Origin of the sequence: uncultured Methanobrevibacter sp., from assembly GCF_900314695.1 — an archaeon.
GTDB lineage: Archaea > Methanobacteriota > Methanobacteria > Methanobacteriales > Methanobacteriaceae > Methanocatella.
On the sequence record NZ_OMWD01000002.1, the window covers coordinates 1 to 57,671 of the forward strand.

Here is a 57,671-nt window from a genome sequence, read left to right on the forward strand (position 1 = left end):
GGGTTATACCTGGTCTCGTTTCGATCCCAGTAGTGAAGTCCTTTTGTGTTTTGTTTGTGTACTATGGTTTTCTATGGGAATTTCATTTCGCTGCAAGCTCATTATATTATAATATCACCGTACCTTGAATTTATACAACCATCTTAAATGAAAACTTTTGTAAAAACTAATTAGACTTTTTTTTTATCTTTTATAATTAGTTTTCTGTTGTCGAAACCATTTTTGGAATTTAATTCCATAATCCTTGAAGGAGGATGATACTATAACAACCAAAACCACCAAATTAAACAATGAAATTGGACAACATGATATTCTCAGCGATGAAGATCCTAAAACATGTCCTGTTTGTAATTCTACTGAGAGATTTGTCGATAATTCCAGAGCGGAAGTTTGTTGTGCTCGCTGTGGTCTAGTTTTAGATGAAAATTTAATTGATCATGGCCCTGAATGGAGAGCATTTGACCATGAACAAAGAGATAAACGTACTCGAACTGGAGCCCCATTAACTTATACCATATCTGATAAGGGATTAAATACAACTATCGATTGGAAAGATAAGGATATTCATGGGCATAAAATTCCTGAAAGAAATAAAGCTCAGATTTATCGTTTGCGTAAGTGGAATAAAAGAATGCGTGTTTCTGGTGCTGGAGAGAGAAATTTGGCATTTGCTTTAAGTGAACTTGATCGTGATTCATCAAGATTGGGCATTCCAAGAAGCGTAAGGGAAGATGCGGCCATTATTTATAGGAGTGCTGCTAAAAATAAACTCATTCGTGGAAGAAGTATTGAAGTTGTAGTTGCTTCTGCATTGTATGCTGCTTGTAGGCGTTGCAATATTCCCCGTACATTGGATGAAATTGCAATTGCTTCAAACGTATCCAAAAAACAAGTCGGAAAAACATATAGATTTTTATCAAGGGAGTTAAATATCAAATTAAAGCCAACATCTCCAAGTGATTATATTTCTAGATTTGCCAGTAAATTGGGGTTGTCTGGTGAAGTCCAAGCTAAAGCAATTGAAATTATTAATAAAGCTGTTAAGGCTGGTTTAAGTTCAGGTAAGGGGCCTACTGGTGTTGCAGCTGCAGCGTTATATATTGCATCTCTTTTACTTGGTGAGAGAAAAACCCAAAAGGAAGTATCTGAAATTTCTGGAGTGACTGAAGTTACAATTCGCAATAGATACAAGGAATTATCTGAAAATATCGACATGGTTGTTTAAATTTAGCTTATTTTTTTCTTTTTTTTCATTTTTTAAGAAATAGTTAAATATTATTTTTAATAAATTATTTATTGTCGTATCATTTTTTGACCAATGCCTACGGTCCTTTTATGAGGAAAGTTTTAGCTGTCTATGATTAGAAGAAACCCAGCATTGGATAGGCTGCCCGTTTCGAGGGTTACTCGAGGAGCGAAGGGTATTCTAGCAATGATTCAAGAGAGTTAGTATACGGGCAACAAAAAATATATCTTATTTTTTGTTTATTTTACTTATTAATTTGTAATATTAAGTTTATTCTTTATTAACCTAATATAATTTATTTGATGATTTTATTGGTTGCAATATATTGGTATTTTTAAAAAACTAGTCTTTTTTTTAAGGAATTAATTGGTCTTTTTTAGTAGGTATTTATATATTGTATGGTTTTTTTAGTATATTGACTTTAAAATTCTTTGAAAAATTATTAGGAAAACCATTCATTAACTATTTCATATTCTATGTTTCCATAATGAATTCCTCCATACTGATGTTAACAATTAATGAAAAATATTAAAAATATAATTTTAAAAATTGAATAAGGATAAATTTGTTAAACAAATTTTGATACATCCCTATTCAACATATAACTTGGTTGGTACTGTACCGGCCAAAACATCCTATGAGGTTATATAATCCTATGGGCATCAAGTATATAAAAGTTCTATCCATTACTTATTATCAAATTAAAACAATATTTCATTCTAAAAACAATTTTATATTCCAAAAACAATGTTTATTTTTAAAAATAAGAAAGTATAAATAGTTTTAAAATAAAATATCTAATTCTAAAACATTACTATAATAAGATCTATTGATGGTGTTTTTATAGGTGGTTGATAATATGAAATTATTTGAAAAACCAGGTTATGAAACTATAATTGGAGATGGCAGACATTTAACGGAATATATGAAAAATCTAATCAAAGAAGGTAAGATTTCAGAAAGTGAGGCAATGTCAATTAAAGATAGATTAAAAAATGGATTTGAGAATGGCAGTATTAAAGAAGAAGAGCTAATTCTTAGGGCTCATGAAATGTTTTCTGATTTTCCGTATGATTATATATGGTTCTTTGGGAATGTTATGTCAAAGGATGAAACCTGTCCGATATGTCTTGAAAAAATGGATTATAAAGAGGGTTCTTGTAAAAATTGTGGTTTTGATCTTGATTTAGTTCATTTAAGTTTAAAAGAGTTTGAAATGATGGATATTTTCGCAGATTTTGTTGATTCACATGAAGACCTTAAGGATACAAAAGACATGCTTTTAGAAAATGATTATTATGGGGACCATTTATATAATGATTTGCTGCTCCAAATATTTTTGGATGATTCCTTAAAAAGGGAATATGATAGCCTTCATTTAAATAATTTTGCGGATTTGGATGAAATGTATGCTGATTTTAAAGAGGATACATCTGAAGAAAATTACTCCCAAGAGAATGCTCAAACAACTTGTATGGATGAAATTGAATTTTGTAAAATGGCTGACAATAAGTATCGTCTAATCCCAAGGGTTGATGATTCATATGTCATGCCTGTTGATTTGAATAGATTTAAACTTTATACTCTTGTTGATGAATGTAATGATGCAGATTTTGCATTATATGATTTGTCTTTTGTCCCATGGTGTTTTAGACAACAACTTAGAGATTTGTCCTTTGAAGGAGGATTTTTGACTCATAATGCCTGTAAAGCTAATTGGCAGGATTTTTCAAAAGACTTGAGGCGTTGGCAATTGAAAGAATTTTTAGAAAAACATGGTATTGATGCCACGGGCAATAAAAAACATCTTGTTCAAATAATTGCTGAAAGTAATTTGCCATTAGAAGAATTCGTGTCTGAAAAAACATTTTTAACACAAGAATCTTATGATTACTTGAAAGAATATGAATGGATTCAATTTTACATCGATAATCTTTATTATTTTGATTTTTTAGACTTTTTTGATTTTTTGGATAATCATAATGGCAGTATTGAGGAGATTTCTCTAAAATACTTGGATGAACATATTAAATTAGCTGAGGAGTCATTGGATTTTGATTATATCATGAGGACTTATGAATCCAAAACAAGAATTCTTCATTCAATTTTAAAATTGGATGAGGCATTGGAATGTGATATTCGAATATTGCATTTAAATATGAATCCTATTTGCTTACCCAATTATAGCTTTTCTTCACATGTTCCTTTAGATTCTGAAAATATTTCAAATCTAAAAGAAGCAAAATCAAAATATGGGGAGGAAGTAATCTTCAAATCATTTAATAAAAATTGGAATTTTATGGGTTTTAAATCAATAATCATTCCTAAAAATGATGTTTGGGATTATTTAATTAACGCATTAAATTCTAAAGATCAGAATCATGGAAGTAAAAAAATTCGTGAAAAATATTTCTTGTCTTTTTAAATTGATAATAATAGGAGTTTTAAATAATTGGGTGTGAATACATCTAATTGATCATATGTTTTTTCGTAAAGTCGCAGTTTGAAAATGTTTATTATTAATGAAGTTTATATCTTATAATACAATTAGGAATAGGAGGAGATTTATTTGCAAGAAAGTAATGAATTAGATTCAACATGTGGAATTTCTGATGAAGAGCTTACAGAAAGATTTAAAGCATCTATTAAAATAGATCAAGATATTTGTAAAATTAAAGGACTTCCTATTGCTGGTTATGATGATGAACTTGATTGTCCTTACATAGAATATCCTGATGGGAAAAGAGAGTATGTCAAAGAATAAGAAAAAACTTCTATAAATTATTGTTTTTACAGTCGTTATGAATGCTATTTTGTATAATTGTGGCTAAAATCTATTTTAAGGACTTTATTTACTTTTTAAAGTGTAAATAATTTTGTCATGTTTTTCAATATTATAAATTTTATTGAATATTTTTTTATATATTATCATTCAATATATTGAATATATATTTATATAATAGTGTTCAATATATTATCAAAGAGGTGATTTAGTATGAATCCTGATAATGAAGATTCAATTCATGATTTTTTACAAAGCCAAATAACAGATACTCCTTTATCTCTAAACAATGAGTTATCAAATAGGGGTGTTAAATTTAATCATAGGGATGATTTTGAAGAAATAAGAACATTTATAGATGAATTCATCGATGGAAATAATGTTAATCGTTATATTGTATTGCCGGGTCTTAGAGGTGTTGGAAAAACAACAATCTTATTTCAGGTATATGACTACTTGTTGAATCAAAAAAATATCCGTCATGAACAGATATTATATTTTTCCTGTGAGGAACTAAATAAAATAGAAGATTGTGACATCTATGATACCATCAAATATTATCTAAAAACATTCCATAACTCCTCACTGCAGACACTTGATGAAAAATTATTCTTATTAATTGACGAATCACATTTTGATAAAGATTGGTCACTTTCAGGTAAAATAATCACTGATAAATCTAAAAATATATTTGCGATTTTTACAGGTTCATCAGCAATAAATCTTGAATATAATGCTGAAGCCGCAAGAAGGATGATACGATATCCAATAACTCCCCTAAATTATTCACAACATTTAAAATTAAAATATAATTATCACACAGATATTTCCAATGATTTGATAGATTTATTATTTAATGGCAATGTTGATAATGCAATCATAAAAGAAAAGCAGGTAAATCGTGATTTATTAAATCTAAAAAATTATCATTCAATGGATTGGGATAATTATTTTAAATTTGGAGGATTTCCGTCAGTGATGCATGATACGAATCACAGAAATGCATTTAAAAAATTATACTACTCAGTTGAAACTGTGGTGACAAAAGATTTAGGGACAATGAATAACCTGACTGCAAATACACAAACAAATGCATTAAGATTAATGAAATTTTTGGCGGAAAAATATCCTGGTGACATTTCACAAAATGTGCTTGCAAATAAAATCAAAACTTCTGCAGGAAGTGTTAATACAATAATGGACTTACTTGAAAAGACTCATTTGATATTTCACACAGAACCTTATGCAGGTGCAAATGCAAGAGCAAAAAAATCATGGCAGTATTATTTTGCAACACCAAGCATAATGCATGCAATAAATCTCAAATTCGGATTTTCATCTATAAAATTGAGTGAATATGAAGGAATATTGTTTGAAACATTAGTCGGATCAAACCTTGTTAATTTGAAAAATAGTGAACAGTTCTTTGAATTCAGTATATTCTACGATACATATAAAGTGAAAAAGCAAAAGGTTGATTTTATAATAAAAAAAGATTTTGATGAAGTAATCCCAATAGAAGTTGGACACGGTAATAAAGGTACTGATCAAATTAAGGATGCAATAAGACGTTATAAAGCTCCACATGGAATTGTTATATCTGATACAACAAAAACAATTGAAAAAGTTGATAATGTAATATTCGTGCCAATAAAAACTTTCTCATTAATGTAAAAACTATTAAAATTTGGGAAATATTATTTATTTTCCATTTTTTGTATATGGTGTAGTGTGTTTAAATATTATTATATCATATTAATTGTGTAAGAGCGAAAAGTAGTAAATATTTTGTATAGTATACGGGCAAAATCCTTTTAAATGATTTATGATCTTTATAATATCTATTAAACTTTAAAATTTCTTTCAGCATATGATAACTTAGATAGGTTATTAAATAGCTTAATCAATTATTATTCTTTCTTATTTTCATAAAAACAGTTTTTTAAATAATTATTTTTTAAGGCTGTTTTGGCTGTTTTTAGGCGGGTGCTTATATTTTGTATAGCACAATCAGGTCCTTTCTTCATTGTTTTTTTTGTTGGAATTTTATTATATCATTTCAATGAAAAAATTGAGAACTGGAATTCAAAAATATACTGCATGATCTCATTAGCTTTGTTTGCAGTATTGGGGTTAATCATTTATTCAAATATTGATAATACTGTTGTTTATTATATCAGGAATATTTTGGGTGCATTATTGTTTTATTTCATATTTATGGCAGTTTCAAGAACTTCCTTTTCTGATAAGCTCAATCAATCAAGATTTTATAATTTTTGTGAATCCCGTTCCATGAATATTTATCTGCTGAATTGCCCCTTTATGCAAATTTATTTCCTTTTACTTAATCCGTTAATAGGAACAAATGTTTATTTAACTATTCTGTGTCTTTGGATATTGTCATATACTTCAATATTCATTGCAGTATGGATTCAGAATAAACTGAAAATGTTTTTAGTCAATAAAATTCCAATTCAAAAAGCAAGCGGTTAATAGTAATTGATGATAACAAAAGGGTTTCAAAACAAGGGACAATACTTAAAAAGAAAGGGACTTTAATTGACTTATGAAATATTTACTTTGATTTTATTATTAATTCAATTTCATTAAAAAAATAGGAGATTCAATGGAAAATTATCTAATCGAAACACCAAGCATTGATTACATGAATCCTCTTATTCAAAATAAGGTTCGGGAATTAATGAATAAGTCTGAAGATAATCGGGATTATATCAAAAGAAGTTATATCTTTGTTAGGGATGAAATTCCTCACTCATGGAACATTAAAACAGATGTGGTTTCGAAAACTGCAAGTGAAGTGATTGAAAATAAAACTGCGATATGCTGGACAAAGTCATGCATTCTCGCAGCACTTCTAAGGGCAAATAAAATCCCATCAGGCATCAGTTATCAACTGCTTACAAGAGCATATGATGCAAGTGAAGGTTATATGATTCATGCTTTAAACACTTTGCATATAAAAGATTTGAATAAATGGATTAGGCTTGATGCTAGAGGAAATGAGGAAAATATTAATGCATATTTCAGTTTGGATGAGGAGCACCTTGCTTATTCAATTCAAAGTGAATTGGGTGAAATTGATTATCAGGATAATCATGATGATTTGGATGAAAGATTGGTTAATATACTTGGGGAATGTGAAAATATATTAGAAATTAGGACAGATTTTGAGTTTTAGTTACATTATTAATAGATAAATATTTTTTTAGGCAATGGCAGTGAGAAGGGCGTCTTGTTTTTTTTAAGTTAATTATATTTAATATCCTCTTAATTGATGTGGGATTATTCAATATATTGGATGAATTTTTTGGTTTTTTGTCAATTCTTGCAGTTATTAAATGATTACTATCATTTTTTTTAATAAATTTATTGTATTGACAATATTTCATTTTTAAAGCGAAAATTATTGTAATTTAAAAGCTAAATTACTTAAATGTGTAAGTATAATGTATTTCTATTCCAATATTTTTTGTCGATTATGTTCGATAATTTCCTTAAAATTAATGATATTGTCGATTGTATTCTATAATTATATCAATATTGATGATTTTGTAGATTATACTCGACAAAATTTATATATTTTAAAATACAAACTATACATAAAAAAATCATTGGGGATAGCATTATGATTAAAAGAGAATTATACTTAAACAAAATTGTGAGATTAATAGATAAAGATCCTATTAAAATAATAACTGGTGTTAGAAGAAGTGGTAAAACTTATCTATTAAAAAGTATCTGTGAAGAACTTAAAAATAGAGGAATATCTGAGGAAAGCATATTTCTAATCTCTTTTGAATCAATGAAATACAATAAAATTGAAGATTTCAATCAACTTGATGAATGTATCATCGAACTAACTGAAAATGTTAAAGGCAAAGTTTACCTTCTTTTTGATGAAATACAAAATGTTAAAAACTGGGAAAAAAGTATAAATGCATATAGGGTGGACCTAGATTGCGATATCTACATTACTGGGTCCAACTCAGAACTGCTTTCCGGTGAAATGGCTACATTAATATCTGGAAGATACTATCAAATCAATATCTATCCCTTTTCTTTTGAAGAATTCGTACAATACAAAAAAGAAATAGAAAAAATAGATGTAAGCGATTTGGATGATTTATTTAAGGAATATGTTGAATATGGGGGAATGCCACCCATACAACAAGTTGCAGCTGAAGATAAATACTCTTATTTGAGTGACATATACAATACAATACTTCTAAAAGACATTATTGCACGACATAACATCAGAAACACCGATATGCTCAACAGAATTCTTAACTATGTGATAATGAATCTTGGAAAAAACTTCTCAGCAACTAACATAGTCAAATATATGAAACATGAGAGGCGAAAGATATCAAAAGACACAATACTTGATTATCTTTTATACTCTAAGAATGCATGCTTTATACATCAGGCTCAGCGAATGGACATAAAAGGAAAAAAGGTACTAAAACACAATGAAAAATATTTCATAGTTGATCATGGATTCTACCAAGCAAAATATGGTGAAATAGAAAATATGGGTTCCATCCTTGAAAACATAGTATACATGGAGCTACTCAGAAGAGGATATGATGTAAACATAGGAATAATTAATGAAAAAGAAATAGACTTTGTTTGCACAAAAGACAAAGAAAAAATTCATATCCAAGTAACCTATCAATTAAAAAATGATGAAACAATTGAAAGGGAATTTTCAGGGCTTGCACAAATCAATGACAACTTTGACAAATATGTTTTAAGTATGGATAAACTGGATTTTTCAGGAAGCGGATTAAAACACAGAAACATTATCGATTTTTTAATATCTGATTATATATAAAAAAGAAGGAAGGGTAATGAATGAAGTTGTACTATTTGCAGTTTTAAAAGCTTTTTAATGGTGATGAGTCAAATATTATAATGTAAAATCTAAAAGTACATTATATTTTGTATAGTATACGGGCAAAATGTTTTGGATTATGCAGTAATTATGTTGGCATTTCTCCAACATTAGTAATACTTTTTTATATTTTATTATGTTTTTAAGTAGTAATAATTTTATAAAAAGTATTACAATTTAATTTTGATGTCGAAATTTTTATACTATTAAATAACTATTTTAGGTTCATTTCATAGTAAATAATTGCATTATCATCTTATTTTTATAATTTAACGCTATTAATTTTTGGTTATTTCCTATTTAATCATTAATTATACAATTTCATTATTTTTAAAAAGATATTACTTTATTTAAAAGGATAAACCTTGTTCTAGTAAATTTAATATATGTGGTCGTTATTTCTTTTAGAAAAATTTAAATGTTTTATAATGCTTATTTTTTGAATTAAACTTCAAAAATCAAAGTTAATACTTTAATAACATTTATATGGTTATTACTCCTATGAATATTTAGATTAGTTAATTAGATGCTTAATTATGAAATTGTTATTAAATATTGGAGAGTTTATTAAGAACCACATTATTTTGATTGGGTGTCTGATTTTCATAATTCTAGATTGTTGGAGAGTATCATGGAAAGTTATATGCAAAAAATTGGATTGATTAGAGATGACATAAATCCCATAAATATGGATTTAATAGGATTATTTGAAGAATTCAATAGTGAAAATGTTTCTCAAATAATATTTTATCATGCGTGTAATGTTCTAATGGATATGAGTTCTATAACTTGTGAATCAGTTCATATTTTGTCAAAGAGTGTGTATTCAAATTTAAATAGTGAACATATTCCTGATACTCTCTTTAACTGATCTTGATGTTGACTTAATATTAATATAAACGATAAAATTGGGAACTTTTTCTAATAAAGGATTCCAATGATATGTAAGTAAGTTATTTGAGTGGGAAAGATTCAGATTTTCCATTTACTAAAAAATTTAATTAAGAGTGGATTAATGATGTTGATTAAAATTCCAAATAAATTGGAGGAATTTCACAGGAATTTAACAAAACTTAATTCATTAGATTATGATCATCAAACAATAGCTAAATAGCAAGCCATATGAAGTTTAGAATAGTTATAATAAAATAACTATTCTCTCTTCTATTTATCTTTTTAAGATTAGAATACATGAGTTTTTTGTAGTCTACGAATTGAATTTATATATCTAATTATTACTTAATTTAAGAATTGAATTTATTTCAAGTTTATTTTTTTATTTAAATGAAAAAATAATGTAAAATAAAATGTGATACTATGGTTGTAAAAATCGCAATAATTAAAAGTGGAAATATCGGTACATCACCGGTTATTGACCTATTGTTAGACGAAAGAGCAGACAGACCAAATATCGATGTAAGAACCTTTGGATCTGGAGCTAAAATGAATCCGGAACAAATAGAAGACGTTGTACCTAAAATAGATGCTTTCGAACCTGATTTCGCAATCTTCATTAGCCCAAACCCAGGAGCACCTGGACCAGCTAAAGCAAGAGAACTCTTATCTGAAAAAGACATTCCTGCTATTATTGTTGGTGACGCACCTGGTAAAGGTAAAAAAGATGAAATGGATGAACAAGGTCTCGGTTACATCATTGTCATGTCCGACCCAATGATTGGTGCAAAAAGAGAATGGTTAGACCCAACTGAAATGGCTATCTTCAACTCTGACATCTTAAAAGTACTCGCAGAAACCGGAGCATTAAGATTAGTCCAGAAAACCATTGATGCTGTAATCGCTCAAGCTGATGCAGGTGAAGCAATCGAATTACCTAAACTCATTGTTACCGCTGAAAAAGCTGCAGAAGCTGGTGGATTTGCAAACCCATACGCAAAAGCAAAAGCTATCGCTGCATATGAAATGGCTGGATCCGTTGCTAACTTAGACATGAAAGGTTGTTTCATGACTAAAGGTTTTGAAAACTTCATCCCGTTAGTAGCTGCTGCTCATGAAATTGCTGCATGCGCTGCTAAATTAGCACAAGAAGCAAGAGAAATCGAAAAAGCAAACGACACAGTTTTAAGAACCCCTCACATGAAAGAAGGAAACTCAGGTTGTAAAACAGATTTAATTAGTAAACCGCAATAAGGTTTCCTATTTTCTTAAATTTTTTAGGAGGATAGTATGAAAATATATGATGATATTCTGGATTTGTATGGTCCTGATGGAAAAATCCTTGAGGAATCCGTACCATTGGAATCCATTAGCCCACTTAAGAATTCTGCTATACAGGAAATGATTTATGACATTAAAAGGTCCTGTGCAGTCAATTTGGCAGGTATTGAAAATGGTTTAAAGAATGCGGCAATGGGTGGAAAAGCGACATATATTCCAGGAAGAGAATTGGATTATGAAATTGTTGAGAATGCAGATGTAATCGCTGATAAAATCAAGAAAATTCTTCGTGTTAATGAGGATGATGATACAACTGTTGAACTAATCAACGATGGCCAACAATTGTTGGTTCAATTGCCTTTTGAACGTTTAAATGTTGCTGCAGATTATTCTGTTTCAACAATGCAGACTGGTGCTGCAACCATTCAGGCAATTATTGACAGCTTTGAAGTTAACATGTTCGATGCATCAACAATCAAAACTGCAGTAATGGGAGCATATCCGAGAACTGTCGATCTTTCAGGTGCTAATATCAGTGCTCTTTTAGGGCCTCCTGTATTGTTGGAAGGATTGGGATATGGTTTAAGAAATGTCATGGCAAACCATGTAGTTGCCATTACCAATAAGCAAACTTTAAATGCAGCTGCATTGTCTTCAATCATGGAACAGACTGCAATGATTGAAACTGGTGATGCTTCTGGTGCATTTGAAAGAATGCATTTATTGACATTGGCGTATCAAGGTTTAAATGCAAATAATTTAGTGTTTGACATCGTTAAAGAAAATGGTAATGGAACTGTTGGAACAGTTATCCAATCATTGGTTGGAAGAGCGATTGAAGACAATGTTATCAGAGTTGCTAAAAAAATGCCATCAGGATATAATATGTATGAGCCTGTGGATTGGGCATTATGGAATGCATATGCTGCTGCAGGATTGCTTGCTGCAGTCATTGTTAATGTAGGTGCTGCAAGAGCCGCTCAGGGCGTAGCTTCAACAGTATTGTATTATAATGACATGCTGGAATATGAGACAGGCCTTCCTGGTGTAGATTACGGTAGAACTGAGGGCGTAGGTGTAGGATTTAGTTTCTTCTCCCATTCCATTTATGGTGGTGGGGGACCGGGTACATTCCACGGAAACCACGTAGTGACAAGACATGCAAAAGGAACTGCAATTCCTTGTGCATCAGCTGCAATGTGTCTGGATGCAGGAACTCAGATGTTTTCAGTTAAAAGAACATCTGCATTAATTGGAATTGTGTATGGTACTATTGATAACCTTAGAAACCCTATTCCAAATGTGGCCAAGGTTGCAGGAGAAATTAAAGATAAAATTTAAGGTGTTTTTCATGGATGAATCAAAACAAGTAAATGTAATTGATATTAAGATTATTCCAAACAGATTTTTAAAGCCAGACACCTGTGAAAAAATTCTAAATGAGATTTATGAATTGGAAGGAAACATGAGAGTATTGATACATGGCCCTTCTCTTCCCAAAAAAGTATTTTATGGTCCTGGCAAAGGCCATGAAGTAAATCATACAGACAGAAAAACAATTCAAGTTAAAGGAAATGATGTGGATTTAAGAGTCATGGTTGGAGATATTATCATCACGGCAGATATTTCCAAATTCAATGAGTTCATGGATAAATTGCAGGTTATTTTAGACGAAAACATGCCATGTGATGTTACAGTTTTGGTTGGAAGATTCACTCGAACTAAAAGCACAATTTCCGATTATTTAAAATATGGTGAAAGTTTTGAAAATCATATTGATAAACGTTACATTGGTTTAGTTGATTCTAGTGCACGAAGTTCTGAAACGGTAAAAGTTATAAAATAATTTTATGGTGAATTTATGACATATGAAGCACAATTTGGCCCTGGTGAAACAAAAATTGCTGAAAACAGAAGAAAGCATATGGATCCAGAGCATAAATTTAAAAAGATAAGGGAAGTCTCTGATGAGGGTATCGTAAAGATATTGGGTCATAGAAATCCTGGTGAAAGTTATAAAACAGTTCATCCACCATTGGCTGAAATGGAAGATGATGGGGATATTATTAAAAGTATTGTAGAACCTACTCCTGGTGCCGCAGAAGGTATTAGGGTCAGGTATATTCAATTTGCTGATTCAATGTACAATGCTCCGGCACAGCCTTATGATAGGGCAAGAACTTACATGTGGAGATACAGAGGGGTAGATACAGGTACATTGTCTGGAAGACAAGTAATAGAAATAAGAGAACAAGATTTAGAAAAAATTTCAAAAGAATTGATAGAAACAGATATTTTTGACCCTGCCCGATCAGGTATGAGGGGAGCGACAGTACATGGGCACTCATTAAGATTGGATGAAAATGGGTTAATGTTTGATGGACTTCAAAGATATGTCTTCAATGAAGATGATGGTCATGTTTACTATGCTAAAGATCAGGTCGGCCGTCCATTGGATGAGTTGGTAGATGTCGGTGTACCTTTGGATGAAGAATATCTAAAAGAAATCACAACCATTTACAGGGAAGATAATATTGGTATGAGACAAGATAAAGAAGCACTTGAGGTAGTTGAAAATATTCATGAAGCACGTACCAAAGGTGGATATGGTTTAGGAGTATTTTCTAAAGACTTAAAAAAGAAATTAGGTGAATGAGATGGCTTTGGAAGATAAAAAATTTTTAGAAGCTTTAAACAATAAGTTTAAAGGAGAAGACCAGGAAAGTGATCACACCAGTTTCTACTGCTTTGGTGGATGGAGGCAATCCGAAAGAAAAAGGGAATTCAATGATACTGCTGAAAAGCTGGCTAAAGAAAGAAACATGCCTTTCTATAATCCTGACATTGGAGTGCCGTTAGGTCAAAGGCAATTGATGGCATATAAAATCTCTGGTACTGAAGATTATGTTGAAGGGGATGATTTACACTTCTGTAACAATTCAGCTATCCAACAATTGGTGGATGACATTAAAAGAACCATTATTGTGGGAATGGACACAGCACATTCAGTATTGCAGGAAAGATTGGGTGTTGAAGTAACTCCAGAAACAATCAATGAGTATATGGAAAACATTAACCATGCGCTTCCTGGAGGAGCAGTAGTTCAAGAGCATATGGTGGAAGTGCATCCGGGTCTTGTAGATGATTGTTATGCTAAAATCTTCACAGGTAATGATGATTTGGCTGATGAATTGGATAAAAGGGTGTTGATTGATATCAACAAGGAGTTTCCAGAAGACCAGGCTGAAATGCTTAAAAAATATGTTGGAAATAAAACATATCAAGTAAGTAAAGTTCCTACACTTGTCGTAAGGGCATGTGATGGTGGTACAGTTTCAAGATGGTCTGCTATGCAAATCGGTATGAGTTTCATTAATGCATATAAATTATGTGCTGGGGAAGCAGCTATTGCGGACTTTTCATATGCTGCAAAACATGCTGACGTTATTGGTATGGCAGCATTCTTACCTGCAAGACGTGCAAGAGGCCCTAATGAACCTGGTGGTGTAGCATTTGGTACATTGGCAGATATTGTTCAAACTTCAAGAATTTCCGATGACCCCGCTGAGATAACATTGGAAGTAATTGCTGCGGGAGCTGCATTATACGACCAGGTATGGCTAGGTTCATATATGTCTGGAGGAGTAGGATTTACCCAATATGCTAGTGCAACATACACTGATGATATTTTGGATGACTTTATCTATTATGGTATGGACTATGTAGAAGACAACTATGGAATGTGCCAAGCGGAGTTAAGTATGGATACAGTACGTGACATTTCTACTGAAGTAACACTTTATGGATTGGAACAATATGAATTGCCTACTCTTTTGGAAACACACTTTGGTGGTTCTCAAAGAGCTTCTGTGGTATCTGCAGCAGCAGGCTGTTCCGCAGCTTTCGCTACAGGAAATTCAAATGCTGGTGTTAATGGTTGGTATCTAAGTATGATTTTGCATAAGGAAGCTCATTCCAGACTTGGATTTTATGGTTATGACTTGCAGGATCAGGCTGGTGCGGCCAATTCTTTATCAGTTAGAAGTGATGAAGGTTTAATTCACGAATTAAGAGGACCTAATTATCCAAACTATGCGATGAACGTAGGTCACCAACCAGAATATGCAGGAATTGCCCAAGCGCCTCATGCTGCAAGAGGGGATGCATTCTGTACAAATCCTCTAATTAAAATTGCTTTCGCAGATAATAATAATACATTCGATTTCAAACATGTGAGAAAAGAAATCGCTAGAGGAGCTTTAAGGGAATTCATGCCATCTGGTGAAAGAGATATTATTATCCCATCAAGATAATTTTATCTCTTTTTATTTTTTTATTATGTATTATTTTTATATTTTCTCATGTGGATGTTAAGGTTGAAAACATATTATTTTGGAAGCTATTACATTTAATGAGAAAAATCGATTAATTAAATTAAAATTAAAAAATTACTTTTAATCTCTTTATTCTCTTTTTCAATTATTGTAACAATATTAATTTGATTCAAAATCGGAAATAAATAAGTATATGATTTTGAGTTTAATATTATGATGTATGAGCAAAAAGTACATTATATTTTGTATAGTATACGGGCAAAATCCCTTTTAAATGATTTTTAGACTTTATATTATTTGTTAGAGTTAAATAATTGTTTTTTCTTATTTTTACATAATTTTATTTGAATATTTATGCTCCTGCTCAAATTGGCAATGCCATTGTTTGCTATTTGATATTCAATTTTGATTCGCTGAACAATGTCGCTTCACCTGCTATTAGAACTTTATCATTTTTGATTTTACAGTATAATTGTCCACTTCGTTTGGAAGCCTGATATGCATGTATATTATTTTTGTTTAATTTTTCACTCTAGTATGGCACAATATGGCAATGCCCAGAACCGCATACTGGATCTTCAGGAATATTTAATTTTGGTCCGAATGATCTTGAAACGCAATCATATTCCTTTCCTTTTGCAGTAATATGAAGTAATAGTCCTTCTAATTTTTCTATTTTATCTAAATTTGGTTTAAAATCAATTACACTTTGGGGACTATCCAATACACATAACAAATCTCTTGCTTTAAAAATCTCATTTGGTTTTACTCCCAATGCATTGATGATTTCGTCAGTTATGTTCACTGATTTCAAATCATATGCTGGAAATTCCATTTCATATAATGTATCTCTTCTTTTAACAGATAATTGGATATTATCAATTGTTTTAAAATAAATTTCATCTGTGTTTTCATAAAAGTTTAGTATTACAAAGGCTGTTGCTAGTGTTGCATGTCCACAGAGGTCTACCTCACCTCCTGGCGTAAACCATCTGATTTCATATTGATTGGAGTTTTTAACTGCAAATGCAGTTTCAGATAGGTTGTTTTCAATGGCTATATTTAACATCACCTCTTCATTTATCCATTCATCAAGAATGCAGACTGCCGCAGGATTTCCTTTAAATATCTGATTGGTAAAAACATCAACAACATACTGTTTCATTTTCTACACCCAAATATATTTTTTTTCATTCAATATCCTTAATGTTTGTGTAACAGTAAATAATTTTAAAATTTATATAATTTGGGGGTTAATATTATGTCTTGAGTGAAAAACATTGAAAAAAAGATTTTTAAAATTGAATAAGGATAAATTTGTTAAACAAATTTTGACACATCCTCATTCAATATGCATATCTATTGGTTGACATTGCGTCGCCAAAACATCCTAAGATGTTATATGATATTATGAACGTCAAACTATATAAAAGTTTCATTCATTACTAATTTCCAAATTAAGGCAATATTCTATTCTAAAAACAATTTTATATTCTAAAAACAATCTTTATTTTTAAAAATAAGAAATTATAAATAATTTTAAAACAAAATATTCAATTCTAAAACACTAATACAATAATGCATATTAATGGTGTTTTTATGAATTGGAAAGAGAATTCAATTAAAAACACTCCAATCAAATTTGGAGGAATAGACATTCTTGCTGTTGAAAATATGGTGCTTGCTATCTCTTATTTGTTCCTAGCAAGTTACTACTTATTGTTGGCCATTAACTTGTTAATGTAAAACAATCTATGATGTCGAATTGGAAGCATAGTTGGATTTCATCCGAAATTTTCTAATTTGATAAACTGACAATTTAGATGATAATTAGCTTTAATATGTGTTTTATAGCTTCCTTTTTTACACATAGTTCAAAAAAGCATTATTTTTCCACTTTAAAGGCACCAAAATATTATTGATAAGATTATATGGGTTGATATTAAACATATGATGTAAGAACTAACGTACATTATATTTTGTATAGTATACGGGCAAAATCCATTATACTCTATTTTTAAGGAATTATTTTAGATTTGCTGAAGATACGATACATTTAAAAAGATTTAATTCATGTTTATAATGATTTTATTTATTGTTTTTCAGTAAATGTTGTGACTTTGTGTCAAATCAGCGTTTTAGAATTATGAAAATAAACGCCATTAAAGCCCCGGCAATGATAAACCACTGAATGAATCTATTACCATAACTATGCATGAATGTGAAAAGTATGACGGCAGAGACAATAACTCCAGATAAAGAAATTATAGGTTTATCTAATTTTGTTATTAGAAAGATGCTGAGTGTAAATATAATTAAACCAATTATTCCACTTAGGACTATGAAATAATCATTAATCGAAATAAGTGAAAGTATAATCAATATTACACAAATTATCATGACTATTAATGCCATATTTAACAGTATTTTTCTTAAAGTCTTATTTTTTTTCGCTCCATCATCTTTGATTTTTGCATGCTCTTTTAAGGATTCGGTTTCATTATCAGAATTGAACGTTTTAACGACATCCTTATTTTTGTATTTTTCATCAAAATTCCTGAATAAATATCTTAAGAATGCATAAAATATAATCGCAGACAGCACCTCGGAAACAGTTACTCCAATAAGGACGCAGTGGCTGATGCCCTGCATATTCAATACATATATTACGCCGCATTGCACACAAAGTTTTATGAAAATGAAAAACAGTGAATACATACTTTTTCCAAAACCGTCCAACATTTTTGAAGAAACAATTGTAAATGGAAGTGAAATCATTATAACTGTCCCAAGAATTGCAATCCAAAGTATTTCTGTCTGCATTCCGGTAATGGAAAAAAGGCTAAATGCATAATCGCGCAAAATTATGAATGCAATCATCACTACAATTGTTGTTATAACACATATTTTAAGTGTGTATTTATACATTTCATATAATTCATCGAATTCATGTGCACCGAATAAATGCCCTGTAACACTCATTAATGCCCTACCATAACCCCTGACAGGTGAATTCAATAAGGTTTTAAGTTTATTTGATGCAGAATAAATTACCGGTCCGACAGGTCCCATTGTCGCTGTTAATATGCCATTAATAAATGATGATGTGAAAGTCCACAATCCCTCATCCAGGAAATTAGGAAAGGCGACCTTGCAAATTTCAATAAGTATATACGGGTGGAATTTAAAGTATTTTCTAGATAAAGGAATTTTTGTTCTTCCAAGCAGATACATTAACACGAAAACTATGAACGGAATTAATGAAGATAAAATAGTGGCATATGATGCTCCTTTAACTCCTAAATTCAAATTAAAAATAAAAATAGGATCCAATATTATATTTAAAATATTTGATGATATTATGAATATGGTTGGTATTCTTGAATTTCCTTCTGCCTGTAAAGTTTCAGAGAAAAAATTAACAAACATGAATATATATGCAAAAGTTAGAATTGGCATCAGATAATCCATAGCTAAAAGATATGAATCAGCAGGGTTTACACTATATAATATTTCCTGAGCAAATACACTGCAAAATAATATAAGAACCCATATTATATTGGTAATGATGATTCCATGAATCAATGTATTATATCCACTTTCATAATCGCCAAACCCAATATAACGGGATATCAGAGAATTAGTTCCCCGTCCAAGCGAATCGCCGAATGAAAATATAAGAGAAACAAAAGGAATTGAAATGCCCACTGCAAAGGAAGCATGAATGTTTATTTGTGTTATCCATGCCATATCAACAATACCATAAATGGAATCAAAAATACAAAAGGCTATTATTGGTATACTCAATTTCCAAAAAGATTTTTTAGGTTGTGAAACCAAATCAATTTTTTCATTCATCATTAAAAATTTTATTTTTCTTTAATATAAATATATCACATTATGTTTCTAATAATGTGGAGGATGTGATGTTTGTTGCAACATGTAGTTTAAAATTTATATAATATTCAGTCAAATATTATGGTATCGCAGATAAAGTAGTAAATATATTGTATAGTATACGGGCAACAAGATTTTTAAATGATTTATAATCTTTATAATATTTATTAAACTTTAATATTTCTTTCAGCACATGATAACTTAGTATGGGTTATTGAATAGTTTAATAAATTATTATTTCTTCTCATTTTCATAAAAACCGTTTTTTAAATAATTATTTTTTTATGGATGTTTTGGCTGTTTTTAGGAGGGTGCTTATATTCTGTATAGTATTTTTTGTATATTGTCCTATGAAAACATTTCATTAACATTAACTGTGTTTTTTCATAAAGTCTCACTTTGAAAATGTTTATTATTAATAAGAATTATATAGATAAAATAAGGATTCATTACATTATGGTGATTTTTCATGGTTTTTACTATTGATGATATTAGAAAAAGGGTTATTCCAATTGTTATTAAGTATGGTATTAATACTTTCAGTCTTTTTGGATCTTATGCTCGAAATGAAGCCAATGAAAATAGTGATCTGGATTTTGTAATGGATAAAGGTGATTTGAAAGGTCTGCAATATGTTTCTTTAGTCCAGGATTTGGAAGATGAATTTAATTGCCATGTTGATGTAGTCAGTAAAGGCAGTTCAAATAAAAAGTTTCTCGAAGCAATAAGCAAGGAGGAGGTTCTTTTGTATGAACGAGAAAGATAAAAGATGTGCTGAAACAATAATTGACTATTGTAACCGTATTGATGATTATTTAAATCGATTTGATGATGATAAAGAAATTTACATGTCTGACAGTTTATATAAAGATGCTTGTGCATTAGTTATCATTCAAATGGGCGAATTTGCCAATAGATTTTCAGATGAATTCCTCGAGGAATATGATGGAATTGAATGGGGCCAATTAATTGGTTTGAGAAATGTCACAGCTCACAATTATGAAAACATAATTGATGACATCATTTGGGAAGTTATGCATGAAGATGTCCCAGAAATTAAAGAATATTTGGAAAAGATTCTTTATAATTAAAATTATCATTTAATTTTAAGAGTAAAAAAAGCAATAACTATTTTATATGGTATAAATGCAATATTAAGCAGATAATCAGCTTTTAACAAAACATATATTATTGAAATCTATAATGGATTTAATTCAAAACTTAAATTTTTAATAAATAATCAAATGGATAATATGTTAAACAGAACTCCTAAAGTGCATATAGTATATTGTCATCCTAGTGAAAAATCAATCACAAATACTATTAAACAGGGATATATTGATGGATTGGAAGAAATAAATATCCCATACACCATCACAGATTTATATGGATCTAATTTTAATTCAGATATTACTGAAGAGGAATATTTAAGAGAAAATAATAATATTCCATTTCCTTTAGCTGAAGATGTGATTATTGAACAGGAAAAAATTAATAATGCTGATATCTTGACATTCATATTCCCGTTATTTTGGATGGATGCGCCTTCAAAATTGGTTGGTTATTTTGCAAGAGTATTTACAAAGGGATTTAAATATGATTATGATGACTGCAAATCAGTATCAATGAATACAATGATTCATACAAACTTCCTGATTAGTGCCGGTAGTAATTACGATGATTTGGAAAAAGACGGCAAAGTAAATGCATTGGAAACAATATTTATAAAAGATAGGTTAGCCGGAAAAACTAAAGATGCCACCATGTATTTTTTTGAAAAAACAACATATCTAAAAGAAAAGGAATTGCATAACCGGAAAAATTATTTTAATTTAGCAAAAAATATTGCTAAAGAGACTATTAGTTAAACTAACTAAATCTTTTTCAAGTCTATCTTAAAAATTTAGTGAATAGTCATTTTTGAGAATAAATTTAACACTCCCACACCTAAGATGATGAGTAAAATTCCTAGAATGGCAGCCCAGTCTGGGGTCTGTTTGAATGCAATAATGCCTACAACTGTCACAAGTACTATTCCTAATCCTGACCAAATAGCATAAGTAATACCTATTGGGATGGTTTTTAAGCAAGTGCTGAGGCAATAAAATGAGAGAATGTATAATATGATTGATGCTATGGTTGGTAAAAATTTACTAAAATCCTCAGAGAATTTTAATAGGGTTGTGGCACTTGTTTCAAATAAGATTGCAAGTAAAAGATACATCACATTGTTCATTTAAGATAACTCCTATCATATTATTTGCGGTAAAGAATATATACTTTTTTTTAATAAATTAATCTAGAGCAAAAGTACATTATATTTTGTATAGTATTGTTGGTATATTGTTCTTTGATAAGATTCATTAACAATTTTGTGTTTTTTCATAAAGTTGCAATTTGAAAATGTTTATTATTAATGAAATTGATATCTTATAATACAATTAATAGGGAGGAATTATTTTTGACTGAGAGTAATGAATTGGATTCTACTTGCGGAATTTCAGATGAAGAGCTTACTGAAAGGTTTAAGGAATCTATTAGGATAGATCAGGAAATATGTAAAGTTAAAGGACTTCCTATTGCGGGTTATGATGATGAATTGGATAGTCCATACATTGAGTATCCTGACGGAAGGAGAGTATATCCAAATGAAAAATAGACTTCCGGAAGTTATTGTTTTTGCAGGTCCGAATGGTAGTGGAAAAACTACCATAACTCGTATGGCTAAAACTGTTGGAGTTTACATCAATGCTGATGATATAAAAAAATCTAATTCCTGCAGTGATTTGGAGGCTGCCTTGAAAGCCGAAGAACTTAGGGAGTTCATGATTGAGAAAAATAAAGATTTCACATTTGAAACAGTACTTTCCACAGATAGAAATCTTAAATTATTAAAAAAAGCTAAAGAAAAGGGATATTTTTTAAGATGTATTTATGTTCTCACATCAAATCCTGAAATTAATAAAATCCGTGTTGATATTAGAGAATCAATGGGTGGGCACTCTGTTCCTGAAGAAAAAATCAAATCAAGATATTACAAGGCACTGGATTTGATTCCAGAATTGGTTGAAATATGTGATATTGTCCATATCTATGATAATACCAATGTTCCATTTAGAATATTTAAGAAAAGAAAAGATGTTTATTTCCATTGGGAAAACAAGTATTGGAGTTTTTCAGACATTGAAAAACTTACTGGAATAAAAGATTATGAAAATTGATACCAAGTATACATTCATTACTATTTAATGTCTTTTCATGTAAGGTATAGTGTAGGGGCTAAAAGTACATTATATTTTCTAGAGTATACGGGCAAAATCTTTTAAATAATTTATTTTATTAAATAAGTTCTATTTTTTATAATAAAAAAATTATATTGATTTTTTTTCATCAAAAATAGATTACCTTTTTAATATACTAACTACTAAAATAAAATTATATTAAATAAAAATGGATAATATAGGTATTAAATTCATTTTTTGTTTTAAATCGATATTTGGCGGAATATGTGTATAATGGGGATATTATGAATAATCTGATTAATTTTGAAGGAATAGAAATTGACCAAGAATTATTGGAAAGAACAAATCCTATATTTAACACTGCCAGAATGACTCTTTTTCAATTGGCTGCTGCAGGTCATGATGATGCCAAGGATATAGCTCAAAAGTTGAATCTTACTCGGGAAGATACACAAGATAGTAAAACAGTTAAGGCCGATGAAGATGACCTTTTCATTAACAGTGTGGTTATGGAAGTAAGATATTTTACTAATGGAAAAATAGCTAAAGAATCAGGTTTTACTGAAGTTGACTTGCCATGTGGTTTCACACCTAGAGCCATTGAATTTGCAAAAAGTGGCAAGAAATTTGTTGGAATGGATCTTCCCGCAACCATTAATGAAGTTGAACCTGCTATTATGTCACTTCTAGATGAAGAACAGAAAAAACTTGTTAATTTCGAGGGTGTAGACGCAACTAATTATCAATCGCTTAAGTCTGCATTTGATAAGATTGAGGGGGAGGTATGTATAACAACAGAAGGACTCCTAATGTATCTTACAGATTCCGAGATGGATGTCCTGTGTGACAATATTAAAAAGATTCTTGCAGAGCATGGTGGATATTGGATTACTCTTGACCCTGAGATGTCTCTTCTCTACCTTTTGATAGTAAAATCATTCTATGGGGAGCGAACACGGGAGATTATGTGGCAGTCTAAGTATAGAATAGATGACAAATCTGATGCAAATGCTATAGAAAATACAATAACCATTAGCGTCCGAGGTGATGTTCAGGAAAATATGAAGAATGCAATGAATTATATTAAATCCAAGGGATTTAAGTTGGAGAGGCTTCCGTATGCTGACCATGTGCCCGAATTTAAAAGTTTAGAAAATGCAAATCCTAAGATTGTAGCTCAGATTAGGGAAGGTTTTAAGAGAGTATGTATCTGGAAGATTGCAGTTGATGAATCAGTTAATGTTGACATTTCTGATGTCGGGGCAGAGTCATTTAATGCGGATGCATCAATTGATGGTGACAGGCTTAATTTGGTTTTGTCAGGAAATCTTGATACATTGAGTGCACCTGAGCTTCTTGCTAATTATGAGAAGATTAAGAAAGATAATACTCTCAACAGTGTGTTTATTGACTGTTCTAAACTAGAATATGTGTCCTCTGCAGGGCTGCGTGTTCTTCTTATTATGCAAAATGACTGTGAGGATGGGGTTATAATGAAGTCATGTAATGAAACTGTTATTGGAGATTTATCAAATACTGATATAAAGATACTGTAAGAGCTAAAAGTACATTATATTTTGTATAGTATACTGGCAAAATCCTTTTTAATTATTTCTCCAATAAGTAATCTTTTTATTAAATGTAAAATATATTCAATAGTATGTTTGAAACAGTTTTTTATTTTCCGTGGGAAGTTTCTTTGATAATATTTCTACAAAGTACTCTTCCAGGTTTCGTATTAGGTTTCTTTGAAGTTATTGCAGAGGTGGTCTCTAAAAACGTCCTTGCATTGTTATTCATTTTAATCTATTTGACATATAACAAGGATTGGGGTAAATTTACATTGCTTTCGTTGGGCGTGGCTGGTGTGTGCTGCGATTTTGTCAAGGTGACAGTTGCACGTTTAAGGCCATATGCCGCTGTTGATACAATCAAGTGCATTCGTGCCGATGTGGCTGACCAGAATCCTCTTGACTTTAAAATCCAGGGATATTCGTTTCCAAGCGGACATACGATGATGGCAACCAACCTGTTTTTGGCAATTCCAATATACGTCAGGAATATCCAATATATATCTATTGGATTGGTTGGAGTTTTTATTGTTGCTCTTTCAAGGGTCGGATTAGGCGTTCACTTTCCGACTGATACTATTGCAGGATTCATCATTGCTTTGGCGATAATTTTAATATTGTCTCGTATTTATGACAAGATTGAAAATAGGACATATCTTTATTTGGCTATTTGCGCTCTGTCTTTGGTTGGTGTATTGTTCTGTCCTGAAATAAGTTATATTAAGTATGTGGCATTGGCTTTGGGAATTTCATTAGGTTTTCTTGTTGAGGAAAAATATGTAAACTTCGAAAATCCTAAAAGCAGAAGGGATGCAATAGTTAGGCTTGTTGGAGCAGTCATATTGTTTGTATTGCTTTTTGTCTTAATCCCGAAATTTGCAGGCAATACCGACCTGGTTAAATGTATTGTGCATTCTTTATGTACTTTCATAATGCTCGCCATATATCCTTTAGCTTTTAAAAAGATTGATAGGGATGGATGACTGAATCCATTTAATCATCTTTACTTTTTTTTTGAGAATATTTTTTCACATCAATTGATATTTGTTGTGATCGTGTCAGATTAGCGTTTTAGAATTATGGTAATAAACACTATAAAAATCTCAGCAAGGATAAACCAAAGAATGGATTCATTACCATAACTATGCATGAATGTGAAAAGTATGACTGCAGAGACAACAAATCCCAATAAGGAAATTATCGGTTGATTTAATCTTGTTATTAGATAGATGATGACTGTACAGATAGCTAAACAAATTATTCTGCCCATGAATATGGAATAATCATTAACAGAAATAGGTGAAAGCACAATCTAGATTACACCAATTATCAGGGCTATTAATGCTATATTTAAAAGTATTTTTTTCAGGGTCTTATTTTTTCCTGCTCCATCATCTTTGATTTTTGTATTATCTTTCAAAAATTTGGTTTCATTATCAGATTTAAACGTTTTAATGACCTCTTTATTTTCATATTTTTTATTAAAATTCTTGAATAAGTATCTTAAGAATACATAATTTACAATTGCAAATATTATCTCAGTAATAGTTATTCCAATCAGGACACAGCGATTATTATGCACCATAAAAAATATTTAGGTATGACTAAAAAATATAAATAATATGATAAATGAATATTGAATATGGGGATGATTTGTTGAAAAAAATTACTGTAGACATTTTAATGGGTATTGCAATCATATTGGAATTTGTCAGCCTTCCTATTTTAATTCATGAAATAATTGGAATTGGACTGGTATTCTTAATTATATTGCATATAAATTTCAATAAAAACTATTTTAAAGCAATACCTAAAGGAAAATACACTCTTAAAAGAACCATAGATCTTATCATAAACATTGGGTTGTTGATTTCTTTATCGATAACTATAATTTCCGGCATCTGTTCCAGCCAAAAATCATTGAGAAATTTGACAATTGGTAAATATAAAATTTCACATATTCATAAATCCTCTTCGATTATCAGCCTAATATTTTTAGGACTGCATTTGCTGACAACTCGTAAAAAATTATTTAGCGAAATTAAAAAATTACATTGACTTTCGTTTTGAATACTTCAAGCCAATAGTCTATTTATTGTGAAAAAAGAAAATTTTTTTTATTTGATTTTTAAAAAGTGAATCAAGAGTTTTGTGTAAATCCTAATTAATTTGCTTTTATGTGTGAATTGTTGTTGAACTCATTTCAATATATGTGTTTGAAGAAAAATTATCTTCAAGAGATTGAGAAAAAATATCTGTACACAATCACTTGCAACGGTGAAAAACCCACCTTATCGGACAATAGCGAATTTAAATTTGATTATATATGTAGTAAATTTTAAATATCAATTAAATAAAAACTTTTCATTATAGTATTGGTGTTGTAACTGATAATACTATTTCAATTAATAAATATTAAATCATGTTCAAATCATCAAGATGAGTATTAATCAAACTCACTTATTTTTCAAATACAAATTAAAAAGGGAGAGATTCTTATTAAGACAAGGAATAAACTGTTAATGGGTTTATCAGTATTTTTGATACTATTTGTTTTAATGGGTAGTGTGAGCGCTATAAATGATAACATTACTGATTTAAGTCAAGATACTGATAATGCAATTGCTCAAGAAAAAATTTCAACAGGAAACGATGATTCTAGCTTAAAAGAAATAGAAAATAATGAAATATTAAAAACAGACTCTGAAAATACAACATTAAAAACACTTGTTGGTGGAAATACTTTTGCTGACATTCAAACAGTAATAGATTCTGCAGCAAGTGGGGATACATTAGAACTCAATGGACTTTATAAAGGGTCAGGAACACCAGTAATAATTGATAAAAACAATTTGACAATTGTTGGAAATGATGCAATATTGGATGCACAAGGACAATCCAGAATTTTCAATATAACTGGAACAGGAATTATATTAAAAAATATAGGTTTCATAAACGGTAATGCTACTGATAAAGGTGGTGCAATCTACTGGTATGGAGTTAATGGAACTGTAAATGACTGTAACTTCGCCAACAACAAAGCAACACAAATGGGAGGTGCAATCTACTGGTATGGTTCTAATGGGACAATAAACAACTCCAATTTCATAAATAACACTGCAGAAAAATATTGTGGTGGAGCAATCCAATGGGACACCAATTCCGCCAATGGAACAGTAAATGGCTGTAACTTCACCAACAACATAGGAACACAAAGGGGAGGTGCAGTCTACTGTCAAGCAAAAAATGGAACAATAAACAACTCCATCTTCATAAACAATACATCAATCAATGGTGGTGCAATCAATTGGGCGCCTGATGCTTTAAACGGGGCTGTAAATAATAGTATTTTCATTAACAATACTGGAAACGACGGGGGCACAACTTATTGGGAAGGAAAAAATGGAAGAATGAGCAACTGTGAATTCATAAACAACATTGGAACTAATGGTGGTGCAATCAACTGGCAAAAAGCATATGGGTTGGTAAGCAACTGTAACTTCATAAACAACAAAGCAACAGGAAATGGTGGTGCAATATTCTGGGAAGGATCAAATGGAACTGAAAACAACTGTAATTTCACCAACAACATAGCACAATCCAATGGTGGTGCAATCTACTGGTACGCATATAATGGATCAATAAGCAACACCAACTTTGTCAACAACACCGCAGAATCTGCTGGTGGTGCAATATATGCTGCTGGTTCATTAACATTGAACAATGTAACTTTCATTAGCAACTATGCAAAAATAGAGGGGGGAGCTGTAGGGCTCTATGGTAATGTAATCCTTACATGTAACAATTCTGATTTTATAGACAATTATGCGGAAGCAGGTTCAGCAATATTTGTTCAGAAAGGTGTATTGAATCTTTACAATGCAGATTTAAGTTCAAAAATATTCAACAGGTATTCACAAATTGCAGTACTTGCCAACTCTATAGTTTACATAGAAAACGCTACTTTTTCAAACAGTAACTCTTCCTACTCTCCAGCATTGTATCTTAGAAGTTCCAAAACTTCAGTAATTAATTCTAAATTCATTAATTTAAGAGGTAACATTACATCAGGTGCAATAGGCGTTAGGATGGGCGGTGATTTATATGTTAAAAATTGTGAATTCATAAATACATCTTCCTCTAAAAATGCAGGTGCAATTTTTGCAGATGTTCTATACAATGATTATGATGGTGTTGTGACAATAATTGATACAGTATTTAAGGATACCAGTTCAGGATTTGGTGGAGCATTCCTTCAATTAAGCGGAAATTTATTCTTAAACAATACAAAATTCATAAACGGCCATGCAACTTATAATGGTGGATCAGTTTACCTTTCATATGTAAATGGTGTAATCAGTAATTGTACTTTTGATTCAAACGGCGTTGATATTATTGAAGGTTATCCTACCTATGGTGGTGCAATATTGTTGGATATGGGTACCTATAACATTTCAGAATCTAAATTCTTCAATAACAATGCAAGTGCTGGAGCTGCGATTTATGCATATGATTCAGCATATACTATTAGTAATTCAATTTTTGAAAACAATACAAATCCTATTTATACATTTTTTGATAAACAATCTGTTATAGATGAAACAAACATTTTCATCAATGATAACAACATCTCCACCAATAATACATTTTTTGCAACAATAATAATCGGGGAAGGCATGCAATTAATCTTGAGTAATAACACTATTAATGTCACTACTCTTCCGACCAGATATGATTCACGTGACTGGAGATGGACATCATCTGTTAAAGCCCAGGGATGGATGGGCTCCTGCTGGACGTTCGGAATGACTGGAGTCTTGGAATCATCATTATTGAAAGCTGCAGGTATCACAACTGACTTTTCAGAAAACAACATGCAGAATACCCTGTTGAAATATTCAATTTATGGTTCTCCTAAAATATATGAAGGTGGAAGCAATAATTATGCGGTAAGTTATCTGTTGAGTTGGCTTGGAGCATTTACGCAGGATGCAGATACCTATGATGAAATGGGAAAAATTTCACCCCTAATCACAACCAATCAGGACATTCATGTTCAAGATTTGATGTTCATTCATAATGATGAGATACCAAATGGCACACATCTTAAAGAAGCAATCTTGAAATACGGTTCTGTAGATGTGTGTTATTACGGACAATCCAGATATGATGAAGTAAGTCTTTATTATAATACTGAAACATATGCACAGTATGTTGATGTATTTGTAACGCCAAATCATGACGTTTCAATTGTAGGATGGGACGATAATTTCCCAAAAGAAAAGTTTTTAACACCTCCTCCTGGTGATGGTGCATGGATTGTTAAAAACAGTTGGGGTTCTGGTTGGGGAGACAATGGATATTTATATGTTTCATATTATGACCAATCACTCCTGCCGTATATGTCTGGTGCTATAAATACAGCAGCTACAGCAATCATATTTGAAAATACTGTACCTTACAATAAGAACTATCAATATGATATTGTATGGGGAGGTGCTTTTGTTCCAGGTGGTAATGGAAATATAAGTTATATGAATGTCTTTGAAGCATTGGATGATGATTTGATTGCTGGTGTTGGAACATACTTCAACAGCAGTGGTGTCAATTATAAAGTTCAGATTTATGTAAACGATGAATTGAGATTGACTCAGGAAGGAGTATCACCATTCATAGGTTACCATACTATCAAATTAGATGAATACATTCCAATCAAAAAAGGTGATATCTTTAAAGCTGTAATGATCTCAGATGCAATGCCTGGTGTTGATTTAAGAGAAACAAGGCTGCATTATGATAAGAATATTTCATTTTTCTCTTATGATGGACAGACTTGGATAGATTGTTATACTGAAGATGCAATCGCATGTTTAAAAATCTATACTGTTGTTGACGATACCAAAATCATCAACAATAAGGACATTTCAGTTGACTATAATGGTGGCAAATATTTCACTGTTAAAGTCGTAACTGCTGGCGGTCATGCTGTTGGTGCAGGTGCAAAAGTCACCTTCACAATCAACAAAAAGACAAAAACAGTAAAAACTGATAAAAACGGAATAGCTAAAATAAAAATAACCGATGCCCCTAAAAAATACACAATAACAACCAAATACTTGGGCAAAACCTACAAAAATACTATTACTGTTAAACACGTGCTTAAAACAAGTAAAGTTACTGTTAAAAAGACAGCTAAGAAATTTACCTTGAAAGCAACACTTAAAATCAATGGCAAGCTGGTTAAAGGTAAAATCATTAAATTCAAATTTAATGGTAAAACATACAAAGCTAAAACCAACAAAAAAGGTATTGCACAGAAAATTTTAACTAAAAAAGTTATCAACAAGCTTAAAAAAGGTAAAACATACACTGTTAAAGTGACTTATCTTAAAGACACTATTAAAACAACTGTTAAAGTTAAAAAGTAGATAATTTTTATCTACTCTTTTTTATTTTTTTAATTTTCATGTATGTTTTGTCGGGTGTTAATTTTGTTTCATCATTTATTTTACTTTCATGATTATTTATTCTTCTTGATTATTGGCTAACTATTTTTTTAATCAATGGTTTTTATAATTATTTTAACAGTGTTTTTTAAATCGTAACCTTTTTTAGTAGTTGATATTGGTTAACTTAATTCTTTTTCATATTTTTCATCGGAAATGCAGTGCCGTAAAATAGATTTTAGATTCTAGAAGTTATGCATGGGGTGGTATTGGGATATTGTGTTTGACTGTGGAAACAATGGATTAAAATTTGAAAGTAATCTAACAAAACAACTTATTTTTTTGAATGAATTATAGTAATATTTATATTTGATTATCAAAAGAAATTAATACTGACTCATTATGAGTTTATTAATTAAACAAAATATTCAAACAAATTAATTAAAAAAGGTGAATAAAATGAGCGTAGGCGATATAATAAGTGATGCTTTAGGATATCCATTTCGTAATGTAAAAGCTTTAGTTATATATATGATTTTAGGAATAATTGCTGCAATCATCGGAGGAACAACAGTACTTACTTTTGCAACTTCTATGGCTACAAAAGGATTCTCCAGTTTTGCTCTTGGTGGTGTAGGAGTAGTTGGAATCATTGTTTTCATTCTTTTACTGTTCTTGATTGAAGGATATGGATTGGATATTGTAAAATTTGGTATTGAAAGAAGGGCTGATGGTCCGGGAATTGATTTTGGAAGACAAGTTTCAAATGCTGTCAAATTACTCATTGTCTCTATTGTTTATTACGTTGTACCAGCTGTTATCATTTTTATTTTAGGACTTTTCCTCAGAGACTGGATTATGACTATAATCAGTTTAATTTTAGTTATATTATTTGCTTTAGCAAACTTTATGGCTAAATGCAGATTAGCAAAAAGTGACAGTTTAGGTGAAGCTTTAGCTATAGGTGAAGCTATTGGAGACATATCCAGAGTAGGTCTCGGTAAACTTCTTGCAACTGTTATTCTTGTTGTAATTATAGCTGTGATTATTGTAGTTCTTATAGGCATTATTGGCAGTATAAGTGATATTGTTGGAGATATTTTATTCGGTATCTTCTTAGTTTACTTAGTATTCTTCTACAATAGAGCTATTGGTTTATTATACTCTGATGCATAATCAAACCAATCTTTTTTCTTTTTTTCTTTTTTTTTAATCTCAATTAATCATTAATCTTTTTGTCATATGTGATTTGCTACAAAGTGAAACATCAAATAATTTTAAAAGTTTGAATATGCATAAAATAGAAACAATAGTTTTATTAATTCGATTTTAATTAAAAAATGTATTTAAAATTGATTAACATTTAACAAATTTCATGATATGGTTGAGATATGTGCATGCATATGATTTAATTTAAATATAATTAACAACATAATATTGTTTATATTAGTTTTAATTATATTTTGGGTGTAATATGAGAGTAGAAAAAGAATATCGTCAATTGGAAAGTATTGAAGAAATTCGTATTTTTAATGCTAGTCAAAATGATTTTTATAAACCCGCCCCTAAGGAGTTTGATGTTGAAGATTTGGAATTTCAAGAACTCATAAACAATATTCCAGTTGAAATTCATTGTTTGATTCCTTATGAGGGGGGTAAGGATTTTATTATCCAAAGTATAGGTAATTTTACTCTTGATAGATATAATTGCACTCTTGATGATGTGAAAGGAAGATTATTCAGTAAATTATCTCCATTATTTTATGAAATTTTACATGACGAGTTAGTTGATGTCTATAATAATCATGTCAGTAAGGATATAAGGTTCGTATACTATTATAAAAATAAATTATCAAAATTGAGCACTGCTAAAATAGTTTTTGATGCTGGAAAAATTTTTGTAACTACCAACAATATTGATACAAAGACAAGCAATCGTGTTGATTTGGAATATCGGGATTTTGATGAAGATAAAAATGATATAATAGAAAATTTCTCCCAAACTGGTAGCTATTATAGGGTCAATGGAAAATATGTCTGGTCACAGGGTATATATAACATTATAAACCGTGCAAAAGAAGAATCCGATGACTATTTCAATATTGTTTTTGATTTGGTGATACCTGAAGACAAACACATTGTAAATAAGATTTTTGACATTACAAATAATGATACTGCCCAATGTGAGGAAGTTATCCGCATTAAAACTAAAGATGGTATCCTAAAAACGATAGAAGTTAACGTTTATTCCTATTTTGATGAGTCAGGCATTATCGTTCGCCAGGGCATGATGAATGACATAACCCAATATGCCAATGATGAAATTACAAAACCTGTTGATTTCTTATTGGATGGATTTAAAGACCGCACTAAATTGGCTTTGTTGATTGAGCCTTTAAATGTTAAACAATACAAATTTTCAAAAGGTTTTTATTATCTTATTGAAAAGGATTATGAGGAGTATGTTCATTCTAGAGATATCTTTAAAAATATAACTGACAAAGATACTGTTAGACGTTTGGAAAAATTGGTTGATGGTGAAATTGATAAAATTGATGAAACTTTTTGTTTTTATGTTGGTGGAAATCCAAACAAGAGGAAAGTCGTTAATTTGTATCTTGAACGTTTTGAATATGGGAATACCACTCACAGTCTCGGTTTTTTAACAGACATTACTGAAGAAAGAATTAAACAAGAACAATTGATGGCATCCAATGATAATAGATTGATTTTAATTAAGGAGATTCATCATAGGGTTAAAAACAACCTGCAAATTCTAAGCAGTTTTTTAAATCTCGAAAAAAGAGCATACAAAGATAATCCTAATTTAATCATAGAACATATGCAAACACGTTTAAATTCACTTGCATTACTTCATGAAAAGACTTATAATTCTAAAGATTTTAAAAATATTAATTTGAAAGATTATCTGATTGATCATGATAGAAAGATGATAAATGTGGTTGATTTTCCTAAAAACATTGAGTTTGAAACTTATGTTGATGAAGATTTGGAATTGTCTCTTCAAGTCATAACTCCTCTGCTTCTAATCATTGATGAAATAACAATGAATGCCATTAAACATGCATTCCCGAATAAAACCTCTGCCAACAATAAAATAACTAAGGAAATAAGAAGTGTTGGTAATGATACTGCGGAGCTAATTATAAAAGATAATGGTGTTGGTATTGATGACTCAGACAATATCAGTTCAAATTTAGGCTGTGAAATAATCAAAAGTTTAACCAAACAGTTGGGAGGACATATAAGTCTGATTAAACAAGAGAAGGGCACTGCATATAAGTTAATTTTCTCAACTCAAATGGAACACACTATTGAATGATTGTGGCATGTTTTTTTCAAATAGTAAAAAATAAATTATATTCACTATAAATAAAAACCTATGCTTGATGTCATAGTATATTTTTCAAAAAAAGCAGTTGAATGCTGCATGGTCAGCAAAAAACGCATAGTCATTATAACTTTTCTGACATTCTTAAGTTTAATTTTAGTGGGAACTTTTGAGGGTATATGTGCCATTATAATTATGTTAATATATATAATTTTATACATTTCATATGGGATGCAATTTACTAGGGAAGTGATAAATGGTGGGCAATCCCTACCTAAATTTGATTTTAGGAGTATTCCATTGGGTATAAAGGCGACAACCGTATTTTTTGTTTATGGGGGTATTCAAACTCTGTTTTTGTTTGTCATTTCTCGATTGTTCAATTTTCCAACTTTTGATTTTGAGGAGTTTTTTTTGAAACTTCCAGAAACAATTCATTTGATTTACACTCATAATCCTGTCAGTTCAATATTGTTTTTTTTGTTAAGCATAATTACTCTTTACATTGGCGTATTTTTCATGGAAATTGCTTTGGCTCAACTGGCTGATGGAGGTAAGTTTATCGATGCGTTCAATTTAAAATTGATTAAAGGTTACATTGATAAAATTGGGTGGGTAAATTATGCTACTGATTACACTGCCGTTTTGTTAATTTTAGTTGTTTTGGAGTCATTTGAATTTGTACCGGTTTTCAGTGTTGTTATGGTTACTTTGTCATATTCATTGATTTTCATTGTTGAGTATAATGCAATTGGATTGATATTCAGAAAGACTAAAACTTAGTTTTCAAACTTGGTGCAATAAACGTGAGATTTGATGAAAATATGTCTAGATTTATATTTAAATTTCTATTATTTAAAAAAATAGTCTTGACCACACTATCTGGCATAGTCAGTAATGTCAAATCGATAACCGTTTTGTATTTAAAACGTTATTCAAGTTTTAGAATTTTTACCGACTCTGCCAACTTCATGTGAAATAATCATCAAAATCATAGCCAGTAAGTTCTACTGTAGATTGAAATTTGTTAATATGTTATAGATATTGACAACATATAGTTTAGTAGCTGCATGTTGATTGTGTTGTAAAAAATAAAAAAAGTGATGAAAGCCTCGCTATGCGAGGAATTTTCACCTATGTGAAATATATTAGTTTGTTTTCTTTTTGGTAGTTGCTTAAAATGGATCTTGAAAGTTTAACTATTCCAGTTAATCCTTTAGAGACTACATGGCCAATACCTGTGGCTACAACTTTAGTTGCCACATTTAAAGGGATTTTAAATGCAGCAACACCAAATGATGCTACTCTCAAACCATTGGAAACGCCTTTTAAAACACCGCTCCAGAAGAGGCTAGGATTCTGATATTCTGTTGTATAAACGGCTCCCAGAATAGTACCTAGGGCACCGCCAATTCCTGCACTGGCTAATGTTATCCATAAACCAGCTACGCCGGCCGCTGTCATACTATATCCAACATTACCTGTAAGTAGTATGGTGGCTAGTAGAACACCACTTTCAATTAAATCCATTTTCCATGCGGCGATTGGATGTTGTTCTATGTAATTATGGGCAGGTCCAGAGATGATAATGTCATCAACATAACCATCTTTGTTGTAGATGTCGACATTTTTTGATGCATGGTATCCCTTGTTAGCTGAAAATGTGGACAGGAGAATCATAGCATTTCCAGCACTGTAAATTGCTCCTGCATATTTTCCATAATTGTTGGTAAATGTGGAATTGAATACTGTCAATGAACCTTTATTTACGATAGCACCTCCATAATCCTCTTTAAATCTATAGTCTACCTTATTGTTGTTGAATATGGAGTTTATAACTAACAATTTGCCCGAATTATCAAGGGCAATGTTGAATCCTTCTAGAGTCAAGTCAGTTATTCTGACATTACCTCGAGAAGCAACGGTCAAGAATTTGGTTGTGTCATCATCATGTTGATTTTGAACAAATACTCTTGCACCTGCTCCGTTGATTAATAGTAATCCGTAATCTGCCTTGAATATAGTTTGGGAATTAGGAATCATGCCGTATTCTCCTTTGACTAAAGTAATATTAATGACGTCATATTTGGTATTTCCGTTAACGATTTTTGAAGCTTTCATCAAGGATGCAAGATTGTCCACAACAACATTATAAACCGTATCGTTGAGGCTTTCCCTAACCAGATATAATCCTCCTTTTTCGGTATTTATTGTGGATGGGGAATATCCTCTGCTGTTAACTAATTTGACAACAGCTAAATTCTGAATATCCAAATCATTTTTGTTGTTGTTTTTCCATACCCAGTTGGATTTGATTACATTTCCTGTAAACAGACAATTTGAAAATACCGCATTTGAAGACATTCCAAAACCGTAATATGCACCACCCTGATTAGCGCCGTTGTTTTTGAATGTGGAATTGAAGCATAACACAGTACCGAAGTTTCTTATTGCACCGCCATCATCACCCTTCTTCATTAAATGATGGATTATGTTGTCTTTAAATGTACAGTTTATAGCCATGAATGTTCCATAGTTGTGAATAGCAGTGTTGAAACCGGACAATGTTAGATTTATTAGTGTCAAAGAACCGTATTTAGGAATGTATGCGAAATGATAATCATCATTGGCATTGTTTTCAGTGATTTTTATTGTAGCTCCGTTACCGTTAATTACTACTGGTTTGGAATTGACATCTATAAAGCTACGAGGGTTTACAAAAATTATATCTCCTCTAACAGTTATTGAACGCCATTCATGTGAATCCCTATATTTTTTAAGGTCAGCACTGTTTATGACATATTCTCCTTTGCTGAGAGTTATGTTGAATGAAGTGATATTGTTAAAACTATCAATCCATTCGGTGGCATCCTGCAATCCTGCCATATTGGTAACATATAAATTTTTAGTTATATTGTGAGTTAAACTGTACACGTCTCTTATACTTAATGATGCATTGTTATCAATGTAGCCGTTGTATTTAATATGGTTGTATGCTCCCCAGGAAGTATCATAGACGACAACCATACTTTTTTCCACGGCACGGACGGTATCGCCTTTTGTTTTGAAGCTGCATGAGATGAAATTTGTCAGTGAATTGGAATCTGCATATAAAACTCCTCCACGATTAGCTTCATCTGATCCACCATTCTCATTTCCATTAAAAATACAGTTCCTGAATGTAGCCTTGTTCTTGTTATAAATTACAGAACCTTTAGTTGGAGTAGCCCATTTTCGAGCATCGTTTTGTGTGAAAGTTGAATTTTCACAATATACTTCACCATTGTTTGCAAATACTCTGTAGAATTTTTTGAATTCAAGATTGTTTACCATGATGTTTGTATTTGAATCCAGACTGGCGAAATTGTGTTTGTAATCATCTTCAAGTGTTGATCCTCCACCATTGATAATAAGGGTGCCGTGATTCAAATGGACCAGATACTTCCAATCTGAATCTTCCCAGAAATGGTCAGATACTTTATATGTGTTCTTTTTAAGATTTATGATGGTAACATCAACCTTATAATCCTTGCGAGCCATTTTTCTTAAGGTATTTGTAAGCTCCTGTGAATTGGAAACGGTCACATTATACAATATGAATGCGTCACCGTTAGTCATAATGTATCTGTAGGTGTTCTCCCCGATAACACTGTAAAATGTGGTATTGGAAGCTGCCTTAAATGTTTCATTAGAATATACTGGCAACAATCCTCCATATGATGTACTATTCAATCCCAAATCAATGGCAGCATATTTATTGGATACGGTAATGTGGTCCTTAATGGTCTTGCCTTCGTATATTGTTTCTACAGTATGACTTCCAGCAGTTACATTCAATAGGAAATAAGCATATCCTTCATCTGAAGTAGTGCCTGTAAATGTTTTGCCTCCAACCTTGAATGTAACAGTCTTGTTAGCTGAAGCATTTAACTTGATTAGGTATGGTTCATTGATGTCAAATATTGCATTTCTTTTATTTATGGTAATCTTATTTGTATATGATTCGCCAGTTACGGGATTATTGGCCTTTACTGTGTATGTGCCTGGTTCAAAATTGACATTTAATATCGCAGCCCCATAATCATCCGCAATTTGACAGTCATAATTGATATTATTTACATTGAAATTCACTTTGGTTCCCTTAGGTAAATATTTTCCGTTTTTGTCCTTGAATACAGCTGAGTATAGTGAATCGTCACCGTAGGTCTTAGTGAGGTCATAACCATATACGCTGATGTATTTAACATTCATTTCATATGACAGTTTCTGGGAGTTGATTGTGAAATCAAACTTATGGGTTCCGGTTTCATTTGGAACATAAATTAACTCCAATGAGTTTGCATTGATTTTTTTGGTTATGAATTCACCTTTTTTGTTTGAGGAATATTTTAAAGTGTCTAGAACATAATATGGTACTGATCCGCTAAATGAAACCTTAATTGTAGTTTTAACGCCGCTGTAACCATTTTTATCAGCAACTATGGAAACTGAAAGTGGTTTCGAATCATCTTTGTTCTTGTTGCTTCCAATTCTATGATATTCTTTTAGCTGATTGCCGATTGAAGCTTTATTTATGCCCCACCAGTTGTTTGAAATAACATCATAATAACCAGTGTTGAATACTGAAACACCCTGGTCACTAGCTGAATTTTCAATGAATGCGTTGTTGGTCAATTTTACATGTGTATTTATGGAATCAGTATATAATGCTCCTCCACGAGATCCTCCACCATTCTTTTCAAAGTAATTTCCGGAGATTGTCATTGTACATGCTTTGTTGACATATATTGCACCTCCATTACGGGTTCCACCATTTTTTACCTGATTTGAGATGAACACTGAATTCTTAATTTCACTTGCGGTTTCAGTGTAAATGGCTCCACCATAGTTTTCAGCCCAATTGTCTCTAAAGGTACAGTTATTTACATTAATATTGCCCTTAGAGCGCACTGCGCCTCCATAACGTTTTTCCTTACCTCCATTAGCATAGTTTGATGTGAATGTACAGTTGGTAAAGAAGAGATTGGTTGAACCACTGTCTGAGTATACTGCTCCACCGTCACCTGCATTTGCATGATTGTTCTTGAATACAGATGAAGAAAATTTCACATCACCAGATTTTTTGTTAATGTAGATTGCACCACCAAAATCACTTTTTACTTGATTTCCGTTAAAAATTAAGTTGTTGTTTTCGCGTCCAATGTTGTTGGTATATATTGCACCACCATGGTCTTGTGCAGTGTTGTTTGTGAAGATGTTTTTTCCGCTGAACTGGATGTAATCAGTTTCGATAGCTCCACCTTTGTGGTTTGCAGTATTCAGTTCAAAAATGGAATTTCCAATATGTAGCCATTTGTTTGAGTATATTGCTCCACCGCCTTCAGATGTTGCAGAATTCTGTTTGAATGTTGATTTTTCAATATATAGGTGACTGTCGCTGGTTACTTTTACAGCACCACCTTCCCTGGCGGTGTTCTTAATGAATTCTGAATTTTCAATTATTAAATCGGAATATGAAAAAATTGCACCTCCCCTAATTGCAGAATTCCCGTTAAATGTAGAATTATCGATGAATGCATCTTTTTTTACAAGAATAGCTCCACCATGTGATGCTTGTCCATCAACTTTATTGGAATTGAATTTGGAATTTGAAATATCCACTGATTTTTCGGCGTGAATAGCACCACCATCAATTTTCGCTTGATTGTTTTCAAAGACAGATTTTTCAACTACGACATTTCCTTTGGAGAATATGGCACCTCCTGTGAGTTTTGCAGTATTTCCTGTGAACTTGCAGTCTTTGATAGTTAATGTCTCAACGACATTATTATAAATTGCTCCACCAAAACTGTTTGCTTTATTGTTTGTGAAAGTACAGTTAATAATGGTAAATTTGGCTGAACCTGTGATGTAGATTGATCCGCCATTGAATGAGTTTCCATTAGTGAACTTCAAATTCTTCAAGGTTATATCACCGTTTGATGACCTTAATTGAGCTTTGCTACAGTCTATTGTATTTCCAGCTCCGTCAATGACCAATGACTTGTCAATGTTTATTCGATTCGCCGGTGTATAACTTTTGTTTAGCTTTACTGTTGAACCTTCGGATGCACTGTTAATAATCTTTGTAAGATCGCTTGTGTCATCCGTTAATATTGGGTCTTGAGTAATTTCAAGATTATTGTTTATATCGCTTTCCTGCATTATTTGAGTGTCATTAGTATTTTCAGCACAAACTGTTGAAATTGAGCATAAAATAAATAACAACAAACAAATAATTGCCAATTTTCTTTTCATATTAATGACCTCATTTAATAGTTAGTTTAACTTTTTTAATTGTTCCTTTGTAGTATTTAGTAGTTTTAAAAGTAATTTTTGATGTAAATTTACCTTTTTTATTAAGTTTAGTAATTTTAAAGGTAGCTTTTCCTTTTGAATTGGTTTTTGCAGTGTAAGTTTTACCTTTTACTTTCAAGTATACCTTAACTTTCTTAATTGCCTTGTTTTTGCTGTTTTTCAATTGGATTGTGTACTTTTTGGTCTTGAGTGACTTTTTAAATGTTTTCTTTTTAGCAGCAATTTTTGTCCTTTCCTTTTTGATAGTTATCTTGACGGATTTTGAATTAGGATTGTAATTGTCTGACATTGTAACTTTCAAGGTTTTGGAACCTGCTTTGAGTGATTTCAACTTACTTGCAGTGATTGTAACAGTTGCAATACCTTTCTTGTTGGTTGTAACTGTTGTATATTTTTTATTGTTGATGTAAATTGTTACCTTTTCACCAGCTATGACTTTCCTGTTTTTGTCTTTAACAGTAACAGTATATTTGTCTGCATAATTGATTACAAAGCTTTTTTTAGTTGCACTTATTGTTACTGGCCTTTGGTATACATCTATCATATAATTGAATGTGGTGGAGTTGTATTCACTTCCTTCATAAAACAAATTAACATCATATAATCCGATGTTCAATTTAGGAATGATTATGGTTGCCTGACTGCTTGATAAGTTAGTCTTGAATTCCGCACCGTTTAGATTAGCTACAATCATACCTTTTGTTATATTGTTTGGCATTTTAACCTTAATGTTTAAAGTATCGCCATAAGTGATATTTGTAATACTAATTTTCATGTCTAAAACCATAGTTACATGTGCATCATCCAGATAAATGTTATTGGATGAATTGCCTGCTGTGTTTTCGCTGAAATAAATTTTATTTATAATAAAATCGCCTGAAACATATATTGCCCCTCCAGTGTCATTTGCAAAGTTTTTAACAAATGTTGAGTTGACAATTGTACCAACAGTTACAGCCATGGCTCCACCTTTAGTGGCCTTGTTGTTGGAAAATGTGGAATTTATAAATTCTGTTTCACTCTCGGAGTATATTGCACCTCCAATTTCTGCATTATTTCCATAAAATGTTGAATTAGTAATGTTTGCATAATAATCTACCATTATGGCTCCACCTAATTCATCAGCAGAATTATTATTGAATGTTGAATTTAGTACATATAAATTGTCGTTTACGTCACTATAAATTGCTCCGGCAGTTTTAGCAGAGTTATTTCTAAATATTGAATTTTTTACAGTATTGTTGTCTGATGCCAAATAAAGTGCACCTGCAGTTTCATCAGCACGGTTATCTGTGAATTTGCATAAATCAATTAAGTTTGGGTAAGATATTGTATAAAGAGCACCTCCGTTAACTGCCTCATTGTTTACAAAATCACACTTCTCCAAAACAAAGTTAAGTCCCTCGGCGTATATTCCTCCACCGATATCATCAGCAGTATTATTTATAAGTTTAGAATTGTCCAATTTTGTATCTCTTCCTGTAATGTATGCTGCACCTCCAATCTCGGCAGTATTGTTGAAGAATGTGCAATCAGCTATAGTACCTTCAATACCATACCAGTAGACTCCGCCGCCGTTTTCAGCAGTATTGTTTATAAATGTACAATTGTCTAAAAGACCATTTATTCCTGTCCAGTCAACAGCACCACCATAGATTGCTGTGTTGTTGATAAAAGTACAATTTTTCATCTGACCGTTTGCACCTATCCATTCAATAAGGTTGTATGAATAGGACATGTCCCAATTTGTAAATAGGATATTCTTTAAAACAACATTATCGGCATGAACTCTTAATAAAAAATCCATATCTGATGAATTTCCATCAATCTTATGGCCTTGGCCATCGAAAAGTATATTTTCGGATATTTCAAGGCCCCTGCATTTAGAATCCTGATTGACGATTATGTCTTTTTCCAGTTTAATGGTTGAATTGGGGGCTGCATTTTGAATTTCACTATCTAGCTCATCGATATTTTCAATGATTTTTGAATCTTCCAATTCAATTTCATTATCAACCATTGTGATATTGTCAATGTTTGCATTATCGCTTGCCGACACGTTTGAAAGCGAAAAGGCAAAGCACAAAAATATCATAATGATTATCATATGCTTGAATGTCATTAATTTTTACCTCATGATTTTATTATGATAAATATGTTTATAATAAAACATATAAGTAATTTGTTCAATTTTTAAATGTAATCAGCAATAAATTCTGCAATAACTTTTAAAAAGTGATGGGAAAATTGGGTTGATGTCTAAAAAAATCAGATGGTCTTTCATATCATTGGGAAATCAGAAAATATGTGTATATTTTCACATATTTCTAATCTCGCTCTATCATGTACTGTATTATTAGGTATATGCCTAGAATTCCGCTGACTACGAATCCTATTAATCCTAAAATAGGATAACCAAATATATGATAACCTTTTTCTATAAACATTGCAAGAGATGATCCAATAATTAATGCTGATAAAATGAGTGATACTGAAAGTTGGTTTATGAGTTCACTTACTTCGAGGTGTTTTAGATTTACTTCAAGTTTTCCATTTTCAATTTTTGATATGGTGTTGTTTATGGTATCTGGTAAGTCTTTTGCTAAATGTTCTAGCTGTAACAAATAATTTATACTTGATTTTGCAATTCTTTCAGGTTTGTATTTGTTGATAACAATTTTTCTAGATAGTTTCTTCAATTCTTCTGCAGCATTGAATGTTGGGTCTAATTTTTTACCGGTATCTTCAATTAATGCAATTCCTCTTCCAATCATTACGAATTCTCTTGGCAGAGCAATATTGTTTTCCACCATTACATTTAGCAAATCATCAAGTAACCCATCCATGTTTCTCAATTCGGCACCATAATAAAGATTCAACAGATCATCTAAATCCGTTTTTAGTTTATCAGTATTCTGTGCTGGTGTAATTATGTCCATATAAATTAGTTGCTTGATGATGTTGTTGGAATTTCTTCCGATTAGGAGCAGTATTAATTCTGCCAGTGTTTCTTTGAAATTTTCGCTTAATATTCCCATCATACCTAAATCGATGTAGCAAAGTTTCCCGTCTTTTGTTACAATTAAATTTCCAGGATGAGGGTCCGCATGGAAAAAACCATCAATCAAAACTTGTTTAAAATAAGATTTAACTCCATAATTTGCAATTTTTTTCTTATCGATTTTTGGATAATCTTTTTTCAGCAAATCTGTAACTGCAACACCGTCAATATATTCCATTGTAATAACTTTTTCACTACAATAGGCGGTATGTACTTCAGGTATTTTGATATAACTTACTTTTTTGAAGTTATTTGCAAGATTCTGCAGATTCATTGTTTCTTCCAAAAAGTTAATTTCTTTTAAAATGGACCTTTCAAATTCGCTAATCACTACCGGTAAGTTTAATGGTTTTGTCATTGTAAGGAATTGGTCAATTCTTTTTGCAAGAAATTTCATTATTTTAATATCGCTTTCAATAAGTTCCCGTGAATTCGGTTTTTGAACTTTTATGGCAACTTTTTCACCAGTTTCTCTTAATCTTGCTTTATAAACCTGCCCTATTGATGCTGAGCCTATTGGTGTTTCATCAATATCAACATAGATTTTATTCATTGAATCTCCAAGTTCTGTTTCGATAACTTCTTTTATTTCATCAAAAGGAGTAACTGGAGTATCATCTCTAAGTTTTTGAAGCTCTTCAGCAATTTCCACTCCAACAAGGTCTGGTCTGGTACTTAACATTTGACCTAATTTAATATATGCTGGGCCCAATTCCTCTAGTACTTTTCTCATTCTTATCGGAATTGATTCGTCAGGGGAATCACCAAGTTCTTCTTCTTTTGAAAGTTTACGGTTTCTTAAGAAGGGAAATTTTTTAAAAAAAGTATTTTCTTCTATTAAATATCCAAAATCATTCTTTTTCAATACTTTATAAATTTCATTTAGTCTTTTGATATTATCATTTGCAGTATTGGTTCTAACTTTCATTGATTATAGATATGTTACATGTATAATATATTTATTTAGAATTTTTCTAGGATTCTTGCATATACTGCCTTTAACTCATCATCTGATTTTTCATAAATTCTTTTTAAAATTAATTCAGGAGTACTTTTTGCAAGGAAATTCATTTTTGGAGTCCTATCGACTATCAGATTATAATTTTCATCCAATCCTTTTGCTTCAATACCGTCAACTCTGATGTCTGTGTAGTTCATTATTTCCCTTGCCATATGAGTTACAATAACTCCATATGAATTGGATTCTTTTATCATGTCTATGAATGTGGATATTATCTTAACGGCAGCATCAAGTTCGGTTATCCCTTCAAGTTCGTCTAATAATACTAATTTCTCACTTTTGGTTGTAACGATTGGTATGAATACATTTAAAAATGATTCGAATGCACCTGCATCCAGTGACCGTTTTTTAGAGAAGTGATAAATTTCATCAACAATTTTTATCTCTGCTTTGTCAGCACTTACGGGAAGTCCCATTTGGGCCATAATGGAGATTTGTGTTAATGTTTCAAGAAGAGTGGTTTTACCACCACTATTTGCTCCTGTTAAAAGAGCAATATTTTCGTTGCGGGTTAGTTGATAGTCCACTTTTTGAATATAATCCTTGTCTTTTTTAAGAGCCAATTCCAAGTGTAATGCTCCTTTTAATTTAATTTCATCACAAAATTCTGGTCTGCATAAGTCATATTCATATGCAAAACTTCCTAAACTAAATTCATAATCAAATTTGATTGCATCTTCGACTTCTTTTATCGCTTTGTCTTTTATTGAATTCAATTCGATTGCAGCACTTTTTTTAATGTCAAAAATATCATTTTCCTTTTTTGATGACTGTTCTAGGGTCACGCGTTGAATTTCGCTTTCATCAATTTCAATGGGGTATGTCCTTAAAAATGGATCAAAGCTTATTCCAGTTTCTTGGCGAATAATTTCTTTCCTTTTATTTATAATATCGTCAAATATTTTGCTAATTTTTGGAGGGAAATTATTATTTAATAAGTTGAGAATTTCATCTCCTTCAAGATCAACCTGTTTGATTGATTTTTCTAATTCATCATCCATATCTTCCTTTAGTGAATTGACAAGTTTTTCAATATCTACTTCTCTCTTGTCTATTATGTTTAACTCATTTATTATTGGGATAATTTCTCCAAGAACACTTTCTTTATTTCTAATCTTTTGAATTTCATGAACTCTTGAAAATAATTCTTGGTTTTGTATAAAAAAGTTGATGATTTTTTCTGGAACAATTTCATAATCTTCTTCTTCGATGTTGATCATTACAAGGTTTGGCATTCCTTCAAAATCAAGAATTCCCTGTGAGTAAACATAAAATACCAAGTCATAATTCATAATTTCTTCCTGAAGAAGTGGTGAATCGTTGGCTGTGATAATGGGGTAATATTTGTTAAGTCCCAAATCAGTTAGGTATGAATTATCCTCTTCGCTTTCCACGAGTATTGCTTTGCTTGGGTCGTAATCTGGTTTGGCTTCCTCAACTTCTTTCAGATTTTTCATCAAACCTCTTAATTTTATGATTGGGAGTTGGGATACATGTTCTTTTGCAGACATTACAAAATCAAGGCTTGAATTTATCTTGTCAATGTTTTTTGAAGGGGAAAGCAATAATATTCTGTTTTTTGAATAGTTGGTGTTGGAATATGATAAAATTTTGTTTATGATGTCTTCATAAATTTCCATGGCTCTGTCGCTTTTTATAAATTCATAACTGGGGTTTCCCAACAATTGGTTCATTATTTCAATTGCTTTTCTTTGACTTATTCCATCAATGTTTGATATTTTTTCCACATCGACATTTTCAACAATTTTTTGGAGTTCTTCTTCGCCTCCAACACCATTTATGATTTTTTCAGAGATTTTATCTCCAATTCCTTTTATGTTTTGCAATGTAATTCTTTCTCCTTTCATGTTACCAAACCCTTTTTTTAAAGTATTATATGTTTTTTAATATAATATTCAATATTGCCGAGAGCATCTGAAAAGTAATGTTAGTAATTTCCCAATGTATTTTTTGTGGAATATTTTAATAGGCTGTTTTTATCCAATTTTCCTTCAAGAGCATTTTTATAAATATCAACGATTTCATAGTAGTTGTCATCTCTAAATCGGCCATCTATTGCAAAATTGGAATAGCCTATCTCTTTTAAATGATTGATTTGAGACAATAATGAAATGTCTTCAAAATTAAATAAAATCAACTCCTGTGAAGAAATGCTTTTATGAATTGGGTATTTATTGTTGTTTTTGTCAATTAAGAAAAATTTAGAATTGTTTTTTACCTGTTTGAATTCTTTTCCATATAAAAGAGGATAACGTGTTTTCATAAGTTCAACAGACCCCTGAACAATCAGCTCTAGTTTATTTGGATTTTTGCAATATTTTATTATGTTTTCATAATCTATTTTGCTCAGTTCGGGGGATACTGTCAGTATCTTGTAGTTTTCAAGACTGTCTATTGTCTCCGTATTGGTGATGTTCATAGAATATGGTCCGTAATCTCCCTTAAAGCTATTGCTCATTATTGGAATGTTGTAGTCCATTTTATTCAGTATTCCTTTTACCTTATTCAATGCTTTGATTAATTTATCGTGGGTAATGTCTGGCCATTTCCAAATCAGTTCGTAATCTTTTGAGTGTGAAATTTCAAAGGCTTCCTTTAAAAAGTTAATCATGTAATTAAGGTTATAATTTTCATCATTGTTGATATCGAGAGTATCAATTTCGGGAGGAATCTCCAAATATACTCTTTTAACACCTTCAATTTTTTTCAAATGCTTTAGATTGTTTGTATAAAATGAAATGTTTGCATCAGTTTCTCGTATTTCGCTTTCATTTGATTTTAAAGTAATGTGTTTTAGGTCATGAGAATATGATTTTGTTATTTCATATTCAATATTTTTAAATAAGTCTCTTCTAAGCTCATTGATTTTACTTATTGGTATGAATAATGTTCCATCATAGTTTACATTGATTTGAATGATTTGGTAAGGATAATTGTCAACTTTGGATAATTGCTTTTTAACGGTATCCTGTGAAACACTTTTTTTAAGAGGTTTTTCAAATGGTGTGTTCCCTATCACTTCACATTCTATCTCCTTTTTGTTTGCAAGAGTTAATCTGCCTTTGAGTTTGGGAAATTTATTTTTAATTGAGAATGTTAATGTCAATTTGGATTTGACATAACTATTTCCCTTATTTTCAATTTCATGGGCTTTTTTAATTAAATCATGTTTCTTTGTAAGAAATACAGTTGATTCATTCAAATTGAAATTGCTTTTTTTATTCTGCCATACTTTTTTAACAATCAGTACTTTATCTTTACGGGTCAAATCCTTAATCTGCTTATTTTTTCCCTTTCTGAAATGATTTAAGGTGGTTATAAGAGGATTTTGTGAAATTTCAAATCCATAGTCCTTATTGTTTTTAATAAGTAATAGACCATCTCCTTTTTGAGGAATGCTTTTAGTTTCATCGTCAATTTTTATTGCAATCTGATTTTTGTGGGAGTCAATAACATGTCCTATTTTCAGCCCGATATGTCCTGATCTTAAACTTCTTTTGGAATCGTTGTTGAATTGTCCTTCAACAAATCCTCTATTGAATACGAGGTTTATTTCTTCATTTTTGGTTTCTTTTCCGCTTCTTAACTTATTCAGTGCCTTTCTGTAATTGCTTATTACAATGGCTAAATATTCCTTGTTTCGCATTCTCCCTTCAATCTTGATGCAAGATATATTTAACTCGGCAATTTCTTTTAATTTGTCAAATAAGCTCAAATCACATGGGGAGAGATAATAATCTTCTTTTTTGATGCCTGAAACTTTGTATTTTTGACGGCATGGTTGGGCACATGTTCCTCTGTTGCCGCTTCGACCTCCTTTAAAGCTGCTCATTAGGCATTGGCCAGAGTAGGAATAGCATAATGCGCCATGTGCAAATATTTCAAGTTCCATGTTTGTTTTAAGATTTTCTATTTCATCTTTTCTCATTTCTCTTGGAAGAACTACTCTTTTAATCCCTTTGCTTTCAAGATAATCCAATTTCAATTGATTTTCACATGTCATTTGTGTTGAAGCATGAATTTTCAAATTGGGCAGATGTCTGTTGATAAGCTCGACCAGTCCCAAATCTTGAATTAAAACGGCATCCACTCCAATCGAATATAGCTTGGCCAAATAATTAATGACATCCTCAAGTTCGTCTTGTTTGATTAATGTATTGACAGTAACATAAACCTTGACATTGTGCAAGTGTGCTGTGTTTACTGCTTCGTTTATTTCATCTAATGTAAAGTTTTGGGCAAACTTGCGGGCACCATAGTCTTTTCCAGACAGATATACTGAACTGGCCCCTGCATTTATGGCTACTTTCAAATGTTCCATGGATCCTACGGGAGCAAGCAATTCAGGAATTCTCATGTAATCTACCTTCAATAAAATTTCCTTTGTTAATGTATGACTGTGAGAAATCCATAATCTGATATTTGTATTCGGTCAGCTCATCCTGCTCTTTATTTTTAAGACTTTCATTGTAAATTGATAAAATTTGTGTAGTGTATTTTTCATTCGAATATCTGCAGTCCAAAATTAATGAATCAAGACCAAACTCTTTAATTTCATTCATTTCTTCAATTAAACACAAGCAATCCTTATTTATTATGTGGCTTTGGCGATTATAGTCGAAAAATATTTTATATTTGAATTTTTTTCTTTTTTTATCTTCCAAAGTTGCATAATCTGCATCGTTTGAAATAATAAAGTCTTTTCCATCATTTAAATTGGTAAAATCGTCTTTACTTACAATAACTTCCAGATTTCCGTTAACAATCATTTCAAGATCAATATTTCTGTCATGATTTTTGAGGGATATCTCCTTAATTTCACGGCCTGAAAGTTCTGAAGACAATATCAATGATTTAAATCCTGCAGCATTTAAATTGTGAACACAAAAACTGTTCCAAACATTCAGATTATGATTTCCATATATCCTGCAGTCAAATATTTCATCCATTCCAGGGAAATCTCCCATGACTGAAATAATGATTCCCTCATTTTCAAGTTCTTTAACAATTTCCCTGCATCTGACTGCATCTTCTTCGGATATGAATGATGATAAAACCCAAACGAATTCGGTTGGGGCAGCCATTAAACTTCCCTTTTTCAATGTTTCTTTAATGTTTTTGAAATAGTCTTCAGGGTTGTTGTAGTGGCAATTTCCATCAAAATAGATTTTTTTCAAATCAAATCCTGATGCAGCTTTAATTTGTGCAATATCATCAATAAATATTGATAGCTTTGGATTTTTATTTTTGATTTTTCCAGGGTCTGCATCATAATCGTCAATGAATTTTGTTAAGTTTTTGCGGACTGCCTTAACTGATTTTTTAGTTGGGGTATAATGTTTCAACAGCAAATCAGTTGCAGTGTCCAGGATTTCACGCCTAATCTGGTTAATTTCACGAATTGGTATGAAAATGTCTTTCGGCATATTGTTGAATCTAATATTTTCAATGTAAAATGGTGTTCCGCCGGTTTTTTTAAGTTGTTTTTCAATTGTTTCTTCAGTCAACGGTTTATTTTTAGCTTTTTCAAATTTATCCAAGGTCTTATGTCTAAAATTAATCAGTTCATCGTCAATGTAAAATTCCACTTTGGTAAACAAATTCAAGTTTTCATCCCATGTTAATGATAGGTCAATTCCCACATTATTTCTTATGGTTTCCTTTTCAAATTGTTTCAAGTATTCGTGAGTTGATTTGGAATAGCTTATGAACACTTCTGTTCCAACCTTAACTAGCCTTGTTGTGTCTATGATAATCTCATTTTCATCTTGCTTTATGATGTTTTCCAAATAGATTCCTTTGATTTTGCCATTGTATTTGAAAGCTATTCCGTCTCCAGGTTCTAAAATTACTGGAATTTCTTTGTTTTTGATTTCAATTGTAACTTTTGTATCTTCGATGTTGGTGATGTCTCCGATGTATAATCCTTCATGGCCGGAGTGGCTTCTGCCCATCACTTCTCCTGGATTGTCTCCAAGCATATATCCGTTAGTAAAATGTCTGTTAAAAACAAGATGTAAATCTTTTTTGTAATCTCCTGGGTTTCCATCTATTAAGTTCCTGTAACTGTTTACAATGGTTCCAATATAGTCTCCTGATTTCATTCTTCCTTCTAATTTAAGGGATTTGACTCCTGCATTGGAAATGGCTTCTAAATTATCATATGTAGCAAGGTCATGTGTTGATAGGAGGTATCCATTCCCAATATTGTATCCTCTGTATTTTAAACGATATTCTCGTCTGCATGGTTGTGCACAGGCTCCTCTGTTACCGCTTCTTCCACTATTGTATGATGACATGTAACATTTGCCGCTAACACAGTAACAAAGTGCACCATGGCCAAATACTTCAATATCCATGTCAATGTTGTCTTTTTCAAGTTGTGCGTTTATTTGCTTGATTTGGCTTAGTGTCACTTCTCTTGGAAGAACTACTCTTTTTATATTGTTTTTGCCAGCCCATTTGATTGATGAATAGTTGTTCAAACCCATTTGTGTTGATGCGTGAACTTCCAAATCTGGAATAAAAGTCTTTAAAAGCCAAATTAATCCAAAATCCTGTACAATTACAGCGTCAACTCCAATTTTATATAATTTAAATAAGTATTGCAATACGTCCACAATTTCAAAATTGTTAACTAATGTGTTGACGGTAACATGTATTTTGCTGCCGTTTAAGTGAGCATATTCAACTGCCTTTTCAATTTCTTCCATTGTAAAGTTTTTAGCATATGCTCTAGCACCATAATTCTGTCCAGCGATATAAACTGCATCAGCACCTGCATTGATTGCGATTGTCAGCACTTCTGGTGAACCTGCTGGAGCTAATAATTCTTCTAAAACCATTTTATAAATACACCTTGCTATAATTTATCATTAATATCTTTGGAATTAATTATATATTAAATTAAAACATATTCTATTTTATGTATATAGTTTTTGAAGGAATAGATGGTGCTGGAAAATCAACTCAAATTGGAATGTTGAAAGAATGGCTTGAGGCTAATGGATTTAGGGTAGAGACATTGGTTGAACCAACTGATTCTGAAGTAGGAAAATTGATTCGAAGAATTTTGCAACGCCCTGATGCAACTACTGACCATGTCCAAAAAACTTTGGGTTTGCTTTTTGCAGCTGACAGGATGTTGATAATGGATAAACTGGAAGACAAATCTAAAATATTCATTTCAGACAGGTCTTTCATATCTTCACTGGCATACCAGGAACCTGCCGATTGGATTGAAGTTCTTAACAAATATGCTAAAAAACCTGATTTGTTGTTATTGTTGGATTTGGATGTTGCCAAATCAGTTGCAAGAACCTCTGGTAAGGATACTTTTGAAAATGAAACTTTTTTGACTGGTGTTAAAGGAAACTATTTAAAATTGGCTGAAAATTATACATGTGAGATAATTGATGCTAATAATGGTGTAAATAAAGTGTCTTCAGATATTAAGAAAGCTGTAGCACCATATCTGGGAATTTGCCCGGATTGCATAAGGTAATTGTCATGCAGGAAATTATTGGATTATTGTCGAATTTGGATGGGGTTATTCGTGTCGAAAGATTAACTCCTGAAAATATTTTAAAAGTCATTGATTTTGAATCCCAACGTAAGGAAGAATTGATTCCTCTTTTCAATAAAGGTATTCAGGAATGCTTTAAAAGGGATGTTTCATTGGTTATTTTTAAAAAAGGATTTTTCAGACCGCCACCAACACCGACATTACTTTTGATGTTTGATGGAGAAGTTTTGGGTCATGATATTTTTACCGATTCCCAAAAAGAAGAATATATGGATGATGAAGACGTTCAGTTCTTAAGTGATGATTTCATAATATTCAAGGATGTTCTGCATAATCATAATTTGGAAAAGGGCAATGAGTACTTTATTTTGCCTGCTGTGCCTTTTCCTGAATTGGATAATTTCAGTAATGTGTCTGAGGTTATCTCATCATCTCCGTCAACGCCAAGCGATGAATATTTAAAAGAAGAATATGGCTTTGGCCAAGATTCTTCCATTGCAACAATATTTGTTTCATTTAATATTAAAGATTAAAATATTCATTTCGTTCGCTGATTGCAGCTTTAATGTTATCTAATGGGGTATTTGGAGCAATCCCGCAACTTGGAGCCAGAATGTCGATTCCATCATCAATCGCTTTTTTGACATCTCCTTTAACTTCATCTGAATTGCCGCTGAGCAATGTTTTTGAAGTTGAAATATTTCCAAGGATAACACAATTGTCTTCGATTATTTCTTTTTGTGCTTGAGGAATGTCAACAGCCTCTTCAACACTGATTCCATCAAATCCACAGGTTGCCATATCTTTAATAATAGGCTGTGTGGATCCGCAGATGTGCAATACTTTTAATACTTCAATGTAATCGGCCAAATCTTCAAGATTAGGTTTAATCAATGATTTAAAATCATCAGGTGCTATTAATTCTGGAGATGCAGTTGGTTCGTTAACACATATTACATCTGCTCCGTGATTTTGGATTTCTTCAATGTAGTCCATGCTCACATCAACACAGTTTTCAACTGCTATTTCCACTTCTTCGATGTCTGTTTTCATATATCTTACAAGATTTTCAATTCCAAGCAGATGTCCTGTTAATGTGAATGGGCCGGTAATTCCAACAATTATTGGTAATTCTTCATATTTTTCTTTTAAGATATCAATTGCTTCTAAAACAACAGGTATTCTTCCTCTTTTTGTAAAATCATCTGTAGCTTCAATATCATCAGCATATTCAAATGGTGAGATTTCAACCTCTGGAACCCTTTCGTTACTTCCGAGATTAACATCACATCCCAATGCTTCTGCTTCTACAGTTAGGCAGAATGGTAATCTTGCACATTCAAGTCCTGCAAGTTCATATAAAGAGCTTGCAAGTGTCGCCATTTGATTGGCATCTTTGTGTGCATCTGGCCATTTTAGTCCATAATGGTTCATTGCATCTATTGTTCCGAGTTGAGTTACACTTACAAATGGTTTTCTTTCAACTGTTTGTCCTGTAAGTGCGTTTTTAAGGTTTTCTTTATAATTCATTTTTATCACTTTTTTTGTAAAATTGATTGTATTTAAATACATTCTGTTTGCAGTTTCTGACACATCTTAAGCATCCAAGTCCTGAACACAAATCGCTTCTTAAACTGAATTCATTTTTCTTTAAGGATAATGCATTTTCCGGACAATTATTCACACATTCCATGCATGAAATGCAATCATCAAATGTTGTTTTCATGGTATTAGAAATGTCAATGCTTTTAATGGGTTTATCTCCAGCATCGGATATGTCCTTTTCAAATAATTTATGAATTTGGGGGTTTTCTTCAAGGGGAGGCATTTCCTGATATCCATATTTTGAAAGCCATTCCTCATACTTTTCAAAGGGCAATCCCTCTTCATAAATCGCCAATTCCAGTGAATATATCTTTTCAAAAATTTCTGAAGTGGCAAGCATTATATGATTGTTTTCAATATCGTCAGCTATCTGTTGCAGTTCATCAAGAAGTTGCGGATTCAAAACAATGTCTTTAGCCATTGCAAGGGAAGTATTTCCAATTTGGAATACTTCTGTTGAAGATGGTGGAATCTGACCTATTTTCATAGACTTCAATGCATCAACATAAAATCCTGATGCTCCAGCCATATAAACTGAATCAATTTCATCCAAATAAATATCCGAACTTTCAGCTAAAGTCAATTCAGCAGCTCTGAAAGCGCCCAAGGCTTTCCCTATATTGTTTATATCGTTTTCAGTTAAATAAATGTCATCCTGAAAGTAGATTTTTTCTTTGATTTTCCCGTTTTCAATGATTCCATCTTCTATTCCAAGGCAGAATGCTGCAATTACACCGGTTCCTGTTATTCCACAAGCGGTCATGTCACTTTTTTCAATGGAATCTCCATTGAGTGGATTTATCAAATCTCCATTTTGAACAAGCAAATCATCATCAAGGATTTTCATTCTCCAATTATTGCCTTCCTTTGCAATATCACAAATTGTATTTGGGGAAGCCAATCTTCCTTTTTCAATTGTCTGACCTTCAATTGCAGGTCCTGCAGCTGCTGAAGCGGTGTAAATTTCTCCTTCTACAATCAATGCCATTTCGGCATTTGTTCCAAAATCAATTATCAATGAATCCTCATCCTTATCAAGAGCTCCTGATTTATAAAGCATTGCCAGTGCGTCCGCTCCGATTTCATGCTTAATTGCAGGAGGGATATAAACGTAGGTATTTGGAGGAACGTCTAATCCAATTTCAGATGCATTTATCTTTTTGGATTTTCTGGAAGGGGGTGTGATGTTTTGATTTTTCAGTGCATTTTTTCCCCAATAAGCCAAATCTCTTATTTCAATATTGTTGAAAAGAGATAATTGAATTGGATTCCCACAAACTGATAATCTTTCAACATTGTTAATATCTAAACTGTTAATGACTTTATTAATTGCATTAATTAATAATTTATGGGCTTGATTCTGCCCAATATCAATAGCAAAATGCAAATGGTCAATTACATTTGCACCAGGTAAAGGATGTCTTAAAGTGATTGCTGTAGATATTGTTTTTTCAGTGGTTAAATCATAGCTTTGGGCTCTGATACCACTTGTTCCAATATCTATTGCAATTCCAGTATGTTCTGCCATATTATCTTAGCTTGCATATTCTGATACGAACTCTCCGACAATATCACTATATTCTTTTCTTAAATCTTCCCAATTCTTATTGTCAGTTAGTATAGCGTCAGCTAATTTTGGTGTGTGGTATGCTTCTACACCATAAACTGTCATGTCCATTGTTTCAACGTAATCTTTTCTGACTGCTCCACCACCACATCCGATAGCCGGAACTTCAAGACCTGCTTCCTTAAGCGCTTCGACAACTTTAGGGAATGCGGTCATTGTTGTGGTCATGAGTGCCGTACCGGTCATGAATAATGGGTCATATTCTTTAACTGCTTCAACAACTCTTTGTGCTGCAACATCACGTCCTAAATCAATAGCTTCAAATCCTCCTGCTCTTAAAAACATTAAAATTAAGTTTTTACCTATGTCGTGGGGATCTCCTTCAGCTACAAAACATACTACAGTTCCTTTTGTATCACTTTTGCGACCAAGAACCTTTTCACATTCCTTAACACTTTCCATCATTGCATCTCCAGCAAGCATCAAATCAGGCAAGAAATAAACTCCTTTTGTATATAATGTGCTCACTGCATCGATTCCTTTCATTAATGCATTATTGATTAGTTCGATTGGGGAATAACCTTCCTCAAGGGATTTTTTGACATCTTTCAATGCGTTAATCTTATCTTCGTATAGTATTTCTAAAGCTATTTTTCTGAATGGTTCTTCTGTTGGTAAAATTTCTTTTACTTCAGGATAGTCTTCTGCTTTCATTGCAGCTCCTTCAGCGACAACATTGTATCGAATAGCAATTTTATCTTGTGTTATTTTATCTTCCAAATCTTTATAACTCATTTCAATCCCTCTTATAATTCATAATTTTTAGGGTCGAAATCTTCAACTTTACGATCGTATCTTCTTACGCTACGTTTAATAAATTTAGATGAGTCATCTGGCAATTTATTAAATGTTCTAATTGCGCTATTTAAGCTGTCTTGTTCAAATCTTGTTAACTGTATCTTTTTAGCTTCAACTGCTTCAGTAATGATTTTTCCAACTTCCAATGCAGCTGCAATGCTTCTTTGATATGGATCGTCTCCGTATTCTACTATCGCTTCACCTATTCTATATGCATTGTCATATGCCAATATTAATGCCTGCGGGTCTCTGTATTTGTCAGTTAGAGTGTATAAATCTCTTAAAGTTTTATCTTCACCAGTTTGGATTGCTGTATTCATTAATGCAGCTTCAAATCCAGTTGCCTGAAGCCATACTTCTGGAGTTGTTCCGCCCATTTCTTCTCTGTGGTAAACGGATTCATTACTCCAGCAATCACAGATTCCTGCAATCAGGTTACCCATCAGGTCGGAGTGTGCACAAACTGCATTTTTACCTTCTGTTGCAATTGGGACTCCACTGATGGATTTGACTATTGGATTTTCATATCCGCAATCTTTTAAAGGTCCTTTTGCACCACATTCAACAGCAACTAAACTGTTTGCTCCACCAATTCCTCTTGCAATTGCCGCTAAGGTATGTGAACAATCTTTGTCAAGCAATCCTCCAGCTAAAAACATTGCAGTATTGGATTGTGAACAGTTGGTGTCTCCTCCAGGAATTACTTTGTGCTTGTTACAGATTTTTACAATCTCTTCCCACATGAATTCCATATCTATGCTTCCTAAAACACCAATACCAAATAGTATTGCTCTTGGATCTCCTCTTGAAATACCGTAATCTGAAACAGATTTTCCTCCGGTAGTTTCAATACATATTATTGATGCACCATTTTCACAGCATTGTTCGATGGATTCCATCACATTTTGGTATTGTTCTGAAGTTCTATAGTTTGAGCCTTTTTCTTCATCCCTTATGTCTGCAGGGGTTGCTTTAAGGGCTACCTTAATTCCATATTCATCATGGAACTTTTCTAGAACTTCCACTTGTGCCTGGGTACATGCACCAGCCCATTCCGGGTTTGCGGTTTGTTGAGCAATGTGTTCCTGTTCAATGATAAATGATGGAAGACCAATATTTAAAGCTCTTTGGCATGCGCTTATTGTTATGTTTCTGCATTCTGCAACCATACTTTCCATGGAATTTTCACTGCCTTCTTTAGGGGCTACTTTTATTATCGGGTTTACATATCCTGCTCCAATTTCCATATCATATTTTGTTTTTACAGGATGTTTTGCAAATCCAAAAACCATGTCGTCTGGACTTTCATATTCCATTTTTGTAAATCGTTTCATACAATCACCTACAGTTAATTAAAAGTAATTTCTTATAGTATATAAAAGGGGTTGATTTTTCAAGTATGGTTGATATTTTTTTAGAATATTGGTGTGTCATATATTTCTTATTTTTCCTTGTTTTTTTAAAATAGTGGTTAAAAATAATATTAATTTTAAAAAATAGTTTTTATAAGGTTTTTTAGGATTTTATTTGATTTTATTGATTTTCGTTAAAACAATTGCCCATATAAAATCTATTTGAAATTTTTTAAAATATGTTTAAAAAATAAAGTGTACTTGATAATGTTGTTCTTTTAAATCCAAAAGTTCAAGCTAGAGGATTATATTTAAATTCAAAATAAGGGAAATTTGTGGGGAAA

The 57,671-nt window shown here is 31.6% G+C and carries 43 protein-coding genes; 28 read left to right on the forward strand and 15 right to left on the reverse strand.

Annotated features, from left to right (window positions below; genetic code table 11):
• Positions 1-295 precede the first annotated feature (295 nt).
• The 13 genes from QZN45_RS00480 (at position 296) to mcrA (ending at position 15,431) form a co-directional block, all read left to right on the forward strand.
• Positions 296-1,225: a transcription initiation factor IIB gene (locus QZN45_RS00480; RefSeq protein ID WP_394346743.1), complete on the forward strand. Its 930-nt coding sequence runs from the start codon at positions 296-298 to the stop codon at positions 1,223-1,225.
• Positions 1,226-2,105: 880 nt separating this feature from the next.
• Positions 2,106-3,671, forward strand: coding sequence for a hypothetical protein (locus QZN45_RS00485; RefSeq protein ID WP_295614737.1), 1,566 nt, complete (start codon positions 2,106-2,108; stop codon positions 3,669-3,671).
• A gap of 144 nt (positions 3,672-3,815) precedes the next feature.
• Positions 3,816-4,010 carry a hypothetical protein gene (locus QZN45_RS00490; protein ID WP_058738613.1) on the forward strand — a complete coding sequence of 65 codons (195 nt, stop codon included), beginning with the start codon at positions 3,816-3,818 and terminating at the stop codon, positions 4,008-4,010.
• A gap of 231 nt (positions 4,011-4,241) precedes the next feature.
• Positions 4,242-5,702 (forward strand): ATP-binding protein, encoded by a 1,461-nt coding sequence (locus QZN45_RS00495; RefSeq protein ID WP_296810428.1) that lies wholly within the window; start codon positions 4,242-4,244, stop codon positions 5,700-5,702.
• A gap of 426 nt (positions 5,703-6,128) precedes the next feature.
• Entirely contained in the window at positions 6,129-6,521 is a 393-nt protein-coding gene (locus QZN45_RS00500; protein ID WP_296810430.1) for a hypothetical protein, read from the forward strand.
• 133 nt (positions 6,522-6,654) lie between these two features.
• Positions 6,655-7,227: a transglutaminase family protein gene (locus QZN45_RS00505; RefSeq protein WP_296810433.1), complete on the forward strand. Its 573-nt coding sequence runs from the start codon at positions 6,655-6,657 to the stop codon at positions 7,225-7,227.
• Positions 7,228-7,674: 447 nt separating this feature from the next.
• Positions 7,675-8,883 carry an ATP-binding protein gene (locus tag QZN45_RS00510; RefSeq protein WP_296810436.1) on the forward strand — a complete coding sequence of 403 codons (1,209 nt, stop codon included), beginning with the start codon at positions 7,675-7,677 and terminating at the stop codon, positions 8,881-8,883.
• Positions 8,884-9,574: 691 nt separating this feature from the next.
• Positions 9,575-9,814 (forward strand): hypothetical protein, encoded by a 240-nt coding sequence (locus QZN45_RS00515; RefSeq protein WP_296810439.1) that lies wholly within the window; start codon positions 9,575-9,577, stop codon positions 9,812-9,814.
• Between the two features lie 446 nt (positions 9,815-10,260).
• Positions 10,261-11,091, forward strand: a complete 831-nt coding sequence (locus QZN45_RS00520; RefSeq protein WP_296810442.1) for a F420-dependent methylenetetrahydromethanopterin dehydrogenase — start codon at positions 10,261-10,263, stop codon at positions 11,089-11,091.
• 36 nt (positions 11,092-11,127) lie between these two features.
• Positions 11,128-12,459 (forward strand): coenzyme-B sulfoethylthiotransferase subunit beta, encoded by a 1,332-nt coding sequence (mcrB, locus tag QZN45_RS00525; protein WP_292606356.1) that lies wholly within the window; start codon positions 11,128-11,130, stop codon positions 12,457-12,459.
• Between the two features lie 10 nt (positions 12,460-12,469).
• On the forward strand, positions 12,470-12,964 hold the full coding sequence (gene mcrD, locus QZN45_RS00530) for a methyl-coenzyme M reductase operon protein D (RefSeq protein WP_296810445.1): 495 nt from the start codon (positions 12,470-12,472) through the stop codon (positions 12,962-12,964).
• A gap of 15 nt (positions 12,965-12,979) precedes the next feature.
• Positions 12,980-13,774 carry a coenzyme-B sulfoethylthiotransferase subunit gamma gene (gene mcrG / locus QZN45_RS00535; RefSeq protein WP_292606352.1) on the forward strand — a complete coding sequence of 265 codons (795 nt, stop codon included), beginning with the start codon at positions 12,980-12,982 and terminating at the stop codon, positions 13,772-13,774.
• 7 nt (positions 13,775-13,781) lie between these two features.
• Positions 13,782-15,431: a coenzyme-B sulfoethylthiotransferase subunit alpha gene (gene mcrA, locus QZN45_RS00540; RefSeq protein ID WP_292606382.1), complete on the forward strand. Its 1,650-nt coding sequence runs from the start codon at positions 13,782-13,784 to the stop codon at positions 15,429-15,431.
• Positions 15,432-15,984: 553 nt separating this feature from the next.
• Here mcrA and QZN45_RS00545 read toward each other — a convergent pair.
• Positions 15,985-16,617 (reverse strand): PhzF family phenazine biosynthesis protein, encoded by a 633-nt coding sequence (locus tag QZN45_RS00545; RefSeq protein WP_296810448.1) that lies wholly within the window; start codon positions 16,615-16,617, stop codon positions 15,985-15,987.
• Between the two features lie 434 nt (positions 16,618-17,051).
• On the opposite strand from QZN45_RS00545, the gene QZN45_RS00550 reads away from it, so the two are divergent.
• On the forward strand, positions 17,052-17,198 hold the full coding sequence (locus tag QZN45_RS00550) for a hypothetical protein (protein WP_296810451.1): 147 nt from the start codon (positions 17,052-17,054) through the stop codon (positions 17,196-17,198).
• A 384-nt stretch (positions 17,199-17,582) separates the two neighbouring features.
• Here the strand turns inward: QZN45_RS00550 and QZN45_RS00555 are convergent, their stop codons facing one another.
• Positions 17,583-19,310 carry an MATE family efflux transporter gene (locus tag QZN45_RS00555; RefSeq protein ID WP_296810453.1) on the reverse strand — a complete coding sequence of 576 codons (1,728 nt, stop codon included), beginning with the start codon at positions 19,308-19,310 and terminating at the stop codon, positions 17,583-17,585.
• 508 nt (positions 19,311-19,818) lie between these two features.
• On the opposite strand from QZN45_RS00555, the gene QZN45_RS00560 reads away from it, so the two are divergent.
• The 3 genes from QZN45_RS00560 (at position 19,819) to QZN45_RS00570 (ending at position 21,217) form a co-directional block, all read left to right on the forward strand.
• Entirely contained in the window at positions 19,819-20,115 is a 297-nt protein-coding gene (locus tag QZN45_RS00560) for a nucleotidyltransferase family protein (RefSeq protein WP_292753032.1), read from the forward strand.
• On the forward strand, positions 20,099-20,440 hold the full coding sequence (locus tag QZN45_RS00565) for a DUF86 domain-containing protein (RefSeq protein WP_292753035.1): 342 nt from the start codon (positions 20,099-20,101) through the stop codon (positions 20,438-20,440). The genes QZN45_RS00560 and QZN45_RS00565 overlap by 17 nt, the downstream gene beginning before the upstream one ends.
• Before the next feature lie 153 nt (positions 20,441-20,593).
• Positions 20,594-21,217, forward strand: coding sequence for an NAD(P)H-dependent oxidoreductase (locus tag QZN45_RS00570; RefSeq protein WP_296810463.1), 624 nt, complete (start codon positions 20,594-20,596; stop codon positions 21,215-21,217).
• Between the two features lie 35 nt (positions 21,218-21,252).
• Here the strand turns inward: QZN45_RS00570 and QZN45_RS00575 are convergent, their stop codons facing one another.
• A complete protein-coding gene (locus QZN45_RS00575; protein WP_342764020.1) occupies positions 21,253-21,585 on the reverse strand; it encodes a multidrug efflux SMR transporter in 333 nt (110 codons plus the stop codon).
• A gap of 225 nt (positions 21,586-21,810) precedes the next feature.
• Here QZN45_RS00575 and QZN45_RS00580 point away from each other — a divergent pair, with 225 nt between their 5' ends.
• The 4 genes from QZN45_RS00580 (at position 21,811) to QZN45_RS00595 (ending at position 25,145) form a co-directional block, all read left to right on the forward strand.
• The gene (locus QZN45_RS00580) at positions 21,811-22,008 is read left to right on the forward strand and encodes a hypothetical protein (protein WP_296810468.1); all 198 of its coding nucleotides are present in this window, start codon (positions 21,811-21,813) and stop codon (positions 22,006-22,008) included.
• Positions 21,998-22,570 (forward strand): zeta toxin family protein, encoded by a 573-nt coding sequence (locus QZN45_RS00585; RefSeq protein ID WP_296810471.1) that lies wholly within the window; start codon positions 21,998-22,000, stop codon positions 22,568-22,570. The genes QZN45_RS00580 and QZN45_RS00585 overlap by 11 nt, the downstream gene beginning before the upstream one ends.
• A gap of 305 nt (positions 22,571-22,875) precedes the next feature.
• Entirely contained in the window at positions 22,876-24,147 is a 1,272-nt protein-coding gene (locus tag QZN45_RS00590) for an STAS domain-containing protein (protein ID WP_296810474.1), read from the forward strand.
• Between the two features lie 104 nt (positions 24,148-24,251).
• On the forward strand, positions 24,252-25,145 hold the full coding sequence (locus QZN45_RS00595; RefSeq protein WP_296810476.1) for a phosphatase PAP2 family protein: 894 nt from the start codon (positions 24,252-24,254) through the stop codon (positions 25,143-25,145).
• An 80-nt stretch (positions 25,146-25,225) separates the two neighbouring features.
• Here QZN45_RS00595 and QZN45_RS00600 read toward each other — a convergent pair whose 3' ends face one another.
• Together QZN45_RS00600 and QZN45_RS00605 are read right to left on the reverse strand one after the other, a co-directional pair.
• Complete coding sequence (locus QZN45_RS00600) at positions 25,226-25,471, reverse strand: hypothetical protein (RefSeq protein ID WP_296810479.1); 246 nt, start codon at positions 25,469-25,471, stop codon at positions 25,226-25,228.
• Positions 25,472-25,474: 3 nt separating this feature from the next.
• Positions 25,475-25,747 (reverse strand): hypothetical protein, encoded by a 273-nt coding sequence (locus tag QZN45_RS00605; protein ID WP_296810482.1) that lies wholly within the window; start codon positions 25,745-25,747, stop codon positions 25,475-25,477.
• 44 nt (positions 25,748-25,791) lie between these two features.
• Here QZN45_RS00605 and QZN45_RS00610 point away from each other — a divergent pair, with 44 nt between their 5' ends.
• The 5 genes from QZN45_RS00610 (at position 25,792) to QZN45_RS00630 (ending at position 34,743) form a co-directional block, all read left to right on the forward strand.
• A complete protein-coding gene (locus QZN45_RS00610; RefSeq protein WP_296810485.1) occupies positions 25,792-26,220 on the forward strand; it encodes a DUF4405 domain-containing protein in 429 nt (142 codons plus the stop codon).
• A 509-nt stretch (positions 26,221-26,729) separates the two neighbouring features.
• Positions 26,730-30,590 (forward strand): C1 family peptidase, encoded by a 3,861-nt coding sequence (locus QZN45_RS00615; RefSeq protein WP_296810488.1) that lies wholly within the window; start codon positions 26,730-26,732, stop codon positions 30,588-30,590.
• 477 nt (positions 30,591-31,067) lie between these two features.
• A complete protein-coding gene (locus tag QZN45_RS00620; RefSeq protein WP_292606336.1) occupies positions 31,068-31,784 on the forward strand; it encodes a DUF4013 domain-containing protein in 717 nt (238 codons plus the stop codon).
• Positions 31,785-32,082: 298 nt separating this feature from the next.
• Entirely contained in the window at positions 32,083-33,951 is a 1,869-nt protein-coding gene (locus QZN45_RS00625) for a histidine kinase dimerization/phosphoacceptor domain -containing protein (protein WP_296810492.1), read from the forward strand.
• Positions 33,952-34,059: 108 nt separating this feature from the next.
• Complete coding sequence (locus QZN45_RS00630) at positions 34,060-34,743, forward strand: DUF4013 domain-containing protein (protein ID WP_330047706.1); 684 nt, start codon at positions 34,060-34,062, stop codon at positions 34,741-34,743.
• 351 nt (positions 34,744-35,094) lie between these two features.
• On the opposite strand, the gene QZN45_RS00635 is transcribed toward QZN45_RS00630, so the two are convergent.
• The 6 genes from QZN45_RS00635 to QZN45_RS00660 form a co-directional block, all read right to left on the reverse strand.
• Positions 35,095-40,257, reverse strand: coding sequence for a right-handed parallel beta-helix repeat-containing protein (locus tag QZN45_RS00635; protein ID WP_292606330.1), 5,163 nt, complete (start codon positions 40,255-40,257; stop codon positions 35,095-35,097).
• Between the two features lie 10 nt (positions 40,258-40,267).
• Positions 40,268-42,439: a hypothetical protein gene (locus QZN45_RS00640; RefSeq protein WP_296810496.1), complete on the reverse strand. Its 2,172-nt coding sequence runs from the start codon at positions 42,437-42,439 to the stop codon at positions 40,268-40,270.
• 205 nt (positions 42,440-42,644) lie between these two features.
• Entirely contained in the window at positions 42,645-44,306 is a 1,662-nt protein-coding gene (locus tag QZN45_RS00645; RefSeq protein WP_296810498.1) for an AarF/ABC1/UbiB kinase family protein, read from the reverse strand.
• Between the two features lie 35 nt (positions 44,307-44,341).
• A complete protein-coding gene (locus QZN45_RS00650; protein ID WP_292606324.1) occupies positions 44,342-46,267 on the reverse strand; it encodes an endonuclease MutS2 in 1,926 nt (641 codons plus the stop codon).
• An 80-nt stretch (positions 46,268-46,347) separates the two neighbouring features.
• Positions 46,348-48,777, reverse strand: coding sequence for a U32 family peptidase (locus QZN45_RS00655; RefSeq protein ID WP_292606322.1), 2,430 nt, complete (start codon positions 48,775-48,777; stop codon positions 46,348-46,350).
• Positions 48,764-51,265 (reverse strand): U32 family peptidase, encoded by a 2,502-nt coding sequence (locus QZN45_RS00660; RefSeq protein WP_292606320.1) that lies wholly within the window; start codon positions 51,263-51,265, stop codon positions 48,764-48,766. The genes QZN45_RS00655 and QZN45_RS00660 overlap by 14 nt, the downstream gene beginning before the upstream one ends.
• An 80-nt stretch (positions 51,266-51,345) precedes the next feature.
• On the opposite strand from QZN45_RS00660, the gene tmk reads away from it, so the two are divergent.
• Positions 51,346-51,924 (forward strand): dTMP kinase, encoded by a 579-nt coding sequence (tmk, locus tag QZN45_RS00665; RefSeq protein ID WP_292606318.1) that lies wholly within the window; start codon positions 51,346-51,348, stop codon positions 51,922-51,924.
• Positions 51,925-51,929: 5 nt separating this feature from the next.
• Entirely contained in the window at positions 51,930-52,478 is a 549-nt protein-coding gene (locus QZN45_RS00670; protein WP_292606317.1) for a hypothetical protein, read from the forward strand.
• Here QZN45_RS00670 and mtaA read toward each other — a convergent pair.
• Genes mtaA through mtaB form a run of 4 tightly spaced genes read right to left on the reverse strand, consistent with a single transcriptional unit; the run spans position 52,468 to position 57,309 of the window.
• The gene (gene mtaA, locus QZN45_RS00675; protein ID WP_292606315.1) at positions 52,468-53,475 is read right to left on the reverse strand and encodes a methylcobamide:CoM methyltransferase MtaA; all 1,008 of its coding nucleotides are present in this window, start codon (positions 53,473-53,475) and stop codon (positions 52,468-52,470) included. The two genes, QZN45_RS00670 and mtaA, sit on opposite strands and share 11 nt — an antisense overlap.
• Positions 53,465-55,078, reverse strand: a complete 1,614-nt coding sequence (locus QZN45_RS00680; protein ID WP_292606313.1) for a methylamine methyltransferase corrinoid protein reductive activase — start codon at positions 55,076-55,078, stop codon at positions 53,465-53,467. The genes mtaA and QZN45_RS00680 overlap by 11 nt, the downstream gene beginning before the upstream one ends.
• Positions 55,079-55,084: 6 nt before the next feature.
• Positions 55,085-55,912, reverse strand: coding sequence for a methanol--corrinoid protein MtaC (mtaC, locus tag QZN45_RS00685; protein ID WP_292606311.1), 828 nt, complete (start codon positions 55,910-55,912; stop codon positions 55,085-55,087).
• Positions 55,913-55,923: 11 nt separating this feature from the next.
• On the reverse strand, positions 55,924-57,309 hold the full coding sequence (gene mtaB / locus QZN45_RS00690) for a methanol--corrinoid protein co-methyltransferase MtaB (protein WP_296810504.1): 1,386 nt from the start codon (positions 57,307-57,309) through the stop codon (positions 55,924-55,926).
• Positions 57,310-57,671: the final 362 nt, after the last annotated feature.

Bases quoted from the DNA above. Each gene is read 5' to 3' on its own strand.
- QZN45_RS00485 (WP_295614737.1), top strand. From the start codon at position 2,106: ATGAAATTATTTGAAAAACCAGGTTATGAAACTATAATTGGAGATGGC.
- QZN45_RS00495 (WP_296810428.1), top strand. From the start codon at position 4,242: ATGAATCCTGATAATGAAGATTCAATTCATGATTTTTTACAAAGCCAA.
- QZN45_RS00500 (WP_296810430.1), top strand. From the start codon at position 6,129: ATGATCTCATTAGCTTTGTTTGCAGTATTGGGGTTAATCATTTATTCA.
- QZN45_RS00505 (WP_296810433.1), top strand. From the start codon at position 6,655: ATGGAAAATTATCTAATCGAAACACCAAGCATTGATTACATGAATCCT.
- QZN45_RS00510 (WP_296810436.1), top strand. From the start codon at position 7,675: ATGATTAAAAGAGAATTATACTTAAACAAAATTGTGAGATTAATAGAT.
- QZN45_RS00515 (WP_296810439.1), top strand. From the start codon at position 9,575: ATGGAAAGTTATATGCAAAAAATTGGATTGATTAGAGATGACATAAAT.
- QZN45_RS00520 (WP_296810442.1), top strand. From the start codon at position 10,261: ATGGTTGTAAAAATCGCAATAATTAAAAGTGGAAATATCGGTACATCA.
- mcrB (WP_292606356.1), top strand. From the start codon at position 11,128: ATGAAAATATATGATGATATTCTGGATTTGTATGGTCCTGATGGAAAA.
- mcrD (WP_296810445.1), top strand. From the start codon at position 12,470: ATGGATGAATCAAAACAAGTAAATGTAATTGATATTAAGATTATTCCA.
- mcrG (WP_292606352.1), top strand. From the start codon at position 12,980: ATGACATATGAAGCACAATTTGGCCCTGGTGAAACAAAAATTGCTGAA.
- QZN45_RS00545 (WP_296810448.1), bottom strand. From the start codon at position 16,617: ATGAAACAGTATGTTGTTGATGTTTTTACCAATCAGATATTTAAAGGA.
- QZN45_RS00550 (WP_296810451.1), top strand. From the start codon at position 17,052: ATGAATTGGAAAGAGAATTCAATTAAAAACACTCCAATCAAATTTGGA.
- QZN45_RS00555 (WP_296810453.1), bottom strand. From the start codon at position 19,310: ATGAATGAAAAAATTGATTTGGTTTCACAACCTAAAAAATCTTTTTGG.
- QZN45_RS00560 (WP_292753032.1), top strand. From the start codon at position 19,819: ATGGTTTTTACTATTGATGATATTAGAAAAAGGGTTATTCCAATTGTT.
- QZN45_RS00565 (WP_292753035.1), top strand. From the start codon at position 20,099: ATGAACGAGAAAGATAAAAGATGTGCTGAAACAATAATTGACTATTGT.
- QZN45_RS00570 (WP_296810463.1), top strand. From the start codon at position 20,594: ATGGATAATATGTTAAACAGAACTCCTAAAGTGCATATAGTATATTGT.
- QZN45_RS00575 (WP_342764020.1), bottom strand. From the start codon at position 21,585: ATGAACAATGTGATGTATCTTTTACTTGCAATCTTATTTGAAACAAGT.
- QZN45_RS00585 (WP_296810471.1), top strand. From the start codon at position 21,998: ATGAAAAATAGACTTCCGGAAGTTATTGTTTTTGCAGGTCCGAATGGT.
- QZN45_RS00590 (WP_296810474.1), top strand. From the start codon at position 22,876: ATGAATAATCTGATTAATTTTGAAGGAATAGAAATTGACCAAGAATTA.
- QZN45_RS00595 (WP_296810476.1), top strand. From the start codon at position 24,252: ATGTTTGAAACAGTTTTTTATTTTCCGTGGGAAGTTTCTTTGATAATA.
- QZN45_RS00605 (WP_296810482.1), bottom strand. From the start codon at position 25,747: ATGGTGCATAATAATCGCTGTGTCCTGATTGGAATAACTATTACTGAG.
- QZN45_RS00610 (WP_296810485.1), top strand. From the start codon at position 25,792: ATGAATATTGAATATGGGGATGATTTGTTGAAAAAAATTACTGTAGAC.
- QZN45_RS00620 (WP_292606336.1), top strand. From the start codon at position 31,068: ATGAGCGTAGGCGATATAATAAGTGATGCTTTAGGATATCCATTTCGT.
- QZN45_RS00625 (WP_296810492.1), top strand. From the start codon at position 32,083: ATGAGAGTAGAAAAAGAATATCGTCAATTGGAAAGTATTGAAGAAATT.
- QZN45_RS00630 (WP_330047706.1), top strand. From the start codon at position 34,060: ATGGTCAGCAAAAAACGCATAGTCATTATAACTTTTCTGACATTCTTA.
- QZN45_RS00635 (WP_292606330.1), bottom strand. From the start codon at position 40,257: ATGAAAAGAAAATTGGCAATTATTTGTTTGTTGTTATTTATTTTATGC.
- QZN45_RS00640 (WP_296810496.1), bottom strand. From the start codon at position 42,439: ATGACATTCAAGCATATGATAATCATTATGATATTTTTGTGCTTTGCC.
- QZN45_RS00645 (WP_296810498.1), bottom strand. From the start codon at position 44,306: ATGAAAGTTAGAACCAATACTGCAAATGATAATATCAAAAGACTAAAT.
- QZN45_RS00650 (WP_292606324.1), bottom strand. From the start codon at position 46,267: ATGAAAGGAGAAAGAATTACATTGCAAAACATAAAAGGAATTGGAGAT.
- QZN45_RS00655 (WP_292606322.1), bottom strand. From the start codon at position 48,777: ATGAGAATTCCTGAATTGCTTGCTCCCGTAGGATCCATGGAACATTTG.
- QZN45_RS00660 (WP_292606320.1), bottom strand. From the start codon at position 51,265: ATGGTTTTAGAAGAATTATTAGCTCCAGCAGGTTCACCAGAAGTGCTG.
- tmk (WP_292606318.1), top strand. From the start codon at position 51,346: ATGTATATAGTTTTTGAAGGAATAGATGGTGCTGGAAAATCAACTCAA.
- QZN45_RS00670 (WP_292606317.1), top strand. From the start codon at position 51,930: ATGCAGGAAATTATTGGATTATTGTCGAATTTGGATGGGGTTATTCGT.
- mtaA (WP_292606315.1), bottom strand. From the start codon at position 53,475: ATGAATTATAAAGAAAACCTTAAAAACGCACTTACAGGACAAACAGTT.
- QZN45_RS00680 (WP_292606313.1), bottom strand. From the start codon at position 55,078: ATGGCAGAACATACTGGAATTGCAATAGATATTGGAACAAGTGGTATC.
- mtaC (WP_292606311.1), bottom strand. From the start codon at position 55,912: ATGAGTTATAAAGATTTGGAAGATAAAATAACACAAGATAAAATTGCT.
- mtaB (WP_296810504.1), bottom strand. From the start codon at position 57,309: ATGAAACGATTTACAAAAATGGAATATGAAAGTCCAGACGACATGGTT.